At 45.0% G+C, this 57671-nt stretch carries 31 protein-coding genes and 3 tRNA genes (2 of these 34 only partly in view); 18 read left to right on the forward strand and 16 right to left on the reverse strand.

Features of this window, described 5'->3' with window-relative positions:
- Both csdA and csdE read left to right on the forward strand, forming a co-directional pair.
- Positions 1-989, forward strand: partial view of a cysteine desulfurase CsdA gene (csdA, locus tag VY86_RS04585; RefSeq protein ID WP_046974092.1) — the 3' portion only. 220 nt of this gene lie to the left of the window's left edge; the window shows 989 of its 1209 coding nt (coding positions 221-1209); its start codon lies beyond the left edge, outside the window; it ends in the stop codon at positions 987-989.
- A gap of 3 nt (positions 990-992) precedes the next feature.
- A complete protein-coding gene (gene csdE, locus VY86_RS04590; RefSeq protein ID WP_046974093.1) occupies positions 993-1472 on the forward strand; it encodes a cysteine desulfurase sulfur acceptor subunit CsdE in 480 nt (159 codons plus the stop codon).
- Here the strand turns inward: csdE and tcdA are convergent.
- On the reverse strand, positions 1444-2256 hold the full coding sequence (gene tcdA, locus VY86_RS04595; RefSeq protein WP_046974094.1) for a tRNA cyclic N6-threonylcarbamoyladenosine(37) synthase TcdA: 813 nt from the start codon (positions 2254-2256) through the stop codon (positions 1444-1446). The genes csdE and tcdA overlap by 29 nt on opposite strands.
- A gap of 48 nt (positions 2257-2304) precedes the next feature.
- Entirely contained in the window at positions 2305-3402 is a 1098-nt protein-coding gene (mltA, locus tag VY86_RS04600) for a murein transglycosylase A (protein ID WP_046974095.1), read from the reverse strand.
- Positions 3403-3622: 220 nt separating this feature from the next.
- On the opposite strand from mltA, the gene VY86_RS04605 reads away from it, so the two are divergent.
- The 4 genes from VY86_RS04605 to VY86_RS04620 all read left to right on the forward strand — a co-directional run bounded on the left by VY86_RS04605 (position 3623) and on the right by VY86_RS04620 (position 4494).
- Positions 3623-3699 (forward strand) — tRNA-Met (locus VY86_RS04605).
- Positions 3700-3790: 91 nt separating this feature from the next.
- Positions 3791-3867: transfer RNA gene (locus VY86_RS04610), tRNA-Met, on the forward strand.
- Positions 3868-3911: 44 nt separating this feature from the next.
- A tRNA-Met gene (locus tag VY86_RS04615) sits at positions 3912-3988 on the forward strand.
- Positions 3989-4161: 173 nt separating this feature from the next.
- Complete coding sequence (locus VY86_RS04620) at positions 4162-4494, forward strand: helix-turn-helix domain-containing transcriptional regulator (RefSeq protein ID WP_021323505.1); 333 nt, start codon at positions 4162-4164, stop codon at positions 4492-4494.
- Positions 4495-4499: 5 nt separating this feature from the next.
- Here VY86_RS04620 and amiC read toward each other — a convergent pair whose 3' ends face one another.
- Entirely contained in the window at positions 4500-5747 is a 1248-nt protein-coding gene (amiC, locus tag VY86_RS04625) for an N-acetylmuramoyl-L-alanine amidase AmiC (RefSeq protein WP_046974096.1), read from the reverse strand.
- Positions 5748-5992: 245 nt separating this feature from the next.
- On the opposite strand from amiC, the gene argA reads away from it, so the two are divergent.
- From argA to VY86_RS04685, 12 genes are all read left to right on the forward strand, one after another.
- Complete coding sequence (argA, locus tag VY86_RS04630; RefSeq protein ID WP_046974097.1) at positions 5993-7327, forward strand: amino-acid N-acetyltransferase; 1335 nt, start codon at positions 5993-5995, stop codon at positions 7325-7327.
- A gap of 241 nt (positions 7328-7568) precedes the next feature.
- Positions 7569-8729 (forward strand): Fic family protein, encoded by a 1161-nt coding sequence (locus tag VY86_RS04635; protein ID WP_036837280.1) that lies wholly within the window; start codon positions 7569-7571, stop codon positions 8727-8729.
- 1425 nt (positions 8730-10154) lie between these two features.
- Positions 10155-12218, forward strand: a complete 2064-nt coding sequence (gene ectB / locus VY86_RS23995) for a diaminobutyrate--2-oxoglutarate transaminase (protein ID WP_158019909.1) — start codon at positions 10155-10157, stop codon at positions 12216-12218.
- A 17-nt stretch (positions 12219-12235) separates the two neighbouring features.
- On the forward strand, positions 12236-13639 hold the full coding sequence (locus tag VY86_RS04645; RefSeq protein ID WP_021323511.1) for a diaminobutyrate--2-oxoglutarate aminotransferase: 1404 nt from the start codon (positions 12236-12238) through the stop codon (positions 13637-13639).
- Positions 13639-14757 carry a ThiF family adenylyltransferase gene (locus tag VY86_RS04650; protein ID WP_021323512.1) on the forward strand — a complete coding sequence of 373 codons (1119 nt, stop codon included), beginning with the start codon at positions 13639-13641 and terminating at the stop codon, positions 14755-14757. Before VY86_RS04645 ends, VY86_RS04650 begins: the two co-directional genes overlap by 1 nt.
- Positions 14758-14767: 10 nt before the next feature.
- Positions 14768-15775 (forward strand): TauD/TfdA family dioxygenase, encoded by a 1008-nt coding sequence (locus tag VY86_RS04655; protein ID WP_021323513.1) that lies wholly within the window; start codon positions 14768-14770, stop codon positions 15773-15775.
- A gap of 48 nt (positions 15776-15823) precedes the next feature.
- Positions 15824-16264: a GNAT family N-acetyltransferase gene (locus VY86_RS04660; RefSeq protein ID WP_023043331.1), complete on the forward strand. Its 441-nt coding sequence runs from the start codon at positions 15824-15826 to the stop codon at positions 16262-16264.
- 36 nt (positions 16265-16300) lie between these two features.
- A complete protein-coding gene (locus tag VY86_RS04665) occupies positions 16301-17395 on the forward strand; it encodes a CapA family protein (RefSeq protein ID WP_023043330.1) in 1095 nt (364 codons plus the stop codon).
- A gap of 86 nt (positions 17396-17481) precedes the next feature.
- The gene (locus VY86_RS04670; RefSeq protein WP_158019910.1) at positions 17482-18597 is read left to right on the forward strand and encodes an ATP-grasp domain-containing protein; all 1116 of its coding nucleotides are present in this window, start codon (positions 17482-17484) and stop codon (positions 18595-18597) included.
- 41 nt (positions 18598-18638) lie between these two features.
- The gene (gene purD, locus VY86_RS04675) at positions 18639-19889 is read left to right on the forward strand and encodes a phosphoribosylamine--glycine ligase (protein WP_021323516.1); all 1251 of its coding nucleotides are present in this window, start codon (positions 18639-18641) and stop codon (positions 19887-19889) included.
- A 32-nt stretch (positions 19890-19921) separates the two neighbouring features.
- Entirely contained in the window at positions 19922-21316 is a 1395-nt protein-coding gene (locus VY86_RS04680) for an MFS transporter (RefSeq protein WP_023043329.1), read from the forward strand.
- Positions 21313-22665, forward strand: coding sequence for an amidase (locus tag VY86_RS04685; RefSeq protein WP_021323517.1), 1353 nt, complete (start codon positions 21313-21315; stop codon positions 22663-22665). Before VY86_RS04680 ends, VY86_RS04685 begins: the two co-directional genes overlap by 4 nt.
- A 14-nt stretch (positions 22666-22679) precedes the next feature.
- Here the strand turns inward: VY86_RS04685 and VY86_RS26165 are convergent, their stop codons facing one another.
- The 13 genes from VY86_RS26165 to ptrA all read right to left on the reverse strand — a co-directional run.
- The gene (locus VY86_RS26165) at positions 22680-22814 is read right to left on the reverse strand and encodes a hypothetical protein (protein WP_262978779.1); all 135 of its coding nucleotides are present in this window, start codon (positions 22812-22814) and stop codon (positions 22680-22682) included.
- A 379-nt stretch (positions 22815-23193) separates the two neighbouring features.
- A complete protein-coding gene (locus VY86_RS04690) occupies positions 23194-24939 on the reverse strand; it encodes an ABC transporter ATP-binding protein (protein ID WP_046974098.1) in 1746 nt (581 codons plus the stop codon).
- Positions 24932-26704 carry an ABC transporter ATP-binding protein gene (locus VY86_RS04695; protein ID WP_023043325.1) on the reverse strand — a complete coding sequence of 591 codons (1773 nt, stop codon included), beginning with the start codon at positions 26702-26704 and terminating at the stop codon, positions 24932-24934. The genes VY86_RS04690 and VY86_RS04695 overlap by 8 nt, the downstream gene beginning before the upstream one ends.
- Complete coding sequence (locus tag VY86_RS04700) at positions 26701-27972, reverse strand: MFS transporter (protein WP_046974099.1); 1272 nt, start codon at positions 27970-27972, stop codon at positions 26701-26703. The genes VY86_RS04695 and VY86_RS04700 overlap by 4 nt, the downstream gene beginning before the upstream one ends.
- A 14-nt stretch (positions 27973-27986) precedes the next feature.
- A complete protein-coding gene (locus VY86_RS04705) occupies positions 27987-28751 on the reverse strand; it encodes a thioesterase II family protein (protein WP_046974100.1) in 765 nt (254 codons plus the stop codon).
- Positions 28744-29871 (reverse strand): Gfo/Idh/MocA family oxidoreductase, encoded by a 1128-nt coding sequence (locus VY86_RS04710; protein WP_046974101.1) that lies wholly within the window; start codon positions 29869-29871, stop codon positions 28744-28746. The genes VY86_RS04705 and VY86_RS04710 overlap by 8 nt, the downstream gene beginning before the upstream one ends.
- Positions 29868-30941 (reverse strand): NAD-dependent epimerase/dehydratase family protein, encoded by a 1074-nt coding sequence (locus VY86_RS04715; RefSeq protein WP_046974102.1) that lies wholly within the window; start codon positions 30939-30941, stop codon positions 29868-29870. Before VY86_RS04715 ends, VY86_RS04710 begins: the two co-directional genes overlap by 4 nt.
- The gene (locus VY86_RS04720; RefSeq protein ID WP_052760779.1) at positions 30942-36401 is read right to left on the reverse strand and encodes a non-ribosomal peptide synthetase; all 5460 of its coding nucleotides are present in this window, start codon (positions 36399-36401) and stop codon (positions 30942-30944) included.
- Entirely contained in the window at positions 36398-47686 is an 11289-nt protein-coding gene (locus VY86_RS23055; protein ID WP_071880983.1) for a non-ribosomal peptide synthetase, read from the reverse strand. The genes VY86_RS04720 and VY86_RS23055 overlap by 4 nt, the downstream gene beginning before the upstream one ends.
- 174 nt (positions 47687-47860) lie before the next feature.
- The gene (locus tag VY86_RS04730) at positions 47861-49942 is read right to left on the reverse strand and encodes a TonB-dependent receptor (RefSeq protein WP_046974103.1); all 2082 of its coding nucleotides are present in this window, start codon (positions 49940-49942) and stop codon (positions 47861-47863) included.
- A gap of 634 nt (positions 49943-50576) precedes the next feature.
- Complete coding sequence (recD, locus tag VY86_RS04735; RefSeq protein ID WP_046974104.1) at positions 50577-52430, reverse strand: exodeoxyribonuclease V subunit alpha; 1854 nt, start codon at positions 52428-52430, stop codon at positions 50577-50579.
- A complete protein-coding gene (gene recB, locus VY86_RS04740; RefSeq protein WP_046974105.1) occupies positions 52430-56038 on the reverse strand; it encodes an exodeoxyribonuclease V subunit beta in 3609 nt (1202 codons plus the stop codon). Before recB ends, recD begins: the two co-directional genes overlap by 1 nt.
- Positions 56035-57671 carry the 3' portion of a pitrilysin gene (ptrA, locus tag VY86_RS04745; RefSeq protein ID WP_046974106.1) on the reverse strand. Its footprint extends 1252 nt past the window's final position, so 1637 of the gene's 2889 nt are visible here — the last part of the coding sequence; its start codon lies beyond the right edge, outside the window; the stop codon is at positions 56035-56037. The genes recB and ptrA overlap by 4 nt, the downstream gene beginning before the upstream one ends.

Genomic DNA, 57671 nt, shown 5'->3' on the forward strand with positions numbered 1-57671 from the left:
ACCTCATCAATGCCCCAAAAGCCGAAAATATTATCTGGACAAAAGGCACAACAGAATCTATCAATCTGGTTGCCCAAAATTATTTCCGTCACCATCTCCAGCCCGGTGATGAAATTATCGTTAGTGAGCAGGAACACCATTCCAACCTGATCCCTTGGTTAATGCTGGCGGAACAAACCGGTGCCAGAGTGATTAAATGGCCTTTAGGCAACGGCAAATTGCCGGATATCAATATGCTGCCTGAACTTCTGAACAAACGCAGCCGATTAATCGCAATCAGCCAAATGTCCAATGTGACCGGTGGAGCTGTTGATCTGACTGCAATAACAAAAATAGCGTACCAACATGGTTGTTTGGTCGTTGTTGATGGTGCTCAGGGAGTTGTTCACAATCCCGTTGATGTTCAGCAATCAAACATCGATTTCTATGCGTTTTCCGCTCATAAGCTCTATAGTTCAAATGGTGTTGGTGTACTTTACGGCAAAAGTGAGTTACTTAATGCGATGTCTCCCTGGCAAGGCGGAGGAAAAATGCTTACCCACGCCTCATTCAGCGGTTTCACACCGGAAGCTGTACCATTCAGGTTTGAAGCGGGGACACCGAATGTTGCAGGTGTTATTGGTTTTTCTGCCACGCTGGAATGGCTAAAAGACATTGATATCGTCAAAGCGGAAGCCCATGCCGTCACACTCGCTGATTACACCGAACAACAACTTTCCGCTTTACCCGGATTTATCAGTTATCGCATCACCGGTTCTAGCCTGTTGGCTTTTAATTTTGCCGGCATTCATCACAGTGATCTGGCGGCTATTTTGGCAGAACAAAATATCGCCTTACGCTCCGGTCAACATTGCGCTCAACCACTGATCGAAGCTTTAGGTATCAACGGTTGTTTGCGAGCTTCTTTTATGCCTTATAACAATCAGCAGGATGCCGATTCTTTAGTTCAGGCCGTGAAATTTGGCCTTTCTCTATTACAGGATGAATAAAATATGGCTCAAGCCGCAGAAAACCTGACCGCACCACATCCATTTGGCAAAGAAATTAGCCAGCAACAGCTAGTTGAAACCTTTAACCAATGCCACCAATGGGAAGATCGCTATCGCCAGTTAATCCTGCTGGCCAAGAAACTGCCTGCACTACCTGACAACTTGAAACAACAGGATATTGAAATGTCTGGCTGTGAAAACCGGGTTTGGTTAGGACATCAATTATTGTCAGATGGTTATCTGCATTTTTATGGCGATAGCGAAGGCCGCATTGTCAAAGGCTTGCTGGCGGTGATATTGACCGTGGTGGAAGGAAAAACACCGGAACAAGTTTTGGAAACTAACCTGTTAGCGCTGCTCCACCAACTTGGGCTGGAGCAACAGTTAAGCGGCTCACGGTTGAACGGCATGAAATCGCTGATCCATACCGTGCAAGACGCCGCAAAAAATTATACTAAAGCATGCCCTGACGTTGCGCTTTAGCAACCATCTTTTTCAGTGCATGGGAAACCGCAACAAATCCGAATGTCGCCGTGACCATTGTTGCGGCACCAAAACCCGATGAGCAATCCATGCGTTTCGTCCCCTCCGCGGTACTTTTAGCGGCACAAACAGAACCATCACTCTGTGGATAAACCAGCTGCTCAGTTGAGAACACACAATCAATTCCCAACTTGCCTTTACCATTCTTCACAACGTGATAATCAGATTTCAGCCTTTCCCGCAGTTTAGCCGCTAAAGGGTCCTGAATCGTTTTCGCCAAATCAACAACCTGAATTTGTGTAGGGTCAAGCTGCCCACCCGCCCCACCGGTTGTTACCAATGGAATTTTATAGCGACGACAATAAGCCAACAACGCCGCTTTTGGCCTGACACTATCGATCGCATCAATGACATAACTGAATCCACCCGCCATCATCTCTTCAACATTATCCGGCGTGAGAAAATCATCAATACAAGTGACTTTACACTCAGGATTAATCGCCAGAATACGTTCAGCAATCACTTCCGTTTTTGGTTGTCCAATATGCTGTTTTAAAGCATGTAACTGGCGGTTGGTATTGGTGATACAGACATCATCCATATCAATCAGGGTGATCGCGCCTATTCCTGTACGAGCCAACGCCTCGGCGGCCCAAGAACCCACCCCACCGATACCCACGACACAAACATGGGAATAAGAAAACAAAGAAAGCGCTTTTTGACCATATAAACGGGCTGTACCCGCAAAGCGCTGCATATATGCATCAGAAAGAGAAGTTTGCATCACTGAATATCAATCCTGAAAACCTGTTATAAAATTTATGGAAAGGAATTACTGATTTACCATTAGCATAGCAGGCTGCTCTTCTTTCAGCACCCAAACCCGGCCGTAGTGGTTATAGAAACCCGCCGCGATACCAGCCTCATCACCAATACCATGATAGATATCAAAATGATGTCCCTTTATTGCGCCGCCGACATCCAGTGCAATCATCAAGCGCATCTGGTACTGACCGGTAAATTTACCCTCGTTATCCAGCAAAGGTATCTCCGCCAGCAATGTTGTTCCTGGTGGAACAAGCATTTTATCAGCGGCCACAGCGGCTTTTGCAATCAAAGGAACGCTACTCGCTCCCCGCACTGAGGCATAAACTTCAGGTTTAAAAAAGACAAATGATGGATTCTGCTCCAGCAGCTTACGAACCTCTGCCTCACTGTGTGATTCAGCCCATTTGCGAATCGCCAGCATAGATATATCTTTCTGCGCAATTTCTCCGCGTTCAACCAACAGCCTGCCAATACTCCGATAAGCCTGTCCATTCTTACCCGCATAACCCAAAAAGGTCAGCGGCTCGCCGTCACCAAAATCGACATAACCACTGCCCTGCACTTCCATAATAAAATTATCAATCAGAGAATTACTGTAGCCAATGATCAGGCTGGAACTGAGGGCGCCATTGTATATTGCCGCCCGGCTTGGTAGATGATATCTGCTTTTAGACGGCATACGGTACAAGGGATATCTAAATTCCCCCTGTTTAACGCGGCGAGCCTGTAGCACCGGCGTATAATAACCTGTGAATTGGACATTACCGTAATTATCCACACCTTCCATCTGGTAAGCGCGTAAATTAAACAGATTTAATTTACTGGTTGCACCACCAGCCAGCACCCAATTCTGGACTGCATCAAAAGTTGAGCTATTACGATTATACAGGCGGGGAGCAGACTGACTGATAAGCATAACCTGCTCTGAAAAATCTTTAGCATTAACCGGCCTGCCCTGAGCATTGGGTTGATTAACCAGCAATAAATCCTGAGTGATATGACCATCTTTATATTGTTGGCCCTGAGCTGTTGGACGGGAATGACATCCAACTAACAGTGAAATCACGATCCCACATAGAAAATACTTACTCCAGAATGTCATTGCTGCCTTCTCTCTTGCCGACATTGCCTAACGGCGAACAATACCAAACCAACAAAAATAATGAAACTTACTACAAAAAAATAACTTAACGAAACAGCGACAAAAACGAATATAAAAACACCAACATGCAGAGTAACCAATCAAAAAAGTAATGAAACAAACAATTTTTAATAAAAAAACTTGCAACGGATCTGATCCTGAGTATAGTGCCCCCATCGGACGCGGGGTGGAGCAGCCTGGTAGCTCGTCGGGCTCATAACCCGAAGGTCGTCGGTTCAAATCCGGCCCCCGCAACCAACACAATGAAATAGTTCGATATTTGCGAATGAGGAACCTATTGCAGCAGGCATTAATAATGCAGGAAAACAAAAAATAGGCTCTTAACGGACGCGGGATGGAGCAGCCTGGTAGCTCGTCGGGCTCATAACCCGAAGGTCGTCGGTTCGAATCCGGCTCCCGCAACCAATTTTTGCAACTCAGATTATTTAAACGGACAGTATTAAAACGGACGCGGGGTGGAGCAGCTTGGTAGCTCGTCGGGCTCATAACCCGAAGGTCGTCGGTTCAAATCCGGCCCCCGCAACCAATTCTTGATGCGTTTCAGCATACAAACTCCAAAAACAACTTCTGGATGGTTTTACCTCCACCATATTTGCCTATCTGTGCTCAGTTCAATTACGAATACTGGCTTAACTATCGTTCTGCTGCTTTGCGGCGGCGATAAACGCAAGCAGGACGCGGGCATAGCCCGAGGCGCGAATGGAAAAACAGAAACAAATAGGAGAGCGAGTAATGAAAGACAGATCACACGACGACGCAATGGCCGAAGTGTTCCGCAAAGATCCAGCTTACGCAATCGAGCTACTAAACAGCATCCTTGAGGATGGAGAACAAGCCGAGCTACTGATCGCTCTTCGCCAAATGACCAAAGCCTTCGGCGGCATTCGTAACGTGGCCAAGGAAGCCGAATTGAATCCGAACCAACTCTATCGCACCTTGTCGGCCGAAGGCAACCCGGAGGTCAGAAATCTAAGCGCAATCCTGCGTGTCATGGGCTTACGCCTGGCAGTTCAACCCATCACTACCCACTAACAGGGCTACGATAAGTTTACATTGCCACCGTTACTAAAATACGCTTTGATACCGGCGAAAATGGACTCCGCTACCTGCTGCTGGAAGCGCGCTGTTTTCAGTTTTCGTTCCTCTTCCAGGTTACTGATAAACGCAGTTTCTACCAGAATAGATGGGATATCCGGTGCTTTCAGTACCGCAAACCCAGCCTGATCCACCCGATTCTTATGCAGTTTATTCACCTTACCCATGCGCTTGAGCACTTCACTGCCAAATTTAAGGCTGTCATTGATGGTCGCAGTTTGTAGCAAATCAAACATGGTATGATCCAGATACTTATCACCACTTTTACTTACACCACCAATCTGATCGGCTTCATTTTGCGTTTGGGCCAGAAAACGTGCGGTATTACTAGTTGCGCCTTTAGTAGAAAGCGCAAAAACCGAAGAGCCATGTGCAGCCCGGTTAGAAAAGGCATCAGCATGAATAGAAACAAATAAATCAGCCCGCATCTTACGTGCTTTTGCCACCCGGACTTTTAGCGGGATAAACACATCTTCATTACGAGTCATATACACTTTCATACCCGGTTCACGCTGAATAATAGTTCGCAATCGACGGGCGATTTGCAGAACAACATCTTTCTCACGGGTTTTATATTTGCCGATAGCGCCAGGATCTTCTCCACCATGTCCAGGATCGAGCATGATAACAATCGGCCTGTCTTTACCTGCTTTGCCTGACTTCGGTATTTCCGCCGGTAAATCCTCAGCCAAATTACCTTTATTGTACTCTTCAAGCAGAGCAAGTAATGGATCATCATCCTTATTCGCTCCCGCTACGGGATAAATATCCAAAACCAAACGGTGCTTAAATTCCGCCACGGGTTTCAAAGTAAACATATGTGGGCTGACCGATTGTTTAACTTCAAACACCAGACGGACCGTTTTAGGATCAAACTGCCCCGCCCTGACCAGTTTAAGATAAGGATCGCGGGATTGAATCTGCTCCCCCATACCTTTTAGGGTATGATTTAATTGCACACCTTCAAGATCAACAACAATTCTGTTTGGATTGGTCAGCACGAACTGGCGATATTTGAGTGGAATATTGGACTCAAGCGTCACACGGGTATAACTGGATGCAGGCCAAATACGAACCGCAATAATTCTTGATGACGCTGCGTAACCCACCTGGCTGACACTAAGCAACCACATTGCTGCGGCTCCCTGCAACAAGCGACGCCGTGACAGATTAAAATCTGAATGACTCATCTACTATTTATTCCATTCATAAAATACAAATATTCAGGGTGACATTCAACTATGGAAACAACCAAGTGAAAAACGCTAACCAACCAACATTATGCTGTCATCAGTAATAAGCATTTTATATTTGGCAAATTATTCACGTCCACATATATATCGCAATGTTTTTGTTTTAATTGCCTCTTGCCATTTTCTTTCAAAAGGAATAAAAATACATAAATTACGAATAAAAATTCAATCGAGAGTCTTTTATGAAAGAACGCAGCACCGAATTAGTTGAGGGATTTCGCCACTCGGTTCCATACATCAATGCACACCGTGGCAAAACGTTTGTTATCATGCTTGGCGGAGAGGCTATTGCTCACGAGAACTTCCCTAACATCATCAACGACATCGGATTACTGCATAGTTTGGGCATCCGACTGATAGTCGTTTATGGCGCCAGACCTCAAATTGAAGAAAACCTTGCAACCCATCATTATGAACCGGTTTACCACAAACACACCCGCGTTACCGATAATAAGACATTGGGATTCGTCAAACAATCTGCTGGCTTATTGCAACTGGATATTACTGCACGTCTTTCTATGAGCCTAAATAATACTCCATTGCAAGGCGCAAATATTAATGTTGTCAGCGGTAACTTTGTTATTGCTCAACCTCTTGGTGTTGATGATGGCGTGGATTATTGCCACAGTGGAAAAATTCGCCGTATTGATGAGGCTGCCATAAATCGTCAGTTAGACAATGGCGCAATAGTGCTCATTGGTCCTGTTGCAGTTTCCGTTACCGGCGAGAGTTTTAATCTGGCATTTGAAGAAGTTGCTACTCAATTAGCGATCAAACTACAGGCTGAAAAATTGATAGGTTTCTGCTCTACTCAAGGCGTACAGGGCAAAGACGGAAAAATTCTATCTGAAATTTTTCTTAATCAGGCGCCGGATCTCATTAAAGAACTGGAAGCTGAAGGTGATTACTATTCAGGTACAGCCTGTTTTTTACGGAGTGCCATAAAAGCTTGCCGTCGTGGCGTTCACCGCAGCCACTTATTGAGTTATCAGGCAGATGGCTCTCTGGTTCAAGAACTATTTTCCCGTGATGGTATTGGTACTCAAATCGTCATGGAGAGCGCGGAACAAATACGCAGAGCGAATATCAATGACATCGGAGGTATTCTCGAACTTATTCGTCCGCTGGAACAGCAAGGTATTTTAGTTCGCCGTTCAAGAGAACAACTTGAGAGAGAAATTGATCAATTCATCATTATCGAACGCGACAACCTGACTATCGCTTGTGCCGCGCTTTACCCCTATCCTGATGAGAAAATTGGAGAGATGGCTTGTTTAGCGGTTCATCCTAAATACCGGAGCTCTTTAAGAGGTGAAGAACTCATGAATCGCATTTCGGATCACGCTAAACAGCTCGGGCTGGAAAAACTTTTTGTCCTGACTACCCGCAGCATTCACTGGTTCCAGGAACGGGGTTTTGAACCGGCGGAAATCTCAATGCTACCGATTCAGAAACAAGTGCTATACAACTACCAACGCCGCTCTAAGATTCTTATGTTGAATTTGGAACCACAGTAATGAGCTGATTAATGCTAAAAAATAATTCAATCTCATTGGGTAAAACGTCCTTTCTGGCGATCGATCAGATCGCCTAAACTGGGCTCGATTTTCTTTTTCTCTGACTAAAATCTATACACGTTCTTAAGACATTCCTGCCAAAGTTAAAATAACACTTTTCCTTATTTTATTTTCAGCCTAAAGTTAAAATAACGTGCAGTCTTATTTTAACTTTAGGCTATGGAATGAGGAGTAAAAAACCTTGCAACGCGGATCTACAGGTCACTATGTCCCAAGTATTACTGGCGGTGTCGCCTGCCAGGCTTTTGTACCTCATCCTCTACCACCGGTACCGCCGCTTGATATTAATAGCAAATTGCAACGACGGATCAATGAGGCCATGTTGGCACTGGGTCGACTAGATGCGATCAGTACGTTATTACCAGACGAGCATCTGTTTCTTTACAGTTACGTCCGCAAAGAAGCAGTTATGTCCTCTCAAATTGAAGGTACTCAATCGTCCCTCAGCGATCTAATGTTGTTTGAAATGGAAGGGATGCCTGGTGTGCCAATGGATGATGTACAAGAGGTATCTTGTTACGTTAATGCTTTATCATTAGGTGTACAACGTATTCAAGAGTCCTATCCCATCACTTTTCGTTTAATCAAAGAACTACATACAGCTTTAATGACATCAGGGAGAGGTATAAGCCGTGGACCTGGAGAGTTCCGTCAAAACCAAGTGTGGATCGGTGGTCATCGTGCTGATGAAGCTACTTTTATCCCGCCTCCTGCTAACGAATTAGCCGATTGTTGGGCCGCATTGGAGAAGTTTATTAACGATGTTCCTGAGCCGACAGATCCATTGATAAAAGCAGCTTTAGCTCATGTTCAGTTTGAAACTATCCATCCATTTATGGATGGTAATGGTCGGTTAGGACGCTTATTAATTCCCTTAATTTTGGTGGAAGCAAAGGTTCTGAGTCAGCCTCTTCTGTATCTATCCGTCTTTTTTAAAAAACATAGACAAATCTACTATGAACGTCTGCAACAAGTCCGCATAACTGGTGATTGGGAAGCGTGGTTACTATTTTTTGTTGATGCTGTTGCGGCTACAGCGACACAAGCGGTCAACACCGCCCAACAACTTTATCAGTTACACCGTGAACACAAAAAACTGTTGCAGCCATTAGGGCGTATGGAGAACTCAGCAAGCCAGATATTGGATGCGTTATTTGAGCATCCTATCGTCAACATTAATAAATTGGTGCAACTGACAGGGCTGGCACCGGCAACAATTGGCAAAGTTATGGAACGCTTATCTCAGGCTGATCTCCTATTGGTCTCTGAACTTACCGGCCAAAAACGCAATCGCGTGTATGCTTATAACCGTTATATAGCAATTTTGAACCAAGATTTTTAGAAAATCCATATTAGTATTCCTATGAATATCACATGGCAGGATTCCACTTTGTTTATCCTGTCATGTGGTATTCATTTATCAGCGATTCTATACTCCACTTATTTTACATTTACCTAACTTACCATAATCATTTAAAAGAACGAATACAGAGGTATTAAAGCTTTTATACCAAAGGCGGATTTAATTCAATAAATACAACTTTTCAGCAGGAGAATTAATTGCATTTAATCGAAAATTATCAACTATTAATAACGAATTAAAAAGGAATCAGCACGTAAAATAATATGATCCGAACAAATGGGTATTAAAGCGCTTTCTCGCCGGTTATTTTACGGAGAAAACCCTAAAAACACCATAATAAAAAAAGAATAAAACGGTTAATTTGGCGGGATTTAAGTTCTGAAAAAAAGGGGAGATTATCCGAGAAAACAGAGTCAGTAAAGATAAAAAGCAGGTATTAAAAGCGGTAAAAACAACGGTGAAAACTTTATACCGATTAAAACCATAAATTAACACAATGAATTTTAATAACAGTTTAAAGCCTGCTCATCAAACGCTAGGGCACGATTTCATTCATTTGATTGCTTAAAGCACAGTTTTAAATAAAAGTTTTTAATTTTTTAAAAAGAGATTTATTTTACATTTTGAACATTTTGTTTTTCGGCTTTATAGTTTTTATCTTGGTTTCATTAGAATGGCTATTTTAGCCTGAACTCTTCTGCAAATGTAATGAACGTATCCCAACCACTTAACCATCAGCTCTGTTCTGAAATTGTAGAGATGAAGCGTGGTTCCTCTCAGATTTCCGGCATTAAGCGGGAAGTTTCCTGATGACTAGGCCCCCATTCAATCCGCATGGGTTGCCGATAAAGCCCTAATTTATTCTGAGGGTGGGTCGATTTAAAAGTCACATTTCCACCTATCAGCTCCAGAATCCTCTTTCGTCTAAAACAGACACGAGCACTAACCCAGCTCAAAATCGGTACAAAATCGTATCACTACCGGCATTGCCATGTCATTTTTTGCGCTACTTCACACTTATGTTTAAATTTAATCCTTTAAATTCAAATATATAAATTTTTATACTATTTTACCATCAATAATTCAATTGCAATACAATTTCGTATAGATTAACGTCCATAAATGAAATGTTTTGTAAATGTGCTGTAAACGTGAATGAAGCGATGCTGTACGAGACGATCCCTAGGAGCGACTACAGATGAAGACTAGACATTTACAATTTGGGTTATTTTGTAACAGGAGAAGTTTGTTTCAAGGCACTACTCAAGTGTTTTCGGGAATATATTTTCTAAATAAGATTCCAAAATAGCGCTACATCTTATACTACTCATAATTCTATATATAACAATGGGTTGAAGAAGGCCATGTGTAGCAAAATTATGAAATGTTATTTAGTGTAAATCAGTGATTAATCATTCTTCTCACGGCAGAGATGAGTCCTATTTCAAAAACAGGAGAATAGCGGTGAGTGTAGCAAATGAAACTCTGTCTTTACTCGAAAAAGGTGATATTACGCGGTTAACCGGAGGAGGACTCTGGGATGACTGGCTTGATATAGATGCATTAAATAAGCTGGTGTATCACCCTCTCCTGGTTGCCATGCGTGAAGAGCGATTAACTTTAAACGGCATGCGTTATTTTCTGATTCAACATCACCATTATTCCCGTAACTTTACTCGGTTTTTATACGCCTTGGTTAACCATTTGGTTAGCCATACTGATAACCTCAGTGATGCCCGGCATTTAATGGAAAATCTACTTGAAGAAATAGGCGTTGACGGCGACGGAAAAATGACACATGCCGAACTTTTTCAGCGTTCATTACAGGCAGTTAGCGGTCAACCCACCAGTGTACCGGCACTTGCAGAAACCGAATATTTTGCTTCATCAGTATTGAATTATTGTCGCTCTGACTCGGTTGCCGAAGGGCTAGCTGCATTCTGTCTTGGAGTCGAAGCCATCGCTCCTCTTATTTATAAACCAGTGCTGGATGCACTTATCCATTTGGGCATTGATGAACAAGGCCTTGAGTTTTTCCGACTGCATGAAGATCATGCTATTACAATGATGCATATACTCAAGAAGCTTACAGAAAATAATCCTGAACTGACGCAACGTGTTAAAGAAGTTGGGCGCAACACCATACTGCTGCGTTGTCATATGTTTGATGCAATTTACAAAAAAGTTCAGACAGAGATGACTTCTGACTCTAATAGTTTCCGCACCTTTGAAAATTATGAGTCAAATGTACGGAGTTATTGCCGCGATTACCCTACCATTTTCAACACAGCAAGTAATGCATTATTAATCGATAACCAAGGAGAATCATGGATTGATTTCTTATCTGGTGCTGGCTCTCTGAATTATGGTCACAACAATCCGTTGCTTAAAAAATCGTTACTTGATTACATACAGCAGGACGGCATAACACATTCCCTTGATTTATATACTGACGCTAAAAAATCATTTATTGAAAATTTTAATCATCATATTCTTAAACCTCGTAACTTACATTATCGTTTCCAGTTTACTGGGCCAACGGGAACCAACGCTGTAGAGGCAGCAATGAAAATTGCCCGTAAAGCCACCGGACGCAGCGACATAGTTGCCTTCACTAACGCGTTTCACGGTATGTCATTGGGTGCATTGGCCGCAACGGCCAGAGAAAATAAGCGCAACGCGGCGGGCGTACCGCTTAATAATATTATTCGTCTTCCCTACGATAATTTTCTTGGTCAAGATTTAGCATCGCTTGATGTACTTGAAAAAATGCTGTTTTCACCGGGTTCAGGCATCGATCTTCCAGCCGCCATTATTCTCGAAACTATTCAGGGTGAAGGTGGTGTAAATATTGCCAGTGTGGAATGGCTACGCGGAGTGGCAAAAATGGCGGAGGAAAATAATATCATTTTGATTGTCGATGATATTCAGACAGGTTGCGGTCGCACTGGCTCCTTTTTTAGTTTTGAAGAAGCGGGATTAAAACCTGACATTATTTGCCTTGCAAAATCTCTTTCAGGATATGGACTACCAATGTCTTTAGTGTTACTAAAGCCTGAACTAGACATCTGGCAGCCAGGTGAGCATAACGGCACGTTCCGAGGTAATAACCTGGCCTTTATTGGTGCAACAAAGGCGCTTGATTACTGGCAGGATCAGGGATTCCTTCAAGGGCTTGAAAAAAAATCAATACTTATATCTGATTTTCTGAAAGAACTGGCGCAGCGCCATGTTCAGTTAATTTGTGACATTCGCGGCAAGGGAATGATGTGGGGTATTGAATGCCACAACACGCACCAAGCATCAGTAATAAAAAGGGAAGCCAGTCAACTCGGATTAATTATAGAAACTTGTGGTCCGCAGAATCGAACCATTAAATTATTGCCTCCCCTGACCATTGAATTAAGCACGCTCGAACAAGGGTTGCTTTTACTTGAAAAGGCTGTAGACCACGCATCTTTCCACTGACAAATGGCAGGGTAAAAATGAATATTTCAGCATTAACTATTCAGGATAATTTGTTTCTAATTGACAATGCATTGATCGAGAGAAAATTATCTAGTTTAAATGAGGCGGAAAAATCAACTTTATTTGAGGCACAGCAATTACTGAGCCGAAAGCTAGGGGAAAATGGGCTGAACTTTGAAGGAAAAAGCTATCCCGTTTCTATTCGCCCATTAATATTATCCCAAGTAGTGGTTCAAGACCTTGCTAATATTGGCGAGCGCTTTACAGATATTTTCGAGCACTTTGCTCGTGCTTGGATAAAAAGCCCCTGTATCAGAGATTACTTTCCAGTCTATAAAAAGAGCGAACATTATTTATTTAACCTGCCGAGTCATACACCACTGGTCAGAATTTTTAGGCTCGATGGGTTATTTGATGACGATGGCGTATATCAGATTCTCGAGACTAATACGGATTGCCCAGGTGGGGTTATCCAAAATGGCCTTGCCGGAGCTATATGGGCTGGTGTATCAAACCCGCTATTGAAAGACGTAGATACCTGTGTGGATTTCCAGCCCTTTGTCAGTGATACTGATTTGTTTCTTAAAGAACTATTGACAACGCATCAGGAACGTACCGGTGAACCTGCCCAACGCGGAGCCATTGTGACTTACAAAGGACGTTTTAAGAATGAAGTGTCCTGGATGGCAGAAGGCCTCAATCGGCTTGGCATCCCCACCGAGGTTATCGATGCCTCGCTTTTACGACGCCATAACAACACTCTGGTTGATTCAGATGGACGAGTCATTGACGTGGCTTATAACAAACTTGACCTGCGCGACTTGATTGATGAACCCGAAGTCGATGAATATCTTACCGCAGCCGCCCAAGGTGAAGTCACTTTTATTAATCCCCTAATTTGCCAATGGCCGCTAGCGGACAAAGCCATCATGGCGGTCCTTAGCGATCCAGAAATGCTTTCATTTCTCTCCGAAGATGATAAAGCGTTTTGCCTGAAGCATATTCCGTGGACTCGCGTATTACGCAACGGGCATACAACATCACCGCAAGACGAACAAATCGACCTTCTCAGTTGGGCCATTGAAGAGAGAGAACAACTTGTCCTTAAACCGTCCAACGCCACACGCGGGGAAGGACTACTGGTGGGACCATTTACTTCGGCTCAGGAATGGGTGGAAAGCCTCCGCCATGCGGTTGCTAGCAACGAAACATGGATAATCCAACGCTACATCCGGGGCCGTGTTATTTCGGCGGTGCATCCGGATATCGGTGTGACGGACTCCATGTGGTCAGGTGTGGATACTTATGTCTATGGTGGCAAATTTGCCGGCTTCCAAGCAAGGGCCAGTTTTGACCCAGTCATGAATGTGGGCCGCAGAGGCATACTTCTACCTGTCGTGATAGTTAAGGAGGGTAAATAATGACCAGATTCGTTTTAGCATCCCAACCACGTCTTCAACCCACTGTAATTGCAGTTCCGGTAGGGAATAATGACATCGCAATTCATCGCGGTACTCGCCAAGGTGAGGCAAGTTTGATTATTTCTGATCCCTACGGCTGGAAGATTGCAGCGCTCAACACGATGAAAGGACAACAATCTATCAGTGATATTTTGCAGGTGCTAGCGGATAAAGGGCTCCGGGTTGAAGAGCCTGATCTACGGAAGTTGGTGGAAGAACTTCAAACGCAGAATCTGGTTCAGGATGAAAGTTATTTTGACTATCAATCTCTCCGTCCGGACCAAACAGAGCGTTACTCACGCAATCTGAACGGTTTCGCTGCACTAAGCGACACTGGCATGACCCCGGCAGAATATCAGCAGAGACTGCTCAAGGGACATGTCCTGCTGCTGGGCTGTGGAGGGCTGGGCAGTTGTACCGCCACCGCACTGGCAATGGCTGGCTGCGGTACGATCACGCTGGTTGATTTCGATGAAATAGAGCTGAGCAACCTCAATAGGCAGCTCTATACCGTTAATGATGTGGGAACGCGAAAAGTTGATGGCCTTAAAACCCGACTCACCGAGGTTAATTCGGATGTGACCATCAACACTGTCTTTAAACGCATAACCGATACGCCGAATGTCCGAAAATTAATCGAACAATTTCAACCGGATATTGTCGTCGCTGCTATTGATCGACCGGTAATTGCAGCCGATCGCTGGATTAGCGATGCCTGTTTCACCACCAGTGTGCCCGGCGTATTTAACAGCGTCTCGGCAGGAATGGGGATGTTCTGGACAAAATATCCTGGGAAGAGCAGTTGTTTCCGTTGTGATGAAAAATGGTCACAGACAAATAACCCGCATCATTACGAGATGCGCGCTTGGCGTGAAAAGCATGACCTGATACCAGCGACATCAGCATTCAGCCACTCAGCTATGATTGTTGGCGGTATGATGTCGGCCGACATCGTCAGGAAACTGGTGGGTTGGCCTATGATCTCAGCTGGGAAACTGATAACCGTCTCGTTCACTACGCTAGAAACCACGGTTATCGATAAACCGCAGCATCCTGAATGTGAACTTTGCGCATCCTGAGGAGACACTAATGTCCGAATCATACAGACTTATAGATGATGATCCTGCTGTGTGGGGCTCAATTCAACTCAAAAGCAAAAATGATGTGGCCTTGGAGGTTACCGATAGCCAACTGGAAGCGATTAAACAACATCTGGCATCCCTAAAAGACCGGTCATATGAAGATTTAACCAATGCTGATTTCCATTGTCCTGAGCTGGATGCACTGGTATCCACTGTCCGGTATCACCTGCAACAAGGGCGAGGAGTGGTAGTGCTGAAAGGTTTCCCTCGGGACACATTTTCTGATTATGCCTTGAGCCAGTTGTTTTGGGGGATTGGAATAGGGTTGGGGCGCCCAGTAGTACAAAATGCTCAAGGGGATCGAATTGGCCACGTTAGAAATGAAAAGGTCAATCCGAACAATCGAGGATATATGTCTAATCGGGAACTTGGATTTCACTCTGATGCTTTTGAAATTGTGGGGCTGATGTGTCTAAGCGGCAGTGCGTCAGGTGGCTTAAACCAAGTAGTTAGCGGGTTAGCCGTTTACAACCAACTGGTTCGCGAGAAACCTGAGCTACTGGATGCCCTGTTTGAGGGATATTTTTACGCGACGGCAGAACGCGCGGTAAGCGATCGTCCTTTCACTTCTTACAAAATCCCAGTCTTTTCGCGCATGTCCGGAAGAGTGAGTTCAATGTGCCTTGGCGCTTATATTCGCGCAGCAGCGAAGCTTCAAGGGGAGCCATTACCAGCTCCTATTGACGCAGGATTAACCGCTTTTTACGACATTTGCAACCGTCCAGAGTTCAGACTTGAATTTATGCTTGAGCCTGGAGAAATCCTTTTTCTCAATAATTACACCACTCTTCATTCGCGCACGGAGTTTCAGGACGATGAAAATCATCAGCGCCATTTATTACGGATCTGGCTCGAACTATCAGAAGGGAGGCCCGTCGTGTCTGCACTAAGAGCACGCGGCCACGACTATGAGCAGCTATTTGTGGAAAAACATATCAGCAATACAGTCAGTTGATGCATTCGACCGGAGCAGGCTACAGCCCCGGTCAGTAAGGATAATTTTATGAATCAAGCCATTTTACCTACAGGATTTACCATCACCGATTCTGATAAAAGTGACAGTCTGGCTCGCGCCAGGATAAGTGATTTACTGGATCACTGGAACGTGGAGCAAACCGGTAAAGCTGATAATCAGCCGTTGGATTTTTATATCCGCGATCAAGACGGTGAAGTTATCGGAGGACTGGTAGGACGCACTTCTCTCGGTGTTCTTTTTATTAACTATTTCTTTCTGCCGGTCTCACTAAGGCGTAGGGGGACAGGTAGCGAATTGCTGAGACGCGCTGAAGAAAAAGCCCGTCTTCGCGGATGCCATACAGCTATGTTGTTCACGATGTCTATTCAGGCCCCGAATTTTTACCTCAAACATGGTTACACCATCTTCGGAGAAGTACCTTGTCAGCCTACGGGTAATGCCAGAATTTTTATGCAAAAGAAACTCTAAGACACCATCCCCTTGCACATAGGAGCGGGAAAATTTATGTCAGAAATTATCATAGCATCTCTCGGTGATGTGCTTATTAACCGAAAGGAGCCGCAATCAGCCTTTAATCTTCTGGCTCCTTTGTTCAATAAGGCAGATGTAATTATCGGTAATTATGAAGGTGTGCTGACAAACCGGCCCAAACCGATTCCTGGACGACGTGGGATGACAATCTCTGCGGTCGAGAATGTGCAGGGCGTTATCCCCTTCAATGTGCTATCGCTTGCCAATAACCATGCTATGGATTCCGGTATTATAGGCCTTAAGGATACCCTGAAAGCACTACATGCTGCGGGTGTGCAAACCACTGGCGCGGGGATGTCGTACAAAGATGCGTTGCGTCCAGCATACATTGATTGTAAAGGGGTAAAGCTAGCGGTAATCGGGGTTACAGGTGTTTACCGAACGGGGACGGAAGCGAATACCGTGCAGGGCGGTGTGGCAGCATTGCGTTCCAAAGATTATTACTCTCCCCCATTTTCTGGGGCGGTGGTTCCAGGCGCTATTCCTGAAGTACTGACACTAATTAATGAACACGACTGGCTGCACTTTTCGGAAACTGTAGCACAAGCCCGTTCGCAAGTTGATTTTGTTATCGCAGCAGTTCACTGGGGGGATCATTGTCGAGAGTATGTCATTACTGACTTTGAAAGAGAGCTAGCCAGCCGCATGGCGGATACTGGGGTTGATTTAATTATTGGACATCATCATCACACTGTACGCGGATTTCAGTGGCAAAAAAAGATGTTGACCTGCTATGGGCTTGGTAATGCAGTTTTCGATCAACCATGTGTATCGGAAGGAGAGAGGACGGGGGAAACGGGTTTTCTGTTACCGGAAAACTCGCGGTTTTCAGCCGTCGTTGTCACCCGCTGTTTGCCACAGCAAATTGTTTCAGCCCACTTAATACCACTTTTTATTGAAGACGATACTCCCGCGCCAATGCATAGGAACAGTGATGAGTGGCATGAATTTTTGCGTATACAGGACTGTTGTGCCCAACAGAGCCATCTTGATGCCATCGTCGTAGATAATGGCACTTGGTGGAACGACTTCGCCATGTTGGACATTATGAAAACTTCTGTCAAATGAATCGTGAGGAAACCATGGCCATTTTATGTTTCGGAAGAAGTATTAAGATCAACTTTGCAGACTGGCTGCAAGAATGCGGAGAGGACTTGTGGCTTATTAGCGCCGCGCCACAATTCCCTTTTCAGCATCACTATCGTTACGTTCGACAGTTAGACAGTCTTGATGCCGGAGAGAATGTGCTGGCGATCGCTACAGAACTAGCCCGGAGCGCAACATTTAGCCGTGTACTTCCTCACTCTGAATTTGACCTTATTCGTGCCGCGCAACTACGTGAATATCTGGATATTCCCGGACAGAGTGTGGCAAGCGCCTGCGCCTATCGGGACAAAGTTTTAATGAAGGACTATCTGCAACATGCAGGCATGGAAGTTGCTCCTTACAAACGTCTGACGAGCTGGTCTGATGTGCTTTCATTTTGTGAACAGTATGATTTCCCCAACGTTATAAAACCGATAGACGGCTGTAGTTCCAAAGATGTGATGGTTGCCCGCAATCTTAGCGATATTGTGGATTTCTTCCGCGATAAAACTGTCGATGGATGGATGATCGAAAAATTTATTGCGGGCAATATGTATCACGTCAATGGAGTGATAAACGAAAATGGTGAAGCTTTCTTCGCACCCTGCGCTTATATCAATAACGCGCTAGATTATCAGCATGCGGGGATTTTCGGCAGCCGTACAATTGAACCTGACACCCTGCTGGCGAAAAGGCTAGTCACATTTACCCGTCGCACCATTGAAGCCCTGCCTCCAACACCGGCACTGGGATTCCATGCCGAAATCTTTCATACCGCCGATGACAGGTTGCTGTTGTGTGAAATCGCAGCCCGTACTGCAGGTTCCTTGACGGGAGAATTGATTGAACATACCTGGGGTATCAATATCCATAAAGCCTGGATTCAGAGTTGCGCCGGCATGGCTAATGCGCTGAATATCCGTGCTTCACCGCGAGAATACGCCGCATCTATTCGTGTTCCGGTACGTACGGCGCGCCTGCTTACCTTACCCAACGTAATTCCTTTTGACTGGGTGTATACACTTTGTTTGTCAGGCAGAGTGGGCCAGACCTATGAGCAAGCCACTACATACACCGATGATGTGGTCAGCGCGATGATTACTGGAAGTAGTGACGCAGAATTAAACGAACATATCCGGCAATTCACCGACTGGTTAAACGATACCATTCGATGGCAAGCATGATGTTATTTCTGTATGGCCTTCTTTTTTGAGAGAAATTGACGATGAAAATACTTATTGCTGGATCAGGTGCGGGTGCTCAGGCGCTTGCCTGGAAACTCTTACACTCTCCTACAGTGGAAAAAGTCTTTTTGGCACCAGGCAATCCAGCTACGGCAAACGAAGCGCGTATGGATAATATTCCTGTGGCGTCTGGAGATGTTGAAGGACTGGCTCGTGCGGCTCGGGAACTAGCGGTAGACTTTACTCTGATTACTCCCACTCAGACTTTGGCTGCTGGGGTGGCTGACCATTTTCATCTACTTGGATTACCTATTATTGCCCCTTCGCGGGAATCCTCCAAGCTTGAGTGGTCAAAATCGTTTTCCAAACAGCTGATGGTTAAGTATCAAATACCTACACCACATAGCGCGCTTTGTCGGACAGCAGAAGAAGCTCGAGAGTTTGCGGCAACTTTATCCTTGCCTATAGTCATCAAAGCGGACGGAATGGTGCATGGTGGAACTGGAGTGGTAATTGCTAATGACAGGGATGAGGTTGAGGTAACCCTCAACCATTTTTCACCCAAATCCGATTCGCCTGTCCTGATAGAACAATTTATTGAAGGTGAGGAGATATCCTATACTATTTTGTTTGATGGCAAACATGCCTTACCGCTGGCGGAAAGCCGGGACTACAAAAAATTGCTCAATGGGGATAAAGGACCCAATACAGGCGGTATGGGGGCATATTCACCTGTGCTGACCCCCGACCAACATGATGTCATTCTCAATCGGATTGTCGAGCCTTGTATTTCAGCGTTGGCAGCAGAAGGAATTGACTATCGCGGTTTTCTCTATTTCGGTGTCATGATCGATAAGCAAGGAACTCCCCTGCTGTTGGAGATTAACTGTCGGCTTGGTAATCCTGAAATCTTCACCATTCTTGAGCGATTAGAAAGTCCCCTGCATGAAATTTTCGTCCTGGCCCTAAAACAAAGGCTCGATTTAGCGCATGTACGCTGGAGTGATCGTGTGGCGGTTGCCTTGCAGATATCTTCAGAAGGATATCCTTTTACAGAACGCAAAGGTGATGAAATCACTTTACCCGCTTGCCCTGAAGGAACACATATTTTCCATTCCTCTGTCATATCCGAAAATAATAAATTGATAAGTAATAGTGGAAGGGTCATTGCAATAAGCTCCACCGGTATATCTTTCAACGAGGCGCGTGAACATCTGTATGAAATCGCCCGGAAGGTGCATTTCGACGGTATGCATTACAGGACAGACATCGCAGCAGGCCTGGATCAATAATAAGCGTGATCTTGTTACGGAGAAGCGAATATATGTATGACGTGAAAAAAAACCAACGAAGGGTATTATTAGCGGCAAATATCAGTTACATACTGGTTATCTTGGATTCCTCAATTGTTAATGTAGCACTACCAACAATAAAAGAGAGTATGGAGTTGGAGGTTTCAGCTCTGCAGTGGGTCGTGAACTCTTATCTGCTTCTATTTGCCAGCCTTCTCCTTTCAGGGGGAGCCTTTTGCGACAGGTACGGTTCAAAACGTGTTTATCTGGTGGGGCTTGGTCTTTTTACTTTGGCTTCTGCAATATGTGGCTTTTCCCATAGTGCATCTATGTTACTTCTGGGACGGGTGCTACAAGGCATTTCTGCCGCGATTCTGGTTCCCGCTTCGCTCTCATTGATCACTCATACATATACAGAAAAAACGGAACGGACTCGCGCTATCGCTAGCTGGGCAAGTTGGGGAGGTATTGCTCTGGTGCTTGGGCCTATCGTTGGAGGCTGGTTGACCGAATATTTTTCCTGGCGGGCTATATTCCTTGTCAATGTTCCGTTGTGTCTTATAGGGATGTTGCTGACTACTTTTGTACAATCGCAAGAGCAGGAACATAAAAAAACAGTCCTTGACATAAAAGGACAAATACTTTTCTTCCTAACGTTATTTTGTTTTATCTCAGGTGTAATTAGATTGACCGACTCAGCACAAAGTGATAATAGCGCTATAGTGCTACTGATAACGTCTGCGGTTTTACTCACAGCATTTTTACTAGTAGAAAAAAAAGTCGTTGCACCAATGTTACCGCTGGAGCTTTTCAAACGCCCAAACTTCAGCGCTATTTCTTGGATATTCTTTGCTGGCTCATTCTCTTTTTTCGGCTCCCTATTCATTTTAACATTCTGGTTTCAGGATATTCAGCATCTTAGCGCAGTACAAACAGGTGTAGTCTTATTGCCTTTATCCATTAGTGTAATCTTAGGAAATAAAGTGTCAGGCTGGTTTGCGCACCGTTACCAGATCAACCACATGATGATCGCCGGCGCACTAATTAGACTAGTGGGGTTTATCGGATTACTAATTACCCAATACACCATGGATTATCTGTATATTATTATTCCTCTTATCTTGATTGGTTTCGGTGGTGGATTGGGATCTCCTATGTCTACCTCTTTATTTATGCAAAGCACCCCTCGGCAATATACAGGGGTGGCTTCTGGCATATCCAGGGCGACGGGCCAGCTAGGATCTGCATTTGCTGTCGCCGTGTTTGGGCAAATTATCAGCAACAAAGCGTTATTTGTCCCCCATATGAAATATGCTGTAATTACAATTGCTTGTGCAACTTTTTCTATTGTACTGATCAATATTTTCAATGTAAAAAACGATATTGATGAATACCAGTCATCGCTTTCTGCCAGGCCAGAAAAATGAAAGACGAACTTGTCCATTTCCCTGTGATGAAACTAGGGCAATTGATCAGTAAGGGCGAAATTTCCCCTGTTGATGTGGTAGAAGCTTATCTTGAGCGCATTGCGCGTTTGGATGGTGAGTTGCACGCTTTCGTTGAAGTTTATGACGCTGAGTCCCGACATTCTGCACGACAGGCAGAGCGGGAGATAACAGCAGGGCGTTATTGCGGACCTTTGCACGGTATTCCGATAGCGGTCAAAGATTTCTTTGACGTTGAAGGAACAGTAACGAGTGGAGGAACTAAGTGCTTTACGAAAAGGGCGCAAACCACCGCCCCCGTAGTTAGAGCGCTTCAGGATTACGGTATGATCCTGATTGGAAAGCATCGGGCTGTTGAACTGGGTATGGGGGCGGCAGGGATAGTAGAAACTGGCCCCACCCCACTTAATCCTTGGAAACCAGATCTAAGGATCGCTGCTGGCGGCTCCAGCAATGGTTCCGCAGTGGCAGTTGCCGCAGGTCTAATCCCAGTCGCGCTGGCAACTGATACCGGCGGTTCTGTGAGGATACCAGCTGCATGGTGCGGAGTATGTGGCTTTCGCCCTTCCTCTGGACAATTATCCCTCAAAGGCGTGTTGCCTTTGAGCCAGACAATGGATACTGTCGGCATCATTGCCAAGGAAACTATCGACGTTGAGCTCATTTATAACCATTTATATCCGCAGGAAACATTAAAAGAAATATCTGAACCTGTAAAAATTGCTTTATTACCGCTTCAGGAAAGAATGTCTTTGTGTGAGGAAAGTGCGCTTCATTACCAAGCGCTGTTAAACCTGTTGCCATTAGAGGAGTTTCAAATATTAAGAATCTCTCTTCCCATTTCTTTGTCTCAATGTATGAAGGCTAATAGCCAGATTACGGCCTTTGAGGCCTGGCACAACTATGGATATTTATGCAAACCTGGGAGTGGGCTTGGCGAGAAAGTTATAATGAAACTGGAACGCGGAAATGAGGTAAAAGAAACCGAATATTTGCGTGCATCACTCTATTGCCACCAGATACGGCAAGCGTTCTCTCAATGGTTCCGTAAAGTTGACGCACTTGTCATCCCAACGACACCAGAACCGGCATGGCCCCTAGAGGAAAACGAGAAACACACACCGCCAAATGACTTTACGCGCTTTGTTAATTTTGCCGATTTATGCGCAGTGGCTATTCCGACAGGATTGAATCATGTTGGCCTACCTCAATCAGTGCAGATAATCTGCAAAAAAGGAGATGAAAGAAAAGCTCTGTTAATCGCAGGAATGATTGAACGCCGTATCGGTTTCTCGGATACAGCGCGTGGAATATTACTCAAGGCAAGATGAATGCTGTGAAGGATTCATCGAGTATAATAGTTGAAGGCAGCATTATGGCAAACCGGACGAGCGATCCATTCATAAGCAAGATGTTCATCCACCGGTTGGATTTTTCCTACAGACATCGCTATTAACTGTAGTTTAGCTGCTCGTTCCATAAGCACTGCAATATTACAGGCCTCTTCAATTTCTGCACCTGCAGAAATTTGATCGTGATGAATGAGCGAGCAAGATAGTTTTTTTGCTTCCCAAATCTTGGGTTAAAATAAGTTCATCATATGATTTTAGATTTTTGCTTAACCCTATTCACCATACCTATTTAAATGATGTTTAAATAAATCGATAAATTCATTTAACAACGCCTTATTACCATTAATAATAGGTGACTTGATATGGCGTTAAAACTTCACCTTTTACTGTAATTTTTATTCCGTAGAATTACTGACTTATCTCTCAAAAATAACAGTACACAGACAAGAGCAATATTCTGTGGGCCATTTATTATCTGCCCACAGGGAATATTAATCATTCACTATTTCAGGCTAACCGCCAGTTTTGTGCTGATTGCTGTAATGTCCAAAGATCGTGGTAAAGACCTCGATTTTCCAATAATTGCTGGTGTTGTCCTTGCTCCGCAATTTCACCATTATTCATCACCACAATTTTGTCTGCATATTCAATGGATGACAATTTATGCGCAATAACCAGCACGGTTTTATTGGCTATCAATGACTGCATCGCTAATTGGATATCTCTTTCATTTTCCGGATCAAGCGAAGCTGTTGCTTCATCTAAAATAATCAGAGGCGCATTTTTGAGTAATGCCCTTGCGATAGAAAGCCGTTGCAATTCTCCGCCAGAAAGGTGTATCCCATCAGCGCCGATTTCCGTATTCAATCCATCAGGCAATTTATTCAGCAAACTATCCAATCTTGCCAGACAGCAGACACGCAATAATTCTTCATCACTGGCATCAGGGCAAGCAATTCGCAGGTTATTACCAATCGTATCATTGAGCATATAATTACTCTGGAATACCACACTGATATATTGCTGCCAATATTCCACCTCCATCGAAGCAATATCGACTTTCTGGTTGCCGCTGCCTACACAAATACTTCCTTTAGAAAGTTGCCAAAAACGGGCTATTAGTGCAGCCAGCGTTGATTTTCCTGAACCAGATGCCCCAACCAAAGCGGTTACTTTATTCGCTTCAATAGTTAGATTTATTCCTCGAAAAATTTCTGGTTTATCGGGATACGCAAAATGCACATTATCTAATTCAAGCGTCATATTATTGAGCTGCGGTCGGGTATTTCCCTGCGACAATTCAGGCAATTCAAATACTTTTTTAACCCGTTCTGAGGCCAGGCTAAAATAATTCAACTCAGCCAGAAACATTGACATATTTAATAATGGCCGGAAAAAACGTACCGCAGCAATAAGAAATACCAGTACCTCCGCTAATGACAAGGTGTGCCCCAACCACCCCCAAGTCAGTGCGATCAATAACACGATAAATCCGCATTCCACCAGCAAATTAAAACTGTATATCGGCCAGACGCCCGCTTTTTCAGCCGTTAACGATTGCTGATAAGTCGTAGTGAGTACATTATTCAAACGGCCAAAAGCCTGACCAAGCATTCGATAAGATTTCAATACTTTCAGGCCATCAATATACTCCATCAAAGCATCATTAAGTTTGAACAGTAATTGCTGCATCCAACTTTGCCAGCGGCGCGCATATTGTCGCATCAGTAAATAAGCACACACCGCCAGAGGTAAAGTTGAAAGCATAGCCAGTGCCATACGCCAATCTTTTAATAATAATCCGATAGAAAAGAAACAGAGTACGGAAGCCGTTGCAATTATTGGCGCATACAAGTGCGTGAAGATATGTTCAATCATATCAATATCTTTCAGCAATGTATTATTTACACTACTCATATCCGTCCGTTGGAAAAAACCCATCGGCATACGGCGTAAATGTTCTCCCAGGTTTTTACGTAATGTACGCCCTGCATCGAAACCAATCAGTGCAATATTGTAATAAAGTGTACGAGCAAGTAATACCCGAACCAACATCAGAGCCGCACAACCGCCAACCAGTTTAAACTGATACACCCTATCGGGCATATCAGAGAGCATGTCGAGAATGATGTAGTAAAGAAATGCATAAGGCGCTGATGCCAAAAAAGCATCCAGTATGGAGAGAGCCACCATACCGGAAAGCCCTTTCAGTGGTTTTCCAACCAGACGGGAAAGGTTAAACGCCTTAAACATGTGAAACCTCCTGATTACGCATAGCCACATGCCAGCTTTTTGCCGCTTGATGAGCATCCCACATATTCTGATAAAGTTGGCACCCCTGCAAAAGTTGCTGATGTGTTCCTTCCGCCACTTTACCTCCATTATCCATCACAATGATTTTATTAACATTGACCAGTGTATTCAGCCGATGAGCAATCACCAGCACCGTGCGACCTTTCATCAAATGGGATAGCGCCTGCTGGATTTTCACTTCATTTTTCGCATCCGCATAAGCGGTCGCTTCATCCAGAATTAAAACCGGAGAATCTTTTGCTATCGCTCTGGCAATAGAGATCCGTTGAGCCTGCCCGCCACTGAGCGAGCCCTGCTGAACTACTGTTTGATATCCTTGCGGCAATTCACGAACAAATTCATCAACACAAGCCGCTTTAGCCGCAGCAATAATCTGCGATTCCGAAATATCCTGATTCCCCATTCTGATGTTATTCATAATGGTGTCTTCAAAGATAAATACATCCTGAAAGACAAAACTAACCAGCGACATTAATTGATCCAAAGGCATTGCGGTAATATCGCTTCCCCCAATCGAAATACAGCCTTGCTGATACTCATATAACCGGGGAATAAGTTGAGCGGCGGTTGTTTTCCCTGCCCCAGAAGGGCCGACAATCGCGGTAATTTCCCCTTGCCGCGCGATAAAAGAGAGAGCATCTACCGTAGGAATAACCGCATTATTATGGCGGAATGTGACATCTTCAAAACAGATATCACTCCCCTTAATTGGCTGTGGAACAGCCCCTTCACACTGCCGGGGCTGCTCAGAAAAATCACGGATATTTTCCACACCTTTTAACATTTCGCTGAACATACCCGCAAATTGCAGCAGGTTGTAGAGTGGCTCCATCAAGCCAATTCCCAACAGCATGAAGATAAATAATGTCGCCAGCGCCACATCCCCTTGGGCATACAGCCAGATACCAACGGGCATAATACATAACAATCCCAAATCCAACGCCAGCTTAAACAATGCCGCGGGCGTTCGGGTATCGACAAGCCACCCTGTGACTAACCGATGATGTTGTTCCACGGCATTGGCATACCGCTGATGGGAATCTACTGTCATATTGAAAGCTTTGACCAGTGGCATACTTTTCACAAAATCCACTACGCTGGTATGCAAATCTGCGACAACCTGATGATAAGCTCTGATACGCGAATCAAACCCCTTGAAAATCCAGCACTGCATGGCAATGGCTACCGGTAAAGGGATCAACGCCAATAACGCCAGCCTCCAGTCAAAGAAAAACAGCAATGTAGCCGCTGCCAGCGGTGAGACAATAGCAGCAGCGATATCCGGTAAATGGTGAGCAATGAATGTTTCAATTCTACCAATATCATCTGAGATGATTTTCTTCATTGTTGCAGAGGTATGACGATTAGACGCCCCCAACGGCAAATCACCCACTCGCGCAATCACTTTACGGCGTAATTCAAACAGAAGCTGGAAAGCCGCTTTATGCGATAGCAAACCGGAAAATAGTTGCAATATAATCTTGCCAGCCAACGCCATGACTGCCAGGCCGACCAGCCACCATACCTGTGATGCAGCCGCATCAGGCTGATGCAGAAAAGTATCTATCAGGCGATAGATCAACACATAAGGCACCAACGCCAATAAAGAGTAGATAACGGCTAAGGTCATGGAAGCGATCACTCTTTTCTTTTGAGTCCCGATCAGTTTCATCAACCAAGAAAAAGCGCTGTCATCTGATTTCATTGTTGTACCTCAACTCGCTGAAGCTGAACAGACGGACGGTTAATCATAGACGAAGACAGACGGAAACAAACGGTCACAATAATAATTGTGGTCACACTTCCTGCAACCGCCGCATAGAAAGCATGGGTGAATCCCCAATAGTGTGCCAGCGTTCCGGCAATGACCATTGCCGCACTGCTGCCGAGCACTTCACAACATTGCAGCAAGGTAAAATTGGTTCCTGGCTGAATAGCATCCTGTTTGCTATCACCTTCGCTCCAGCACATGAAACAAGAGAAGAAAGAGACGCAGCTCAGATTGAAGAAGAAACCTTCCAACATAAAGAAGATAAAGACCATGGTGGGATCTGTTGATGATACCGTGAGTGAAATCGCCAGTCCTAACCAACATAACGCACTGGCAATCAGCCCACTTAATGCCAAAGTCGGGCTGGAAAACCAGCGATGAAGAAAACCCGCAGCCAGCGCTCCGGTAATATAACTGATAATTAACACACTACCGGAAATCAGAGCAATAAGTTCCAGATTAACGCCCATGTCTACGAGCAGAGGCGATATCAATCCAGCGCCAAGTGTGCTGGCAAACTTAAACAACAATGCCATCAGAATAACCGGCAAACTTCCCTGACGACGGAATATTTTCCAGATGGAAGCACTGCCCGGTTTAACGGGAAGCTGCTGATCGATATTGAATTTATCCTTATTAAGCATAAATGGAATATGGCAAACTATCTGAACCAGTAAAAAGAACAGCACCATGTTGTGCCAACCCACAGAGCTGAAAATATAAAGGCTGAGAATACCACCAACCAGCATCCCCAAACTAAACCCAGCAACTTGACCGACATTCACTTTGACATGACGACTGCCGGCAAAAGTGCGCACTGCCAGAGCATCAACCGCAACATCCTGGCTGGCATAAAGAAGATTGATGAATGTGAGTATGATCAGCAAACCGATGACATCAGTTTGTGGACTAAAAAACCACAGAGAAGCGATAGCAAGCAATGAAAGTATTTTAAACAGTTGAATCCAGGCTAATCCGGCAGAAAGTTTGCCAAATCCCCACGGTTTATGGTTTTCAATGAAAGAAGCCCAGATAAATTTGAATGCCCAGGGTAACATGCATAAACCAATAAGGCCGATAAACTGCATATCAGCCCCTTGTTGCCGTAAGATCCCCGGCAAAGCAAAAATTGCCAACCCCAAAGGGGCACCTTGCGCGCAATAAAGGCCAAATAAACCAACAAGGTTATGATTATATTTCATGATATTTCCTAAATTTATTGATTGCGCGAATGATGCCATAACGCATCAATATGACTATTGATATAGTCAAATAAAGCTGAAGATTGATCATTGAGGTAAAAATGCCCGCCATCAAACACCTTCAGTTCAAATTTCCCTTTAGTTATCCACTGCCACTGCGCCATCTCTTCCGGAGAAACTTCCGTATCGCGTTCGCCGGCACAAGCAAATACCGGGCAATCAAGTTGTTGCTGGCAACGGCGTTGATACGTTTCGATAGCCTGAAAATCCGCACGGAAAATGGGCATTAACAACGCCTTCAATTCAGGCATTGTCTGATAATCAATCGCAGAACCGCCCAGAGAAGTAATTTTATTCAGCAATTGCTGCTCATCCCGACGGTGATAATCATTACCACTATTTTTGTGTGGCGGCAGACGGGCAGAAACAAATAATGCACAGATTTTTCTACCCTGTTGTTGCATACGCAATGCCACCTCAAATGCCAGCGCAGCGCCCATGCTATGCCCGAAAAAATAAGTCGGACGTAAAGGTAAAATATTCAAGGCCCCGACCAAGCTGTCTGCCAACTGATGAATACAAGTTTGCAACGGCTCGCTAATCCGCGAGCCATGTCCTGGTAATTGAACGGCATAAACCGCAGTATCTTTTGAAATTCCGTCACGCCAGGGGATAAAATATTCTGCTCTGCCCCCGGCATAATGAAAACAGATCAGTTGGCTACCGGTTCCCGGCTTTATCAGTCGCATTGCCCTGTCAAACGATACGTTATCAAACATAGTGAACATCCTCCTGTTGTTTCAGAAATTCACTGATCTCCGGTTGAGGTGGAACAGGATCAGGCACATGCAAACTTTCGGGATTACCAACCTTACTCATTAAGGTTTTCCAAACAGAAGCCATTGTCAGTAAATATTGCGCCATGCGGGGATCAGGCCGTTCCATCTGTATGGCAAATTGCCGCAAAGCATGACGAATAGCCTCAGGCCAGTGCTGATTAGTGATCTGTTCCAGACTTGGGCAACAGTCATACAACGAAACGGCCGTTGGCGGTTTAAAGTAATGAGCCGCCTGTTGTGGTAATAGAGGCTCCCTTACCCCACTGGTTGTACGTTGGCGTGGTATATGGAAACGTGAATTCCACAACACCGGACCATGTGTATTCACCAACAACAAATTACCACTGGGCAGACCGACACATATACGTTGCATAATGTGGAAATGGTTATCCGGATCGCCGGGATCAAGCTGATTCTGCAAATTCAGGGTTAAAGGAATTCCCATAATAACCCCTTGAATCGTGGTATAAGGCGGATAACTGGTGGCCTGCATCAGTAATTGTTTATCCCAGTGATGCGCATCGCCAAAAGCAAAAGGCGTGAATTTTCCTAATGCGCGTCCCAGAATATCCAGTAAACCGCAAATCACTTGAACGCCACAGGTGGCTTCAATAAATAAAGGTTGCTGATGTTGCATAGCCTGTTGCAAATAATCAGTAAATTGCCGTACTGCCGGAACATTCGGATAGTGCGTATTGACTGAGTAACAGCAATTATTCTGGCGAGCCAGTTTCAAACATTCCGCCACATCACGCTGATAAACCGGATGTTCCTGTAAAACATGAATGCCTCTGCTCAACAATTGTTTTGTCAGTTCACTGCCCGCGCCACCGACAATGGCAGAACGTACCACGACACAAGCAATGTCAATATCATCCGGCAACTGGGAAACTTGTTCATACAAAGGTACCTGATATTCAGCCGCCAGCCGCTGCGAGCGCTCACTGCCACGGGCAATAATGCCCGCCAATTCAAAACCGGGAAAATGTGTTTTAAATGCTGACAAATAAACCTGACCGAACAGCGTACCACAGACGACAACACGTAATGGACGACTCATAGTTCCCCCTCAACATAATCTGCACTTTGACGCTGTTTCATCTCTATCTGCCAGTATTCAAAGGCCCCCATGTGCTCAAGCCCTGACAATAACTGCTCTGCATCAGCTAAATCAGATAGCCATTTCAACCCTGATTGTGGTGTTTTGAGCATCATATCCGCCGCCAATGCAGCAACGACTCCGGTAAAACGGTAACTATCAGTAAAACGCCCTCTGGCAATGAGAGTAACGGGTTGCCCCACCAGTACGCCTTCTGCTTCCAGCAAGATATGTTGCTGTTGACCATAATGATGCGTTAGTTCTTCACTCTGGCTGATCAGCTGTTTAATTCCCTGCTCACCATTAAATTGATCTGTCAGCAATAGCTGACGATCTGCCAGTAAATTAAATGCAGCGAAATCAACCAGATTGAGTTGACGGGCAACTCTTTCCAACTCAAAACTGAGATATGGCAGGGCATCAAATGCCCTGTTAGCGGTTTCAGGCTGAACATTTTTTTCTATTGCTGCCCGTTGTAGCGTTCCTCCAGATAAGATATGACCTGCTTTACCATTCTGTTCATTCAGGCTATCAATAAAATCAATGGCGGAAGTCACCGTAAAAGGTTCTATTCCGCCAATATATGACCGCACTTTACCCATTGTTTTCAGCCGGTTCGCGGCTAAAAAAGGTAAAATCGAGGCAAATCCCGGAACATATCCCGCGCCCAAGACACAAGCTGATTTCTGTAATAAAGGCGCTAATTTCTCATCTGAGGCTAATTGCCGCCAGACAACCGGTTCTCCCGCAACATCCAGATAGTGCGTTGCCGAAGCCAATGCTGCTCTGGCAATTCTGTCCTGAATTTGCGAAGCAGGACCTGCGGCATTAATGATCAAAGAAAATGGCTGACAAAGTTCAGTCAGTGCTTTTTCATCAAATAAATCTATCTGATGATAATCAGTTAATTCAGCACAGGGACGACGCCCGGCACCCGACACCTGATAACCCAATTGGTTTAATGCGGCAACGACAGAACGGCCTACTGCGCCCGTAGCGCCTATTACCAGAATTTTCCTATCCCAATTCATTTAGCTTACCTGCGCTTTGCTCTGCTCAAGATGGTTTACCAATGGCATCACATTATCTGATTTAATACAGTCAAAATGGTCACCATTCAGTGAAAGATAATTCACGTTCCCAAGACAATATTGCTGCCAGAATTCTTTCATGTCCTGCTGGAGCGCAGGCAGCAAATAAGTATCACTATTTTGGCAGGCAAACGTCAGATCACCGGCAAAATAGTCTGGCTGATAACGGCAAACACCCCGAATGCTGTGACGGAAAACAGAACACATCCGGATCAACTCTTTCTCAGCAATCTCATTTTTACGAATAGCGCTGACTAATTGCTGTAAACGCTGATCTTCCGGGATATCTACCACCGCCATATAAGCATCGGCAAAGGCATCCATTCCGCGAGCACGGGCATATTCAGCGACGGAATGACGATCAATTACCTCTGGTTTTTCCGCCAGCAAAGCTTCATAGACGGTTTCCAGTTGTTCCTGAGGCAACGGCCACGGACACTCCACTGACAATCCCCAGATAATCGCCATATCTATCATCAATGGATCATCAATCAGGTAAGGGATCTGATAACTGCTGGCAATCGTGACTGAAGCAACAGGTGTCTGATTTTCCATCGCCTGACGCGCCATTTCAAAAGCCAATAACCCCCCCATGCAGTAACCAAATAAATGGCAATTGCCAGGCAAAGATTGAATATCACGCAGATAATGCCGTGCCAGTTGAGAGATTAACTGCTCAGATGGAATTTGCAGGAAAGCTTCTGTATCTACCACACTCAAGGCATAAACCGGCCCGGAAAGTTTTTCAGTCAAAGGCAGGCAAGGCAATACCGTACCACTGCCTTCATGCAGAATAACGACCGGATCACCATGACCTTCCTTCAACAACGTCAGACAAGCATGGTTATCTGATGCTCTCTTATCCTGCACTGACTGTGTACGCAAAAATGCCGCCAATGCACGAACGGTTGGCTGCTGTAGCACCTGACGCAAACTGCCTTCCCACGGAACGTTATTTTCCCCAAGCTCCTGACGAATCCGGCTCACCCACTGCGTTATTAATAATGAGTCACCGCCGCTGGCGAAGAAATCATCATCAAGACCAATATTATTATGCCCAAGCAGTTCCCGGCACAACGTCAGTAAGGTCTGTTCCAGTTCGTCACTGCTGTTGCTTTCTGCTACTGGTTCATTCCTGCTATGCTCCGGTAAATCCGGCATACCTTTACGATCAACTTTGCCATTAGCTGTCACCGGCAGGCGATCAAGTACGGTAAGGCGAGCAGGTACCATATAAGCAGGCAGTTGTTGTTTTAATGACGCCAACAATTCTGTGCTGCTGCATGGTCTACGGTTGAGATTAAATTGCGCCAAAATAAAACTCTGCCCCAGCTGATAAAGCGCATCTTCTGCGGGCGGATAAGCCCATAACGTCTCCGCCCCCACATCGTTCATGGCATTAAGCCAGTTTTTCTGCGGCATAAACGGCGAATCCAGCTCCAGCCGTTCATCGGCAAAATCACTCAGACCATGCTTAAATTCCATAGAAGTCATTAACTGGTAATTATCCCGGGTCGCTTCAATAACCAACAGCCATCCATCCGGTGCCAGTAACTGGCGCAGATGCTCTAATCCCTGACGGGCAATAACCGCATTGTGCAGAACATTAGAAGAGACAATCATGTCAAACTGACCACAATCCAACCCTTGTTCTACCGGTGTACGATTAAAATCAAACAACCGGTAACGAACAAAATCAAACTGCTGATAACGTAATCTGGCCTCATTCAGGAAGAATGGCGAAACATCGGTAAAGGTATATTCGACTTTCCAGTCTGCCAGTTTCGGGATCAACACGTTACTGGTGCCGCCCACACCAGCCCCAATTTCCAATACCCGCAGGCAACGCCCTTCTTCATAGTTAATCTGAGCCGCTTTTTGTTCAGCCGCAGCCAGCAACAAGCGATTCATCATTTTACTGATCAGATTGTTTTGGTAAGTTTTGGTCGCCACATCCAGCTTGCCATCAGGGAACAACAAATTCAGCGGATCTTCTTTGCCCTGCAACAATTCTGGCAGACACTGGCTACTGCGTTCCAGATAGGTAAGCAAGCCCTGGTCATCATCCAATGCTGACATCAAGTCATAACATTGTTGCCAACACTGCTTGATTTCATACTCTGAAACATCAGCATTGAGCTGGTAATACTCACCTTGTTGCTGAATTAGCTGATGCTGAACCAACGCTCTCAGCCACCGGCGTGTTAATTGCCGGTTTTCTGCCGCAATACTGCCGTTTTCCATCACAGAGTCGAGGGTAGCGGGCTTTCCTGCCTGTAAAGCACCGACATCTACCAACGCACCCGCCATATGCAACAGAGCCACACGATCAAGGAACCAAACCAGCTTTTCTACCTTTTGCTTATCTATCGTTGCTTCAATATCGCTGGCAACTGAGCGTACTTTTTGTAATGCAATCTCATAGCGCTGATACAGCTTTTCTGCCCGTTCCAAAGAATTTTCTGTCGCCGCTTCCACAAAAGCGTGTAATTCCTGATTATGTTTATCCCCTTTTACGACAACCGCAGCCTGAGCCACACTATTATGTCGTTCCAACACGGCTTCTATCTCACCCGTTTCCACCCGATAACCACGAATTTTTACCTGATTATCACAGCGTCCAAGAAACTCAATAACGCCATTGATGGTATAACGCCCTCGGTCTCCTGTGCGATACCAGCGTTGTCCCTGGCTGTCAGTGATAAAGTGATGGCGGGTTTTTTCTTCATCCTGCCAATAGCCCTGAGCAACACCACGGCCACCAATCCAAAGTTCTCCCGCAACCCAATCAGGACAAGGTTCCCCACGGAGATCCAAAATACGGAACTGCTGATTAGCCAATGGCGTGCCATAAGGAATGCTGTTGTGATAGGTTTTTGCGGGTTCTATCGGCCAGATATTTGACCAAATAGCCGCTTCAGTCGCCCCACCCAGGCTGAACTGATAAGCATCTGGCGCATGCTGATAAATAGCGGTTGGCAAATTAAGCGGGATCCAGTCACCAGACATCATCACACAACGCAAGCTACCAATGGATTCCTTCCCACCTTCAGACAGATAGCGGGTCAGCATCGTCATTTGCGCCGGGACAGAGTTCCACAACGTAACCTGATGCTTATCAATTAGCCGTGCCCATTGTGCAGGGTTTTGTAAATCCTGTTCCTGCGGCAATATCAGCGCGCCACCTGCGCTAAGTACACCAAAAATATCGTAGACAGAAAGGTCAAAACTCAGCCTCGCCAGTGCCAACATGCGGTCAGTCGATGTGACATTCATACGGCGATTGATATCGCTGATGGTATTCAGCGCCGCATCATGGCTTATCATCACGCCTTTCGGCTGCCCGGTACTCCCAGAGGTATAAATAATATAAGCCAGATTATGCGGATCATTTTGCTTCACTGACACAGCAGAAAGGGTTGCCAGTTCTGACACATTCCCGATGCTGGCAGCATTAAATCCCTGTTCCCGTAACTGTTGAGCTAAAACTTCATTATCGGTCAATACTGCACTAACCTGTGCATCAGTCAGAATTTGCAATATCCGTGGCAACGGCTGTGAAATATCAAGTGGCAGATAAGCACCATCAGCGATTAGAATCGCCAAGGCCGCAATAACCTGCTCCGCACTTTTTTCCATCAATACCGCGCTATGTCCACCTTGAGGCAAAAAGGCAGCCAATTTTGTGGCGCGTGTTACCATCTGTTGATAGGTCATCGGCCCACACGCATCAATCAATGCCAATGTATCAGGCGTTTTACCGGCCTGTTCCAAGATACCCTGATGTAATAGCGCCGATTTAATCACTGCCTCAGTTGCATTAACCTGTTGCCGTGTTTTTTGCTGGTACTCCGGCAGATTAATGACGAGTGCCTGACCCCACACATCAACCTGTTCCAATACCTGATATATCGCGCCAGTAAAGCAACTGAACATATCGCGGATCAGATCTACCGGGAATACTCCCTCCATGATATCCCAGTTGATCAATAACCCTCCGTTACGAGCCATCACTTGGCAATCAATCCATACTTGTGGGGTCTGACTGATACCATAGCCAATCTCAATATCCATCGGTAATTGGCTGATAATGTCCTGCGCCTGCTCTTTACCCTCGCCAACTAATGCACTGGTAAATACTATCGGCATTCTCGCAGCTTCTGCTCCCCTCTGTCGCGCCAGCTCACGCATCACCTCAATACCGCTGAATGCGTTATGTTCCAAATCCTGCCACAGTTGCGTCTGTAGATTTTTCACCCGTTCCAGCAATGAGAGGGGCTGACTGATATCCGCGTGCAATAGGCTAACGCTGGTAAAATCCCCAACCATCCGGTGAATATCTTCATGAAGATCACGGCGGTTCATTACTGTCAGATTGAGGCAAAAAGATTTCGTTTCTGACCAGCGAACAAGTGTTTCACTAAATAGCGCCAAAAGCAGTGCAGAAGGAGAGACGCCCTGCAAACGACAATGTTGTTGCAATTGCTCCCACTGCTTAGTAGTGAGTTGCAAATCGTAACGACTGAAACGAGGAACAACGCCACTTTGTACTGGAAGGTGAGGTAATTGTGGGCTGGCCGGCAACTCAGGCAGACGTTTCAACCAATATTCACGCGCGCTGGCATAACTGCGCTGATGGTGGTGGCGGCGCTCAAACTCCATCACATCACGGAAACTGGCCTGCAATGGAGCAAGTTCTGTCTGAGGCTCTTGATAACCTTTTAACAGTTCTGCCAGCAAAATTTGTACACTGAGAAAATCCGCAATCAGCAAATCAATACTGAAATGAAGGCAGGATTTCCCTGCCGCCTGACTGACTTTCAGATCAAATAGAGGCCAACAATCTGTCTGATAAACCCGGTGAGACATGGTTTGCCGAAGTTCTTCCTGCGAAGAGGAATCGCAATCAATAGTAAAACGATCCACTTCCGGCAAAATCTGTTGCTGCCCCTGAACAGTGAATACTGCCCGCAACATATCGTGGCGTTGGATCAGCTGATTCCATACCTGTTCAAGACGTTTAACGTCCCAATGTTCAGTCAGAATCTCAAAATAGCCGTGACAACCCACACCACCATAATCGAACATTGCATGACGCCCGACAAAATAAGCTGACTGCACATCACTTAAAGCAAAAGGCAAATGCTTCTGCGCCGGGTTTACCACAAAATTCTGTGGTTCCTGCCACTCCTGTATTAACGCAATAATTTGTGGTTTCAAATTCTTCAACTGAGCAATAACGTGATGACTCATCACTCCCTCAGGTGCGCGAAACTTCAACGCATCACCTTCCAGCCAGAATTTAGCCTGTTGTTGTTCAAGTTGCAGTAAAAGCTGAACAGCTTGTTGTGAAGCTGATAGCTGTACTGTTTTTTTCTGTATAGTTTCCTGGCTATTCATAAAGAACCTTCCTCAAAAATCATTTCCGCTTCCTCTGCGGGAGTGGATTGTAGTTGTTGTGCCATACGTGCAATGGTTTGCAGGTTAAAAACCTGCCAGAGTGGTAAATCAATGTTATGACGCCGCCTCAGTTCAGAAGTGAAACGGGTTGCAATAAAGGAGTCGCCGCCAAGGGCAAAGAAATTGTCATGAACGCTGAGTTGCGTCAGATTGAGCAATGGCAACAGCACATCTGCCAGTTGTTTTTCCAATGGGCTTTCCGGCAACGTGTCCATAACCTGACTGACAACATTCCGTGGTTGTTGCTCAATCATTTTACGATCCAGCTTACCGTTGTCTGTCAACGGCCAGCAAGACAGCCAACCAAACTCAACCGGAACCGCATATTCTGGTAATTGTGCCGACAGTTGTTGCCGCAACAGCGACCAATCCGGCTCTTGCGATGCCAAGACGCAAGCTGAGAGGGACGGACGCTTGCCGCGTTGATTAACAAATACCAACGCATCTTCAATACCGTCACAATTTTTCAGAGCCTGTACGATCTCACCCAGCTCAATACGGTAGCCGGAAATTTTAACCTGCTGATCACGCCGTCCCAGGAATTCCAGTACGCCTGTTGGGTGATAGCGCCCCATATCACCGGTACGATACCAACGCTCGCCTTGCCAGGAAATAAACTGATTGGCAGTGCGCTCATCATCACCGAAGTAACCCAGCGCCACACCATGACCACCAATCCACAGTTCACCAGCAACCCAATCAGGACAATCCTCTGTTAGTTCATTGACTACCCGGAAACGCTGATTCGGCAGCGGTAATCCATAAGGAATAGAATTCCATTCAGGATCAAGCTCGTCCACTAACCAGTAATTCGACCAAATGGCCGCTTCGGTCGCCCCTCCCATAGAAACCAATCGCACCTGTGGTACCCAACGCTTCAAACGCTCAGGCAATGCAAGGTTAATCCAGTCACCGGAGAGCATGACCAAACGCAAACTGGTAAGGGCATCGGTCTGTTCACCGTTTTCACTCAGTAACAGCGCCATTTCCAGTAGGGCTGGCACACTGTTCCATAGCGTTATCTGGTGCTGTTTTATCAAAGTCAACCAATGTGCAGCATCCTTAGAATAGGTTTCAGGTACCGTGACCAAAGTCCCGCCCGCTGACAGCACACCAAAAATATCCCACACAGAAAGATCGAAATGCAGTGCAGACAGCGCCAGAACTTTGTCCTGTTTACCAACACAATGCTGCCGATTGATTGCTTCAATAGTATTGACCGCAGCCCCATGACTTATCGCTACGCCTTTTGGTACGCCAGTGCTGCCAGAAGTGAAAATAATGTAAGCCAAATCCTGAGATTGTGAATGCCAGGGTTGAATCGCCGTTGTTGTCAGCGGTGACTGGTTAATATCAACAATTGCGACAGATTCCGTCCATTGCAAGTGGCTATCCGCTACAACACGAATCAACCCCGCCTGCTGGGCAACCTGTTCCCGGCGCAGCACAGGCCACTCGACAGAGATTGGAACATAAGCCGCACCCAACCACTGAACAGCCAGTACTGCGACGACTTGTTGATAACCCCTTGGTAACGCAACACCAACACAATCACCCGCACAAACGCCTTGTTCAACCAAAACCTGAGCCAATCGTTGCACATGTTGTTCTAACTGTTGATAACTGACCTGCTGCTCACCATCAATAATCGCTGTTCGATCCGCAAACTGTGTCATCGCCTGCCCAACACGCTGATGCATTGGTGCAAAACTCAATTCCTGATGCGTATCATTAACCCGTTGACGACATTGCTGCTGTTGTCTCGGCAGCGCTACATTCACCTGAGTACGCCAGTCCGGGGTCACACTTAACTGCGTCAGCAAATCACAATATGCGCTGAACATCGTATCAATCATACCTTGCGGGAACAGACCATCAACCACATCCCAGTTGAAACGTAATTCTCCATCCTGCTCATATACCTGATGATCGATCCAAACCTGAGGAGTCTGAGAAATTCCCCAGATAGCCGGCGGGAACGGTTGTGCACTCTCTTGATAAGGCATGACTGCTGCCCCTAACGCACTGGTAAACACGACGGGCATAGCCAAATCGGTAACTTGCCGTTGTTTATTCAATTCACGGATAACCCATACAGCCGAAACATCAGTATGAGCCAGATCTTGCCAAAGCTGTTGCTGTAACCGCTGTGCTCTGTTAAGCCAGTTTTCATCGGCTAAATGGTGACATTCCAGTAACAGAAGCGAAGTGAAATCCCCCAGAATATGGTTGATATCAGGATGTAATGGCTGACGATCAAACAACGTCACATTGATACTCAATGAAGCCGATTCTGACCATTTCGCCAGCACCTGTGCATAACAAGTCAGCAACAAACAAGAAGGCGTCACTTGATAATGCCGGGCTTTTTCTGTCAGAGTTTGCCACTGCTGCCGTGGCAAAACAGATTGCCAACGTTTAAACCGGGGAGTCCCCAATGACTGCGGATCACAAATCAGTGGCAGCTTTGGCGCTTCAGGTAATTCTGCCAGCCGCTCTTGCCAGTAATTTGCCGATTTACGGCTCTTCTCTTCATCAGAAATCACCGTGGTGAGATAATCACGGAAACCAATCCCAACGGATGGCAATACCCCTTCCGGTTGCTGATAAAGCTGCTCAAGTTCGGTGAAGAAAATACGCATACTCAAGCCGTCAAGGATCAAGTTATCCAACCCGATATACAGGCGATTACGCCCATTATCTGACTGAATCAGCGTCACATGGAACAGCGGCCATTGTGTCGGATCAAGTACCCGGTGAGATAAACTTTCCCGCAATTTACTGGTTTCTTCTGACCATTGCTGATCAGAACAGTGGATCACGTCTAGTGCAGGTTTTGGCTGCTGTGGCAACACCCGTTGCATTCCTTGCTCGTCAAAGACAATTCTCAATGCATCATGACGGGCAATCAATGCGGATAAAGCCTGTTCTAACCGCATTGCATCAAAAGGCTGACCTTCGTATTCGTTATAATAATGAGTGGCAACACCACCGAGACGGAAACCAGCCTGACGCCCCATCAGATAGGCACGTTGTACATCTGTAGGCGGGAATGGCTGATAACGTTCACTTTCCTGATGTTGCAGCTGCATCACTTTTGTTTTTGGCAGTTCAGCAAAAGTCATCAATCGAGCAAAATCACGCAACACCGGGGAGGAGAACACCTGAGCCAGTGTGACATCTACAGCCCCTGCTGATTCCAACGCCACAACAATACGGGTAGCATGTAAACTATCACCACCAAGCAGGAAGAAATTACTGTCAGCCATTGGCTCTGTGCCCAATACCTGTTGCCAGATCTTAGCCACCAAATATTCGGCTTTTCCTGACAATTCGACGCCTTGTGCAGATTGCGGAATTTCCTGCTCTGCCCCGTCTACAGTTAATTGCTCAAGTGCTTTGCGATCTATTTTTCCATTAGCGCTCAATGGTAATTTATCTAAAACATGCAAATACTGCGGCAACATATAAGCTGGAAGATAATCTGTCAGATGCTGCGTCAGTTCGTGGCGATTAACTATAACGTTGCCACTACAGTTTTTGCACATCAATAGCATGGAGTTTTCACCCATTACCGTCACAGACTGCACGGGTAAATCACCTTGCAACAACTGCTGTTGCCAACGTTTCTTATCCAGTAGCGGATCTTGCTGGCCTTGTCGCAGATCAGTAAAACCGTTTTCATCTTGCAGCAGTAACACCGTTAATTGTGCCAGTGGGCTGAGATATTGGCTTTCAAACACCAATACGCCACTGCCAGAAGATGCCAATACTTGCAGATCAGAGATTCCCTGACGGATATCGGCATAACGATGCAGTGCATTATTACTGATGACCAAATCGGCACTATAATGTGCCGCTTCTTGCACTGTACAAACCTGGCTCTGATGCGGATAACCTGACAGACGATATTTCGCCAGTTCACGCAGTGAACCGGCCTGTTCAACCAAGCAATATTCAATCTCTAAATCTGATAATAGACCGAGTAACTTGCCTGCAAACAGACCACTACGGCCATTCAGCTCTGCAACCCTGACAGGCCGCTGCAATATTGAGGATAACTGATGGATTTGATCCGCAATAAGGGTAATGACCGCTTCAGTTTCCGGTGAACCAACAACCAGAACTTCCGGTGACAATACAGGATCGTCGATAAGCATCAGTGGGTTCTGTTTCCCCTGAATAACCTGAGCAATCCAGTCACAACCCCCATTAAGCGCCTGATAAATTCCGTCCATTCGTGATGCCAGAACCGGCTTGCTATCTGGTTGCCACCCTTGATTCAACTGCCAGCCTTTTTCACTTTCAGATAACCATCCCTGATGCGTCAACCACTTCAACCACTGAATAAATAGTGGTTGATAACGAGGTATCACCCCTGCCTGTTGATATAGTATTTCTGCACTCTGTGGTTGAGTGAGTGTCAATTGCAAAGAATCAATCAATATCTTTTGCAACAGCGACAAAGCGATATGCTGTTCATCATCCTGACGGCTTTCCGCCTGAACAAATGATGGCATTTCAGGCAATATATCATCAGCTAATGTTGAAGAATCACCCGTGATAACCTGACCTTCAACGAATAATCTCAGATGTTTTTGTGGTTCAGATAAACACAATGCAACGGCTTTACTGATTGCAGGGTGACGTAAAGCCACAGTCTCAATTTCACCCAGTTCAATCCTGTAACCATTCAGTTTAATCTGGCTATCTTTGCGGCCAAGAAACTCAAGGCATCCACCCTGCCAGAAGCGCCCATAATCTCCCGTCCGGTAATAACGCTGCCCTTGATGCAGAACAAACTGAGTATCTGTTTTTTCCCGGTCGCCATAATAGCCCAGCGCTACGCCTTCCCCGCCAATCCACAACTCTCCGGCGACCCAATCAGGGCAATCCCGCTGTTGTGAATCCATGACTCGGTAATGCTGATTAGAGAGCGGATAACCGTAAGGAATTGAGCGCCATTCTGACGGGATAACATCGACATCAATCGCGTTAGACCAAATTGCTGCTTCCGTTGCTCCCCCCATTGCCGTTAATTGAGCCTGGCTTCCGACTTCACGCAAACGGGGAAGCAGATCCAGGCCAACCCAGTCACCGGATAACAACACCTGTTGCAATGACTCAGGCAAACCACGGGGATCACTTTCAGCCGCCACCAGCAACATATCAAACAGCGCCGGGACACTGTTCCAGACTGTTACCTGTTCCTGATGCAGCTGTTCCAGCCACTGTTTTGCTTCCCGCTCATGGCCTACCTCAGGCATAACCAAGGAACCTCCTGACGCAAGAGGGCCAAAAATGTCATATACCGACAAATCAAAATTCAGTGCCGACAGGGCATATACCCGTGTTTTTTTCCGCTGACCATAACGGCGATTAATATCATCAATTGTATTAGCGGCAGCCTGATGAGATACCACCACACCTTTAGGTGTACCGGTAGAACCAGAAGTGAAGATGATATAAGCAGAAAGTTCCGGTTCCCCATAAACCACCTGTGATAATGGCAGTCGCGAGTCACCTGTCTGCTCAATATTCAGAACCGCATCAAACCAACCACTAATAGGCTCCTGATATTCGTTGTTTGTAATAATCAACGAAATATCCGCCTGACTGATGATGGTCTGTAAACGGGCTGATTGCTGCGCGACATCCAACGGAACATATACCGCCCCAACACTCAAGCAAGCCAAAACAGCAACAACTTGCTCTGTACCTTTTGGCAACAGTAATGCCAGATTATCTCCGGCTTTTACTTTTTGCTCTTTCAGCCTGTAAGCCAGTTCCAGTACACCCTGTTCAAGTTCGCCATAACTTAGTCGCTGATGAGGCGTGATAACTGCTGGTGAATCTGCCCACAATGCGGCAATCTCATAAAAACGACGATGCAGCAAACGTGGCGTAAAAAGCATACCATCACGATCTTTAGGCTCTGTACGCTGTTCAATAATTTCCGGCGTGACATAATGCGAAACCGGCTTTGAGAGGAGTTGAGGGTCATCTGTAATTGCGCTGATCAGATGAGTCATAAAACTAAACATTTGATCAAGCATGCCTTGAGGGAATAACCCATCGACACAATCCCAGCTGACTAATAACTCGCCTTGATGTTCCATCACCTGGCAGTCAATCCAGACTTGTGGCGTCTGGGATACCAGATAATTCAGCTCTCCCAGCTCATTACCGTTAAGCAAATCACGGCCAAGATTACTGGTGAATACCACCGGCATAAGAACTTGATGCCCGCACATCTGCGACCAGTCCCGCATAACCTGTATCGCGCTGTAATCCACATGATCCAGATCTGACATAAACTGGCGATTAAGAGCCCGGCTGTTCTCTAAGATGCTGTTCCCCGCCTGCGTATGACAAGCCAGCAACAGTAATGTTGTGAAATCCGCAACTAAATCAGGCAGTTGAGGATGCTCTCCGCGACGGTTGAAAATCGTCAGATTCAGTGTGAAATCCGGCGATTCAGCCCAACCACGCAATGTTTCAGCAAAGCAATTCGCCAGCAACATTGAAGGAGTTATACCATTGCTGCGGGCAAGTTCCTTCAATGATAACCAACGCTGTTGTTCCAGACTCCACTGACGATGATGGAAATCAGGCTTATCAATATGTTCCGGTTTAACTGCCAGTGGTAACTGAGGCGCAAAAGGGAACTGCTCAACCAATCTTTTTTGCCAGTATTGACGATTGTCGATTAACTGACTATCAGCGGCCTGTTCACACAGATATTGCGGGAAGCTGTAATTTAATTGAGGAAGAAGCACACCCGGCATCAAAATAAGCTGACTGAGCTCTCTCAACAAAATCTGAAGGCTCATAGCATCCGCCATCACCATATCAATATTAATATGTAAGCGACTGCTATTTACGGTATGGCTTACCATCACGCCAAATCCGCTATCAATTGTCAGATCTGCAACTTTAGTTTCCAGACGTTTCCTGAGCGTGAATCTTTTCTCTTCCAATAAACTCGGTGAAAGTTGTTGCCAGTCATAAGATTCAATGGATACCGGCTGGTAAGCCGTAATTTCCCCTTTACCATCACCGGTAATACGCATCCGCAACATATCATGGCGCTGATGTAATTGATTCACTGCCCATTCAATATCACTGTTCTTCAGTAGCGGACAATCCAGTTCCAGATAGACCTGACAAGCGATTCCGCCCAACGTCTGCTCTTTTTGCCGCCCCGTCCAGTAGGCTTGCTGAACCGAAGTGAGTTCAAAAGGCTCGCCATTCCATTTTATAACCGGCTGTTCTGACTCTTTTGAGACATTTTCAGGTTGAGCAGCAGAAAACCAACACTGTTGCCATGCGGCTAATGTTGGCTGTTCGAATAAGGAAGATAATGACAGAATGACATGCTGTTTTTTGCATTCATCCACCAGATCCAACATCTGCAATGAATCAATGCCCAAATTAAGCAAATTATCATCCATTGCTAATGCGTTAGGCTCAGTTCCCAGCACGTCCGCTACCCAATTGATAACGAAATCAAAGCCAGTATGACCTGAACAAGACTCGGATTGCTCCTGTGTTTCCTGTTCAACTAAACGCAGTTCTTCCGGCCAGTAACTCTCACGATTAAATGGATAGAGAGGAAGTTGTGCTAGTGCAAATCGGCTAACCGGCATGTTTCCAGCATATTTAACCCAGTTATAGGATTGCCCTTGTAACCAATCACAAGGATCACTCCCCTTCTCTAACATTTTTATACGATCAACTTGAATTGGCTCAACATGGCGTAAAGACGCAATCAGCGTGGCTAAATTCTGATAGCTGATTAGCACCCGCCAGCCAAAATGATGATGACGTTTCTTCAACCAACCGTTGAGCAGTTCGCCAGCTTGTTCCTGATGATTTTCTAGCAAATCCGCCAGTTGATTAGCCATCTGTTGCAATGCTGATGCACTACAGGCTGAAAGCGGCAATAAACCATTTTCAACAAATGGCACAGGAATAGTGGGGTCAGATAAGTTTGCTTTACTCAGCACTAAACCCGCCATTGTGCCGGTAAAACTGAATGAGCTGATTGCAACTCGTTCTATTTGATGAGATTCAGTCTGTTTACTGTAGCGATAACGTGGCATTAACGCTGACAATTTAGCGCTGAACGAGGCCAGCGTTGGATGACCAAACAGTTGTTGCTGTTGTATCTGCGCCACAGCCCGAACCACAGAGGCCACACCCGCGGCGGCTTCCAAATGACCAATCTGTGCTTTACAGGCGGCCAACGGCAACGGCTGGTGTCGTTTGCCATAAACACTGTCAATAGCCTGTAATTCAATCGGATCACCTAAGGCTGTACCCGTGCCATGCATCTCCAGCAAATCAATATCATCAGGCGCAATATCAGCCTGTTCCAACAACCGCTTAAGCATTGCTGACTGGGCTTGTGGATTCGGAGCAGTCAAGCTGCTACTTTCACCATCCTGAGCGACACAACTGGATTCAATCACGGCCAACACCGGATCACCATCATCCAGAGCCTGTTGATAAGGTTTTAGTAATAGTAATGCCGCACCTTCACCTCTGACATAGCCATCCGCGTCTTCACTCAGCGTAGCGCATCGGCCCTTAGGCGATAACATGCCGGCGTTTATCAATGTCTGTTCAATCTGCGGTGACAGTAAAATGTTAACGCCACCGGCAACAGCAGCGTGGCATTGCCCTTGCTGTAAGCTGCGAATCGCCGTATCCAATGCCACCAGAGAAGAAGAGCAAGCCGTATCAATAGTGAGTGCAGGACCGGTTGTTCCATAGAACTTCGCTAATCGGCCAGAACTTGCACTTGTATTAATCCCAGTAGCCAAATAACTTTTGGCATATTCAGGATTATTCAGTTTCAGTAATTGCTGACCAAACTCACTGCCGCTCTGACCGATAAAGAAACCCGTGTCCGATTGTTTCAGTTGCTCCGGCAACCATCCTGCCTGTTCGAACAGATGCCAACTTAATTCAAGCAATAGCCTCTGCTGAGGATCAAGTAATACGGCTTCCCGGCCTGAAATGTTGAAGAAACGGGCATCAAATTGATCAATACCTTCCAGAGCGCCAATAGGAAGCGCAAACTGACGAAGCGCTGAATTGCCGGGCCTGACAGCTAACTCGCTTTTAGCCAACCATTGCCCATATTGTTGCCATTTGTTACTTGTTTGCCCCGGTAAGCGACAACTTATCGCAATAATTGCAATCTGTTCATTTCTGGTTGATTCAGATTTTGTGGCAGATACCGTGATTTTTTCATCTGATAATTTATCAATATATTTAGCCAACTGAGTAATAGTTGGGTAAGCAAATAAATCAGCTGGGGTTAGATTACAACACCAGATTTTATTTATTTGCTGGCAATAGCGAACTGCTAACAGGCTGGTTAATCCCAATTCAGCAAAACCACAGGCAGGATCTGGGTTATCTAAATGAAGCAAACTGCAAAGAAGCTGATAAAGCCAACCAGGTAAGGAAGAAGCTTCTTTTTTGTCAATATCACACGGCAAAGCAAAGAGCACTTTTAGTTGGCTATTCTCAAAATCAGCCAACATTTGTTTGCGCCGGATTTTTCCACTGGAAGTTTTCTTTAATGCTCCATGAGGCAATAACACCACATTCGCCAGTGAAAGCTGAAAATCCGATGCGACTCTGGCTGCAATCTGCTGGGCAATGACCTGTAATTTAGTCCCTTCAAGGTGGCGATAAACTTCGGCAAAGACAAACAACTCACCGCTTTCTACCTGCTGGCAAGCACAAGCTCCACCAATTTTTACGTCTTCACATCCCATCTCGATACTGGCTTCAATATCATTTGGCATGTAATTTTCGCCGGCGACAATAATAAGATCTTTATGTCGACCACAGATATAAAGCTCCCCCTGCCAGATAAAGGCTAAATCACCCGTCCGCAAATAATGGCTTTTATCTATAGACTGATTAAGACAAGCCATAAAAGTCTGTTGGCTAAGTTCGGGTTTCTGCCAATAACCAGGCGCTTTGGAATCACCATCAACCCAAATTTCACCCACCCGCCCTTCCGGTAATATTTCACCGGTTTCAGGATCAACAATCCGCAGTTTCCATCCACTGACAACCTGCCCTGAACTCACCAGTTCACGGCCATTTTCCGCAGGAACAGCGTAACCGGAAGCAAGTCTATCCGCATCAAAACACTGGCTAATGAATGGCATCCCGGCGGGTTTGCGGCTGATGACAAGTGTTGCTTCCGCCATACCATAAGCGGGCACAAAGCTCAAAGGGTTAAAACCTGATACGGAAAAGTGGCGGGCAAACCGCGGCATAGTTTCAGCCCGGATAGGTTCTGCGGCATTCAATACCATTTTAAGCGAAGAGAGATCGAATTCTGTCGCCTGCTCTTGAGTGATACTATCAATGCACAGTTGCCAAGCGAAATCTGGTGCGGCTGTGGAATTTGCTGAATAATCAGTAATCAGCTTTAGCCAGCGGGCAGGATCAGCCGTGAAATGGCTGGGAGAAATAAAGTTGCAACAACCGCCAGATAATAGTGGCGTCAATAGTCCGCAAAACATGCCCATATCATGATAAAACGGTATCCAATTGGCCGTAATAATTCGTGGCTGGCAATCACGATGTAATTCAAGCAATATCTCATGTTGGGCCTGCATATTTGCATCAAAATTGCAGACAGCTTTCGGCTTACCGGTAGAACCAGAAGAATATTGAAGAAATACCGGGCCATCATTCGGACACATTAGCTCTTTATATTCATTAGCTGATGGTATTTCTAATATATCATTCTCCGTAAGAATATCATCTAGTACAATAACCTGACGACCTATATGCCATTGCCGCTTCTCAATTTCATCAACCGAGCTTTTTAAAGTAATAATATATTCTGGCTGACAATCTGCAAAGATATAATTAATTGTATCCGCTACTCGTCCAAGACGATGACTGGCAGGTAAGTTAACCGGAACAGCCGTAACACCACGGATGATACAAGCTAAAAACCCCAAAATAAACTGAGCATTACCCGGTATCAGAATAATCGCTTTAGCATTTTCGCGGTAACTTATATGGCGTGCAATATAGCTACTGAGACAGATAATATCTTTATAGTTAAATTCTTGTGTATTATCCTTAAGGCAATATCTTAAAACCGTTTCGTTAGGTTGTTTATTTGCATATAAATAAAGAGTATCTCTTACCCATCCTGATAAATTATTCTTATCATTCATACCTTAATTCCTTATAATTATTACTATCATTTAAAATGGTAGTAATAGCAGGCAGTGAAAAATTTATAAATAATGCATAGCATATAAGAGTAGTTAATGAATTTAACTGCTCTTATAAACCACCACAACAGGGATTGTTGTGGTGGTCTGTATAATCATTCAGTTTACTATTTATCAGAACTTAATATTGACTGTCGCACCATAAGTTAAAGGCTCTCCTGCACGACCATACCAACCGTTCTCTCCGGTCATTGGGTCACGCATTGGGAATGCACGAGTAACATAAGTCTCATTTAACAAATTCTTCGCCCAGAATGTAATATCGTAATCTGGTGTTTCATATCCAGCCCGAAGATTCAACAAGCCATAATTAGATTGCTTCTGAGAATTAGCATTATCAAAATAAACTTTACCAGCAATATTATAATCCGCACGGATAAAATATCCGTTCAGGAAACTATAATCTACACCAACGCCATAGGTGTAGTTTGGTGTATTTGCCGGGCGTTTATCTTTATAATCGGTAACACCTACAACTTTTCCACTTTTGTCATAAATACTGTCTTTAAACTCAGTAAAATGAGCATCATTGAAACCTGCATTAGCAGATAATGTCAGCCCCTTAATCACTCTCCAGGAGATTTCCGATTCAAGCCCTCTACTGATTGATTTCCCTGCATTCTGGGTAACGGATTCTGGATAAAATTGCTTTTCAACCTGCTGATCCGTAAAGTCAATCCAAAATAATGCGGTATTCCAGCGCACGGTCTTATCCAACCATTCTGATTTCAGACCAATCTCATAGTTGGTTGTGTATTCAGCATCAAAACGGCGCTGCTCCTTAGGCGCCAAACTGTTAAACCCTCCACTTTTATAACCACGGGCAATACTGGCATATAACATAGCATTATCCGTAGCATAATAATTGACCCCAGCTTTTGGTAACCAGGCATCAAAAGAGAGGTTATCAGTCAGATTTTCTCTGGTTATTCCTGAGAAATTTTCTGTTTTTCCGAATTTCAGATTCTTTTTCTCATAGTCATAACGCAGCCCAGCAACCAGCTCTACATTATCCGTCAGATAATAACTGGTATTACCAAACAGAGCATAATTATTGGTCTTAACGTTGGTATTCTTAACCTGATAACCAAACTGTAACATCCTGTAATCAATATCTAATTTATCATCCTGATTAAAGTAATACATACCAACCAGCCAGTTAAATGGCCCGGTATTTTTGGAGTTAAGACGTAATTCCTGCGAGAAATAATTTTGTTTGCGGTCAATGAATAATTTTGAATGTGATTTACGAGTAAAATCGAGATCCTGATAATCTTTTTTATCTTCTGAAGTATATGCACTAATTGAAGTCAGATCCATACGATCCCATTGATAGACCGCTTTAATAGATCCTTTATAAATATTAGCGTCTGATTTACCTGCATAATCAGAATCTATCGATTTTGTCCCTCTCTTGATTTTATCGAGCGGTGCAAATGAGGCGTTTCCGTTTCTGCGGTTTTGTGCATCAAATGTAGTAATAATATCCCACGGCCCATCTGATGGCTGCCAGCGGATCTTAAATCTGCCGTTAAAATCATTAACATCATTTATATTCTTTTTATTATCATAATCTCGTTTAAAATAGCCATCGCTATTCAAATAACGTAATGCTGTACGGTAAGACCAATCGCCATATTCATCAATACCACCACCTAAAATAGCAGTAGTCTGCAAACGATTATAATTACCATATGAGAAACCAAGTTTCCGTTCCGTTACCGGATCGGGATCTTTGGTAATGATATTAATAACCCCCGCTTCAGTATTTCGGCCATATAATGTTGCCTGTGGGCCACGTAATACTTCAACGCGTTCAATATCCAGTAATTCGGTATCAAATGAACTGCTATACACACCATCAGTAAAGAAACCGACCGCTTGTTCTCCTTCCATTCCAGGCGTCACACCCCGCAATGAAATAAACCCAGCATCAGATGGGTTACCTGCTTTTATCATATATAAATTGGGAACTTCTGAAACAACTTCATAAAAGTTTTCAATCCCTTTCCGCTCAATATCAAAGTCAGATAATGCCGTCATACTTATTGCTGTTTTTTGCTGATCCGCAGAAACTTTCTCCGCAGTTACAACAACAGTATCCAACGAATCAGTTTTGCTATTTTTATTTGCCAAACTCTGATGAGAATAAAAAACAGATAACACAGCAATAGTGGTTACGCTATGCTTTAACATAGATAGCTAATCTCCAAGAAGAAGCTGGTATAGGCATTCAGTAATACCGGCAAAAACGCTTTTACCATCCATTAGTAAAAAACTTGAGGAATTATATAAACAACTAAAAAAAAATGCAAATGCAAATGATAACCACTTGCATTATTGTCATTGTGAAGAAAATAACACACCTCAATTTTTAATTCAACTTATTGTTTTAATTAAGATTAACTATTATCCAAATTTGTTAAGGCGGTTAAATTATTCAGCTCTAAGACACAAACTGAGCCCTTGCCAAAACACAGAACATGCTCAAATACTTAAATCCCTATTGATATTAGGCTATTTTATTTACTGTTTTTTATAGTAAAGAGTAAATCTAGGCAATATAAAATAATTATTTGCCCACTCAATATATTTCAAGCATTTCATTATTATCCAGTATAAATACACAATAATGATGAAAATAGAGAAATATATAGATACGGCGTATTGTTAATATCATCAGCCTGACGCTATTATATCCAATAAATCAAACTCAAATTTACTGATAATAAACGTGCAGCCATCACTTCGACTCATTTTTTCTAACAATAGAAACAGTGGCTACTCCCCGCTCCACTCTAAAACTGTCACAAAAAACCGATGTTTCTCGCTAATCCACTTGCTGACTAAGCCGTTCAGCCAGCCCGCTTCGCCTTTGAGTCGGCGTCTGGATAGCCTGACGCAATACCGCCTCATATGCATAAAGGGTCAGCTTTTCTCTGGCGCGGGTTATCGCCGTATAAACCAGTTCACGGCTGACAACCGGTACAAACTGCGTTGGCAATACCAGAGCCGTATGCTCAAATTCCGAGCCCTGGGATTTATGTACTGTCATCACATACGCGGTTTCATGCTGTGGCAAACGACTCGGCTGAATCCCTTTAATCTGCCCATCAGGCAGTTGAAAATACGCACGCAACTCATTATTTTCATCCCTGAGCATAATGCCGATATCGCCATTAAACAGTCCCAGTGTGCTGTCATTACGGGCAATCATGATTGGCCTGCCTGCATAACCACGGCTGAAAACCCCGGCAGGGCGACGGATCAGTCCCTGACGATGCAATAGCTGTTCTATTCGCTCGTTAAGCCCACTGACACCGAATGGCCCTTCTCTGAGTGCACACAGCAGACGATAGCGGTTAAATTCAGCCAGAATCTCTTTTGCAGGTGCCTGCTTTGCCACCAGTTGCAAATAAGAGTGGTAACCCGATACCGTTTCTGTCAGCAACCGCTGATAATCTTCATCCCCAGACAATGGGTAGAAACAGATATCATCCAATGGCTGTTGCAGAATAGACAGCGCTTCCCGACTCTTTCCCTGATTAACTGCCGCGGCAAGTTGCCCAATTCCCGAATTTGCATCAAAGCGGTAGCTTTTACGCAACAGGCACAGACGATCGCGAACCTCTGGCGCATTTTCCTGATCGCCTGCAACCAAATGGCATCCCGTCAACCGACTTAGCTGTTTTGCTCTTACAGCGCTGTATCCCAATTCAGCAAAACGGCAAATATCGCCCAATACAGCTCCAGCTTCCACTGACGCCAATTGATCACGGTCACCCAGCAGAACGATTTTCGCCTTGGGTGGCAATGCATCAATCAACCTGGCTATCATGGGTAAATCCACCATTGAAGCTTCATCCACCACCAGCACATCCAGATTCAATGGGTTATCCCGGTCATAACGCAATCGCTGGCTATCAGGTTGAGCTCCCAACAACCGATGAATCGTCTGCGCCTGATCTGGCATAGATTCAAACTGTTTCTCTGTCAGAGGCAATTTTCTAACAGCACTGTTAAGAGATTCAGTCAATCTGGCAGCCGCTTTTCCCGTCGGAGCCGCCAGTTGGATAACCTGCTTTTTATCCGGATTAAGTTTAATTAAGGCAGCCAATAACTTAGCAACCGTTGTCGTTTTTCCGGTTCCCGGCCCACCAGAGATAACCGAAACTCTGCTAGTCACCGCTACAGCGGCAACCACCCGTTGCCAATCCACTGTTTCATCAGACAGTATGAATAATTCATCCAGAATGGTTCTCAGCTGCTCTTCCTGAATACCATCGGTTGATTGATTAGCGGAGAAAAAAGCGGCCACTTGGCACTCACTTTGCCACATCCTCTGCAAATAGAGTCGATCATGAGAAAGCACAACAGGCGTTGGTTGAAAACCACTACTGACGGCAGCACAATTTTCCAGTGCCGCCAGTAAACTCTGCTTATCAGGTCTTCCCGCAATCTGCCATAACTGCTCCGCAAATTCACGATGTCGCCCATCAAAAAAATGTTCAGGTGTTATTCGGTTAACAGGCAAGCAAACGTGGCCGGTACCTGTTTCAACACTCAACAACGCCATTACCAACAACAGAACAGGATCTTCATCCTCAATCAATGTATGAGCAAACTGTAAATCCAATGAGCGCAGGAGCCGGAGATCTACTGCCTGTCGTAATAACGAAATCATCAATTTTTCTCTTTCTCAGGCTGTTCATGACCACGGAAAAGCAGATCCAAAGCATCCACAAACTCAGCCGCAGGGCAACAACTGAAAATACCATTCCCCGGTTGTTGTTTATCTATTCCCCTCAGGAACAGATAAATCACACCGCCAAAATGTTGCTGGTAATCATAATTAGCCAACCTGTGACGCAGGTAACGATGCAGTGCCAGTGTATAAATCTGATATTGCAGATCATAACGATGCTCAATCATGGCTGTTTCCATCGTTTCACGGGTATAAGCCTGACTCCCCTCGCCCAACCAGTTTGATTTGTAATCCAGTACATAAAACCGGCCTTGCCAACAGAAGACCAAATCAATAAACCCTTTCAGCATCCCTTTCACCTGCTGAAATTCCAGTTGAGAACAGCGGGCAGAAACAGGGTCGTAACGACGCATCACCGCATCCAGTTCCTGAGATTGCAAAAGCTGTTCAACCGGCAGATAAAACTGCATTTCATCCTGTTGGTGATGAAGCGGAATTTCTGCAAGCTGTATACCTTCATCATTCAATGGAGTGGTAAAAATATCTGCCATCCACTGTTGTAATACCCCACTCCAGTGTTCATCAAACCCGGCTGATTTCAGTTGTTCTGCCAACCATTTCTCATCAGGCAATTGGCTGAAATCAAGCGCTTCCAGAATAGAGTGCAAAAAAGTCCCCGCAGAGGCTCCCCGTGGAAACGTATGTGGTGTCATTTCAGGTTGTTCTGCTATTTGTTTTTCACCACTGGCATCAACATCCAACTTTGGCGCGATAGACTGAACAATGACCTCAATAGTCTCTTCCCCAACAATACGGGGAGAAGTATTGCCATAATGAACAGCAGAGTTTTGTAGACCAGAATAACTGGTGATCCGCCAATCATCCTGAATCCTGCGATTAAACTGCCTTGCCAACAGCAATAAATCATTTTGGCTTTGTGATTTCCATGGACTATCATCAGTATCACTGATTGAGGAGACAATAATCCCATCTCCATTTAATTCTTTAAGACATTTCGCCAAAAAATCAGCATCACCTTTAACTCCCTTTTGGAGCAGGTAACCCAGAGCACACTGATGCAGATCAGTATCCCCGGCCTTTTTCTTATTGCCTTTTATCAGTGGAGCCACACCGACACTGCAATGGTAAACAGAGCGTGTCAATGCGACATAAAGCAAACGCAAATCTTCTGCCAGCCTTTCTTCTTCCGCCAATTTGATCGTTTCCTCATCAGGGAAAATATCAAGGCAAGCATCAAAATTTGTACGATCATGATATATCGCCTGTTTCTGCGCCCTGAAATTACAGACAAATGGCAACCATACCAGCGGATATTCCAATCCTTTAGATTTATGAATAGTACAGATTTGTACCAAATGGCGATCACTTTCCAGCCGCATCTGCTGATTTTCCGACTGTGGATCAGGATGAGATATTTGTTGAGCCAGCCAACGAGTAACCGCATGTTCACTGTCGAGTTGTAGAGATATCTCCTGTAATAACTCACTAATATGCATCACATCCATCAAACGCCGTTCACCCTCATAACTGACAAGCAAATTTTCAGCAATATGATGGTTTGCTATTACCGCCCGTAACATCGGTAACACACCACGGCGTTGCCACAGGCGGAAATAACCATCAAATTCATCAACTAACTGATCCCACGCCTTTTCATCATGATTCAGCTTGTCTATCTGACGAGCAGTCAAACCAAACAGACCACTGGCAAGCGCACTTCTCAGAACGCGTTCTTTCTCTGGCGACAACACGGCTTGCAGTAGCCAAAGAATATCCTTTGCTTCTGCGGTATCAAATACACTTTCCCGGTTAGAAAGAAATACAGAAGGAATAGATAACAAGTTAAGCGCATTACGGATCAGTATGGCTTCCTTTCTGCTACGCACCAAAACAGTAATGTCGGCAGCAGCCACAGGCCGGGAATCATCGCCCTTATGCAACAGAGCACGTCCTTCACTACCAGCCTGCAACCAATCACGAATTTGCGCAGCGCAAAGCCGTGACATCGTTTGTTCATAATCTCCGGTAGAAATACCCTCTCCTGGCTGTAACCAGAAATTTAACGCTGCCTGCTCTTGACCGTCATAACTAAAAGAAAGCCCTCGGTTTTTCTCTGCCGCGGAAACCTCAATAAAAGGGATTTGTTCAAACAAAAATGGATTTTCTGAACACATAAACAGCTTGTTTACTGCCTGTACCATTGAGTAGGCCGAGCGCCAGTTTGTCTCCAAAGTATAGTGAGCACTTACTTGAGAGCGGGCACGAATATAAGTGAAAATATCTGCACCACGAAATGCATAAATAGCCTGCTTAGGGTCGCCGATAAATAGCAACCCATTTTCAGGCTGATCGCCATAGATGGTATGGAAAATCCAGTATTGCTGTGGATCGGTATCCTGAAACTCATCAATCAACGCAACCGGATAGCGCTGGCGGATAGTTTGAGCAAGCAAATCACTGCCTGGGCCTTTCAAAGCATCATCAAGACGGGTTAGTAAATCATCAAATCCCATCTGACCGCGCATTGACTTTTCCTGCTGGATTGACTGACGAATCTCAATAATCGCTCTGGAGATAATCAAATCACGTAAAGTTAGTGGTTGCTGATATAAATCGTCAATAACCACAAAAAGTGAGTGTTCAGGGACGTCTCCTTTTTTTGTCTTTTCTACTAATACCGACTGCCGAAATTTCTCCAACTCTTTTGGCAACTGGTAATCCTCTGTAGGCTCCTGAGCCCAATCAGTGACTCTGTTCAGCCAATTAGGTAAGTGCTTACTACTATAACTCCTTTTATCTACACCGGAACCCGCGATCAAATCATGTAATTCTCCAGCAATTTCATTCCATTGGCATTTAACACCACTGATCAGCTGGATAATTTTCTCATGACGGCTTAACAGCGTTTCATCACTGTCTGGCGCATCAACAATATGTGGCATATCCCCTTGTAAATAAGGGTGTAATTCAGCTAACAGCGCTTCCGGCCCACTCCATTCCTGGCTGATGACCATTGCCATTGACAACGGCAATGGATAGCAGTAACGCCGCCAGAAATCAGCACACCCTTGTTTTTCCAATGGATGTTGATCCTGAATTAATGTCTGTTCAAACAAAATCCCAGATTCAAAAGCATTATGCGCCAACATTCTCTGACAGAAACCATGAATGGTATAAATCGCGGCTTCGTCCATCTGCCGTTCTGCGGCCAGCAACCAAATAGCCGCTTGCTCTTTATCCGGAATTTCATCCAATAGCTGTTGATAGTCAGGTTCTGCGCCTTCTACTTCGCTTCGAATACAAGCCAGGCGAAGTTTATGAATATTTTCACGGATTCGGCCACGCAGCTCATCTGTTGCTGCTTCAGTAAACGTCACCACCAGAACTTCCTCCACGCTTAAAGGCCGTGGAAAAGCAGCATTTTTCCCCAATCCAAGTAGCAAACGGAGATATAAAATGCCAATGGTGTAGGTTTTACCCGTCCCGGCAGAAGCTTCGATCAGCCGCTGACCATTCAGCGGCAGAGTTAATGCATTAAGCCGATGGACAGATATCTCTGTACTCACTGAGTTCTTACCTCAACAGGTAACTGTTTCTGAAGTTCAGTGACATTATGATAAGTTTTCCAACCTTTCAATTTCGCATACCCATCCGGGTTTGCTAATTTGCCAATCACTTGGGAAATAAATGACAGTCCGCGATGTTTGATTACCGCATCCCGATAGAAATTAATCAGTTGCTTCTGTGTGGTTTTCTTTAGTGCCTCAAGCATTTTATCTCGGCTATCAAAACTAACGTTATTGCGGCTAAAATCACCGGAGAAACGGGCAACTTCAGCATAGAAAGTTTGTGGCGGCTGCTGCCGTTCATTAATCAGCGCATTTTTATACTGCTCAAAATCAGTTTGAGACATCGTTTTCAGTTTATCCGCTGCTTTCTGATAGAAATCCAGATAACGCTGATTCAAGTATTTTGGTTGTTTACTGTTACTTTGCAGCAGGAAACCCAACCCCCACTGTTCCCCAACACTGGTATTGAAGGCAAACACCGCATACCCCAATTGTTCCTTTGTTCTTAGCTGCTCATAGAACCAAGGCTGAAGCATATTGCTTAACAAGCTGGAATAAACATAACCTTCTATACGGTCATACCCAGTCGGAATATAAACTTCGGCTAAAGCACCGTCGGTGCTGCTGCCAGCACGCTGGAAATTAACCGGGTAATTTTTATCAATCACCACCTTATTCCCACTCCACCAGTGACTTCCTTGATTCGCCAGTTGATGATGGGCAGATTCAGCAATCACTTTGCTCTGCTGTTCGGTCAGGTTTCCAATGATCATCATCTGCAAAGCAGCGTTTTTGATCATCTCATAACGATACTCAACAATCTCCTGAACAGTGATGGTTTCCAGCTCTTTCAATCGAACAGATTGTTCAGTGTAAGGCACCCCAGAAAGGCGCTTCAATGGCTGCATAGCCATTTCATAAGCTTTACCGTTATTAGAAACCTCGATCTGTTCACGATACCAGGATTTAGCTTGTTCCAGTTGACTCTCGGTTGGCGTAAACGCCGTGTAATTACTGATTAAAGAGGTTAAGAGTTGCGGCAGATTCTGAGTGTAGCCACTGACGCCTAATTGCAATCCTTGCGATGCGCCACTGGAGATACTCATTCCTGCAACGGAAGCCTGATAACCAAGCTGGTCAAGGGAAAGCCCTGCCAAATAATCAAGCAAAGAGCTAGTTACCTGCTTGCGGGCACTATTCAGACTTTCTGCATGGCGCAAATCAAGAAGGATGCTGGCTTTAGGCTCATCAGCAAAATATTGGCTCGGCATATAGAATAAACGGAGATTCTGCTGTTCAAGAATCATCTCAGGATGCTTCTGACTTTTATCTGCTTTTATCAGTTTCAAATCGTTAGGAATATAGGGATTTGGCTCCGGCAGAGAAAAGTTCATCTGTTCCTCTAACTGCTGCCATTTTGACTGCTGCTGTGATGTAATTCGATCAACCTGATAAGGTGCCTGGACAAAATAAGCCTGTTTATTGTGCGGCTCTTTTGGGCTGATATACCAGATACGGGCGTTTTCAGGCGTCAACTCAGCAAGCCGGCTGGCAATTGCTTTCGGATTATAATCATCAGCCACATAGCCGGAATTCAGTACATTGGCAACAGGAACTCGCAACATAGCAT

It is taken from the genome of Photorhabdus thracensis, assembly GCF_001010285.1.
GTDB lineage: Bacteria > Pseudomonadota > Gammaproteobacteria > Enterobacterales > Enterobacteriaceae > Photorhabdus > Photorhabdus temperata.

What these genes read in the sequence shown, in the direction of transcription:
- VY86_RS04705 (WP_046974100.1), bottom strand. Translation starts at nt 28,751, where the DNA reads ATGTTTGATAACGTATCGTTTGACAGGGCAATGCGACTGATAAAGCCG.
- VY86_RS04700 (WP_046974099.1), bottom strand. Translation starts at nt 27,972, where the DNA reads ATGAAATATAATCATAACCTTGTTGGTTTATTTGGCCTTTATTGCGCG.
- VY86_RS04660 (WP_023043331.1), top strand. Translation starts at nt 15,824, where the DNA reads ATGAATCAAGCCATTTTACCTACAGGATTTACCATCACCGATTCTGAT.
- VY86_RS04680 (WP_023043329.1), top strand. Translation starts at nt 19,922, where the DNA reads ATGTATGACGTGAAAAAAAACCAACGAAGGGTATTATTAGCGGCAAAT.
- VY86_RS04620 (WP_021323505.1), top strand. Translation starts at nt 4,162, where the DNA reads ATGGAAAAACAGAAACAAATAGGAGAGCGAGTAATGAAAGACAGATCA.
- VY86_RS04720 (WP_052760779.1), bottom strand. Translation starts at nt 36,401, where the DNA reads ATGAATAGCCAGGAAACTATACAGAAAAAAACAGTACAGCTATCAGCT.
- VY86_RS04695 (WP_023043325.1), bottom strand. Translation starts at nt 26,704, where the DNA reads ATGAAATCAGATGACAGCGCTTTTTCTTGGTTGATGAAACTGATCGGG.
- recD (WP_046974104.1), bottom strand. Translation starts at nt 52,430, where the DNA reads ATGATTTCGTTATTACGACAGGCAGTAGATCTCCGGCTCCTGCGCTCA.
- VY86_RS04645 (WP_021323511.1), top strand. Translation starts at nt 12,236, where the DNA reads ATGAATATTTCAGCATTAACTATTCAGGATAATTTGTTTCTAATTGAC.
- VY86_RS04655 (WP_021323513.1), top strand. Translation starts at nt 14,768, where the DNA reads ATGTCCGAATCATACAGACTTATAGATGATGATCCTGCTGTGTGGGGC.
- VY86_RS04690 (WP_046974098.1), bottom strand. Translation starts at nt 24,939, where the DNA reads ATGTTTAAGGCGTTTAACCTTTCCCGTCTGGTTGGAAAACCACTGAAA.
- VY86_RS04715 (WP_046974102.1), bottom strand. Translation starts at nt 30,941, where the DNA reads ATGAATTGGGATAGGAAAATTCTGGTAATAGGCGCTACGGGCGCAGTA.
- purD (WP_021323516.1), top strand. Translation starts at nt 18,639, where the DNA reads ATGAAAATACTTATTGCTGGATCAGGTGCGGGTGCTCAGGCGCTTGCC.
- VY86_RS04710 (WP_046974101.1), bottom strand. Translation starts at nt 29,871, where the DNA reads ATGAGTCGTCCATTACGTGTTGTCGTCTGTGGTACGCTGTTCGGTCAG.
- VY86_RS04730 (WP_046974103.1), bottom strand. Translation starts at nt 49,942, where the DNA reads ATGTTAAAGCATAGCGTAACCACTATTGCTGTGTTATCTGTTTTTTAT.
- csdE (WP_046974093.1), top strand. Translation starts at nt 993, where the DNA reads ATGGCTCAAGCCGCAGAAAACCTGACCGCACCACATCCATTTGGCAAA.
- argA (WP_046974097.1), top strand. Translation starts at nt 5,993, where the DNA reads ATGAAAGAACGCAGCACCGAATTAGTTGAGGGATTTCGCCACTCGGTT.
- VY86_RS04650 (WP_021323512.1), top strand. Translation starts at nt 13,639, where the DNA reads ATGACCAGATTCGTTTTAGCATCCCAACCACGTCTTCAACCCACTGTA.
- VY86_RS04665 (WP_023043330.1), top strand. Translation starts at nt 16,301, where the DNA reads ATGTCAGAAATTATCATAGCATCTCTCGGTGATGTGCTTATTAACCGA.
- amiC (WP_046974096.1), bottom strand. Translation starts at nt 5,747, where the DNA reads ATGAGTCATTCAGATTTTAATCTGTCACGGCGTCGCTTGTTGCAGGGA.
- VY86_RS23055 (WP_071880983.1), bottom strand. Translation starts at nt 47,686, where the DNA reads ATGAATGATAAGAATAATTTATCAGGATGGGTAAGAGATACTCTTTAT.
- mltA (WP_046974095.1), bottom strand. Translation starts at nt 3,402, where the DNA reads ATGACATTCTGGAGTAAGTATTTTCTATGTGGGATCGTGATTTCACTG.
- VY86_RS26165 (WP_262978779.1), bottom strand. Translation starts at nt 22,814, where the DNA reads ATGGAACGAGCAGCTAAACTACAGTTAATAGCGATGTCTGTAGGAAAA.
- tcdA (WP_046974094.1), bottom strand. Translation starts at nt 2,256, where the DNA reads ATGCAAACTTCTCTTTCTGATGCATATATGCAGCGCTTTGCGGGTACA.
- VY86_RS04685 (WP_021323517.1), top strand. Translation starts at nt 21,313, where the DNA reads ATGAAAGACGAACTTGTCCATTTCCCTGTGATGAAACTAGGGCAATTG.